We start from the raw sequence: 46,962 nt of genomic DNA, 5'->3' as shown, positions 1-46,962 counted from the left end.
TTTAAAGAATATGAATAAAATTTCATCCAAAACTTGTTTTTCAACATAGAAGATTGCTTCGTGCCTCGCAATGACGTGGTGGCTATTTTTAGCAGATAATCAGGGGCTTTACTTATAAATCCTCCCCATAGTAGGATCATTCCAGATGATCTTTTTGAGTTCCTCGGGATTGATAATACCTTGCTTACCGTAAACAACTTTACCATCCGGGTCAACCAGCATGGTGTATGGCAGAGCGCCATCCCATTTGGGGTCAACCGCTTCGATCATTTTGTATTTATCATCGCCTGTATAAATATAGTTAGGACCGGATGCCTGTTTACCTTTTAAAAAGCTCAGCGCTTTATCTTTGCGGGATGGATCGTCGGCGCTGATGGTCACCAGTTCAAGCCCACGGTCGCGGTACAGGTGCATGATGGTTACCAACTCCGGAAACTCTGCCACACAGGGGCCGCACCAGGTAGCCCACAAATTGATCAACCTTAGTTTATCAGTTTTATTTTTTACCAGGTTGGCTATGCCCGCGGCATCGATGGTATCAATTTTTACCGGCTCATTTGCCCAGGTTACGTTAGCTTTCTGGATCCAGTCCTGTTTTTCGGCCCATTTGATAGAGCAACCAAAGGTTTTGGTTACCGGTACGGCTACTTCCTTGCCGGCTAATACGGCATCAATCGCGTTGCGGGCGTCTAAGGAGCGCGGTGTTTTGGCGGGGTTCTCCATATCATCAATACGGCCGTTGTAACGCAGTTTCCTATCTTTATCAAATATAAAAATGTGCGGCGTAGCTACCGGACCGTATTTATTACTGGTGATCTCTGTTTCGCCGTCATACAGGTAGGGGAAATTAAAGTACCGGTCTTTGGCACGGGTTTTCATATCTTCAAAGGAATCACCCACATCGCTGTAACCTAATTCATCTAAACGCAAGGAGGCCGGATTGTTAGGATTAATAGCCACTACCTTTACGCCTTTTGAAGCATAGTCGCTGGTTAGTTTTACCAGCCTGTCTTCATAAGCCTGTGACGTTGGGCAATGGTTACATATAAACACCACGGCCAGCACTTTGGCATCTTTGAATGATTGCAGGGTATAAGTTTTCCCGTCGATACCGGGCAGACTAAAATCTGGTGCTGGTGCGCCTGTAGCTAATGTGCTATGCGTAACCTGCGCAAAAGTAAACCCCGGCAGGGTTAGTAAAGCGGCCAGGGTTATTAAACAAAACTTTTTCATATGCTTCTTCAGCTAATTATTCATGTACCGCCACTGCCAATAAGTACCAGGCGGTGTGCGGCAGCCATTGCTCGGCCCAGCGCCAGTCGTAATCTTTATGGATCTGGGCATAGGATAAATTAAAGTCGATGTCATTTTCGTCGTTCAGTCCGCCGGTTACACCGTTTACAATACCACCAGGCGCGTTGGTATACTCAAACGTACCAAAGAACCCGTAGGCCGGGTTATTATGCCCCGTACCCTGCAACATACAGGCATCAAAAGGATTCAAGCCCAGTATCCAATTGAGCTGATCAACCGCGAAAGTTTCCAGCTGATCATGATAGGCTTTGTCATCGGCAAACAAGCCGGCAGCCAAACGCGCAGCCGTAGCCACAGAAGATAATCGGGCATTTTCACCCTGCCACCAGGGCGAGGCATCGCTACCCTGCGGAAAGAAGAACGATGTACGCCTGTTGCCCAATGTATCCTGCACCAATTGACGACTATAGCCAAATGGATTATTCACTTCATGCGTAACCCTCAGCTCAAAATCAAACGAAACTTTAATGGCCATTTTGATAGATGCCTGCATGGCCTGATCGGCATACGGATAAAAATAGATCAGGCTGGTAACCGGCAAGCCCGCATCTGATGGATGAAAGAACGGTCTATCGGTGCTATCCGCTTTCCAATAATTCTGATAGTTTTTCCAGACAGACAACCGGCTTAACAGGTTATTGGCCCTTTTGGTAGCTGCTGTTAAATATTCGGCCTTTTTGGTGGCCTTGTATAGTTCGGTGGCAGCGCTTAAGGCGCAATAATCATCGAGGATATTCTCGCGGCCGTCAAAGGTCATAAGCTTGTTATTAGCTTCCAGGAATTGGAAAGCGCTTTCGGCAGCCTTCAAATACTGTTCGCTGGTAAAATCACCATTTACTTTGATGGTTGATGCCATGGCCAATGCTGCAATGGCTATGCCCCCACCTGAGCGGTAGCTTGTTTGATAACGGTGCCAATCCTTATTTGCAGAGCTATTACTAAAAGGTTGATCTTTGGTTTGCTTGATACGATAAGAGGCATCTTCCGCACGGATCACCCTATCCTTTGCCAGCTTACCCGGGCCGGGCGCCGATACCGAACGGTAAAAGGAACCGTTTTTGGACTGCATCCGTACCAGGTAATCGGCGCCATAAGTAGCTTCATCCAAAATACGGCGGTTGATCTGCCTGAAATCTGTGGTTGTTTTTTTGTCGAGGATCTCTTTGGTTTTTAACAGGCTCCATACCACCAGCGGTATCTGCTGCGGATTAAAATAATTAGAGAACGAGAGATGTGAAAAATGCTTGCCATAATCGCCGGTAGCATCATACCAACCGCCGTGGGCATCAATGGTATCCTGGGTTCTGCCGGCCAGCAGTAAATGATGATCGGCCTTATCAATCTCGCCGGCAGCGCGCTGCCCTTTAAAGTAATACACTACATCTGACAGCGTAGCCTGCTCCAGCACGTTCTTCCCTATTTTAAACGGATAGGAATTTATTTTTTTACCGGATAAACTTACCTGTACCTGATATGTACCAGTAGTAGTAAAACCACTAAAGTCAAGCGTGTAAAACTCCCGGTTTTTCCATCCCTTTACGTTACCGTTATATACAGGTTTGCCAGAGAATACCACTTTACCATCCGCATCAAGTAATTGAAATGTTGTAATGGGGTAAGCCTTGTCCGTCACTACGATGGCCTTTTTAGCTTTGGTATCTTCGTAACCTACCTGGTTGGTTACCACTTTAATTTGCTGAGCAACGGTTGAAATCGGGAACAAGGCCAGTAAGAAGATCAGGAAACGGGATGTTGTTTTATTCATGGATTGGGGTATTTAGAGTTATATAAATTTATAAAATTTCCACCGCTCGGCGTGCTTTCCGGAGCCAGAGACACATGTAATGTGTCTCTACAAAGAACAATCGTAGAGACGCATCACATGCGTCTCCTGTTCATATCTCACCTTCAATTTATAGCCACTGCGTACAAAGCATTATGCCCGGTAACATACAATGTTTTCCCATCCTTACTAAACGCAAGGGACGTAGGGCGTTCCGGTACCTTGATCATACCGATCTGTTTGCCGGTGCTGTCATAAATATACACCTGGCCATCTGCTATAAATACATTCCCTTTGCTATCAACTGCCGAATCAAATTCGCCGCGCTCGGCAAAGTACTTCAGATCGCTCAGGTAACCTTCGGGACTTACCTTGAGCTGAACCGTACGTTTATCATATTCATCGGTAGTATAAACCGGTTTGCCGGGATAGGCGGCAACCAGCGCACTTGAACGGGCCAGGTCGTACACCACCGGGATAATGGTAACCCCATCGGGCGCAACCCAGCATTCGGTCGCTTTATTGACCGACACGGTGTTAAAATCATGATAATCGCGCCAGCGATGTGCAGGGTAAAGGGCCTGGTATATGGTCTTACCGGTTGGCATGGCCTCTTTCTTCAACAATTGGATACTCTCGTCCGGATTATCCGTATTTACCGAGTACACCAAACTACCAAAGCCCGAGTTACCCCAGCCACTAAACGAAGTACCGGCAGCATCCGGCGGATTATTAAATACTTCGGGCTTACCATCAACCAAGTAACCGGGTTTGGGTACATATTTAAATACCACCAGCAGGTTATCATTTTTATCACAAGCCAATGAAAGTGGCTCCCAGGGATAGTCCGCCAGTAAACTGATTGTCTTAGTGTTGGCATCCCATTTATAAATCCGCTTCATACGGGCCTCGCTAAAATAGATGTTGCCCTTACTATCGGTACAAAGGCTATTGGCAAACTCAAAGCCCGAGGCCAGTTTTTGTACATTGCCCTGAGCAGGTTGTTCGCTGGCTGTTGTAGCACTATTGATGACCAGACGCGTAAACTCCCAGGGACGCACCGTGATATTAGTACCGATATCATACAGCGGATCGGTAGTGGTATATTTGATCTGGCTATAGTTATGTACGTTCAATAGCTCTACATTCTTATTATTCCAGCTACGGATGGAATAAGGATAAGGTTTATTTACCCTGATCACCCTAAACATATACAGGTTGGCAAAAGTCATATCGGTACAATTCTCTAGTTCCAACGGCTGACATTCGGTGCTTTCCCGGCTCTCTTCTTCCAGTTGCAGGGCATATACTTTCCAGTTGGCTACTTTGTTAAAGTGCACTTCGTTACGCACGTGATGCTCTACGGATAATGCGTAAATGCGCCCGGGAGTGCTGGTATTGGAAACATAAGCCCCGGCTGTAGCATACGTATTGGCCGACCAGATATTTTTAAACGTGCCGCCACCACCGTCAGTTACCCAAAGGCTCCAGTATTGAGTGTCCCACATATCACTGTCGTTACCGCGATATAATCCTGGACCTGTTTGCTCTCCCGGCTTATTCATACCGCCATGACCACCTAAAAATTTCACATCATTCAGGTAGGAATTTTCGCCGGCCATCCATTTACAGGCTACAGATCTCGGGTTAATACGACCAGATGATAAACCTATACCGGTAACGATGTTGGTACCCCCTTTACTCGTTTCAATCATCGGCACAGGTCCGCCGAAGCCACCAAAGGCCTGCGTATTATCTTTTAATAAGATCTGCGTAGCTATCGGATTAAGCCCTATTAAAACAGTATTTGGCTTCAATTTTAAAGTTTCAGTGATCCGATATCTTCCTGATGGCACATAAATAACCGGGTATTTGTCAATGGCATCCTGTATGGCTTTGGTATCATCCGTTTCGCCATCACCTTTGGCGCCCAGTGTTTGCAGGTTGGCCCAGGTATTGATCGCTGGAAAATCCGGGATATCTTTTTTAGCTGGCGGCGGGAAAACCTGCAGTGGTTGGATTTCCTTTATGGTTTTATACACTGGGTCGGCGGTCAGGTTATCCATCTGCAAACCGTATATAAAATTTTTCACTTTGTACATAGCGCCTTCGCCAACCGTAGTTGTTTTGCTACGGCGATAGCTGGCCAGCACCTTTACATCCCGACAATCCACATTACGCAGGCTGATCTGGTTAAAGGCATTATCCTCGTTACTGATGATGATAGCCGGACCTGTCACATGGTCAAACCTGCTATCCTCCATAAACAGTTTTTCATGATAATTAGGGTGGATCTCAATCACCGTGGGAACATTTTTCACATGCATACGCACAATGGTTAAACCAGCCTCCTGCGTGCTGATAGCAGCTTTGTGTTGCCCTTCAAAATAGGTATCTACCATCATAAACTGCCAACCGGGTGATGGCTTGGTAGTCAGGATACCATAATCGCCATTAAAAAAGCGTACGTCTTCCATCTCGTTACCCACATCAAACATACCCGCTTTGCCCTTGCCCGCATCAATATCGGCATGGGCTATAAAACTGTGCTGGGCATAATGCGTACGCAAAGCCACGGCCACCGGGTTGCCATCCTCAATTTTAAGGTTGATGTTTGACAATGCGCTATAGAAGGTGGATGCTCCCGCGTCGGACACCTCACCTGGCTTGGAAATATTATTTACAAACCAGAACATGTATTTGGCCTTGCCTTTATCCGTACTATCAGCCACCTGAAAACCGGGAGAATTTTTGGCGAGGATGATGACAGGTCGGCTCTTACCATACCCGATCAGACGGATGGCACGGGGTACAAATATGGTTTTACTGATGAGATATTTACCTTCGGGGATAAACAGCACACCGAAATTATTTTTGTCTTTTACATCTTTAATGGCCTGCTGCAAAGCATCGGACACATCGGTTTTACCGTCGGCCTTAACCGGGTATTTATCTGGAGTAAAGTAGACAGCTTCCTTATCCTCCAAACGCTGCTGGTAAAATGACCTGGCGGCTCCAAATGGTACATCCGGTGCCTGGGCAAAGCCACCATGATAAATTAATGATATAAAAAGGGTCAATAAAAAGAACTTCTTCACAATAGGTGTTAGTTTTAGATAAGGTATCACAATTGATAATTGAATGTAACAGGATATAAGGCAGCATTGATCATCTGAACAAAGCTCGATATTAGTTTTCCCAAGTACTATTTTAATAACACTACATCACCACTACCAATATGGGCAACGGGATATTATATCAAATTAATTACAAAGAACAGAGCGATACACCTTGTATATAAAGTTTGCCATCCCTGCTTCTTCCACTCCTTATTTTTTCTGTAGTACCGGCACTTTGAATTTTTGACCCTTAAAACCCTGTTAACTACATAATTTTCAAGTTGTAGTAGTGGTAATGTAGTGTACCAAAACTATAAAATGGTTTAACTTTATAGCATACTTGCAAAGTGTTATAACCTGGATAAGCCTATCATCATAGTGCTTGTTTTATACAAAAAATTTTGATTTACCGGCCTTACTGATCACCCTTTTTTGGAAGCAAAAGATCAACAGGATTTGGATATAGGTACATATGAGAAAATTCTTAATTGCCACACACGGGGCCTTTGCCAAAGGGATAAAATCGTCATTGGATATGATCATTGGCGAAACCGATAACGTATTCCTGATTCAGGCCTACCTGGATGATAATATCAACGTAGAAGAGGAACTGGCCGCTGTTTTAACCCATATTACTGTTGATGATGAGCTGGTGATATTTACCGACCTGTTGGGTGGCAGTGTAAATAATATCATGATACGCGAAGCGCTTAAACAAAATATCCATATCGTATCTGGCTTTAACCTGCCTTTGTTAATTGAAGTTATTATGGGCGATGCAGGCACCCCGGTTACAGAGGTAATAGAAACAGCCATTATCAGCGGGAAAGAGCAAATGGTTTATGTAAACAAACTGATAACACAACAAAATGATTAAGCTAACCCGCATTGACGATAGACTGGTACACGGGCAGGTTGCCATGACCTGGACACCCGCCTTGGGCGCCGATTGCCTGCTGATAGCCAATGACAAGGCCGCCACCGATGAATTTTTAAAGATGACCCTGGGCTTGGCCAAACCAGCTTCGGCCAAGCTACTGATCAAAACGCTGGCCGATGCCATTACGTTTTTGAATGACCCGCGCGGGCAGAACATGAAAATACTGGTACTGGTGAATTCTGTAAAAGATGCGGCCATACTGGTAGCCGGCGTGAGCGAGATCAGGAGCATTAATTTTGGTGGCATCCGTACCAAAGAAGGCGCGCGTTCTATAGCTAAGGCTCTGGCGGTTACCGATGAAGATATAGCTGTTATCCGTGATCTGCTGTCTAAAGGCATCGAACTGGAAGTAAGGCAAGTGCCAACTGATACCAAAACCCCGATAGAAACCCTGATTTAAGATGCTGGCCACCTATCTGTTATTGACACTCATCGCCGTTTTTGGGCATTTTGAGGATTTCCTGGGCACTACGCTGCTAAGTCGCCCGCTGATCCTGGGGCCTCTGGTTGGTTTGGTACTGGGCGATGTTACTCAGGGTGTCATGATAGGCGCTACGCTGGAGCTCATCTTTATGGGAAATATTAAAGTCGGCGCGGCTATTCCACCCGATATTATTACCGGTGGGGTGCTGGGAACCGCTTTCGCCATCATGTCGCACAAAGGACCTGCTATCGCACTGGCTTTAGCGGTACCTATCTCTATCCTATCCGAAATGGTGATCAGCGGATTGTTTGTTTTCCGGGCAGTATTTAATAAAAAATTTAACCAGTATGCCGATGATGGAGACTATAAAGGGATCCAGCGGCTGCATATCCTATCGGGTTTGTTAAAACCCGTACTCATGGGTATCATTATTTTTACGGCTTTGGAGCTGGGTTCATCCGTCATCAAGTCGTTCCTTGATCTGATCCCAACCTGGGTACAATCGGGTTTGCAGGTAGCCGGCAACATGCTGCCTGCGCTGGGTTTTGCCCTGCTCATGAATTTGATGTTCAACAAAAGGGTTGCACCCTACTTTTTCCTGGGTTTTATGCTGGCGGCTTATTTAAAACTCCCCATTATCGCTATTGGAGGTTTAGGGGTGATCATCGCGTTGATCGTAACACAGGATGCACCCAAACCGGCTGCATCATCAACTGATGATGACTTCGATCTTGACGATTCTCCTGCGGAAACAATACCCACCAAACTACAACACAAGCTGAGCAAGGGCACTTTAAGAAAACTGTTTTTAAGATCATTGGCACTGGAGGCGAATTTCAACTTCGAAACCTGGCAAAATACGGGTTTTGCCTTTGCCATTATCCCGGTACTCAAAAAACTATATCATACCAAAGAGTCGATGACCGCTGCACTTAAAAGACATTTACAGCTGTTCAATACCAGTCCCTATGGTTCTACGCTCATCATCGGAATTACCGCCGCTATGGAAGAGCAAAACGCGCAGGATAAGGATTTTGAAGAGGAATCTATCAGCTCGGTAAAACTCGGACTCATGGGGCCATTGGCCGGCGTATTCGATTCCTTGTTTTGGGGTACTTTTAAGGTGATCGCGGCAGGTGTTGGTACTTCCTTAGCTATCAAAGGAAACATATTGGGACCGTTGCTTTTCCTGATCATATTTAATGTACCTCATCTGCTGCTGCGTTATAATCTTACTTTTATAGGCTACAATGCAGGAACCAAATTTTTGCAAAATCTGAGCAAAAGCAATGTAATGGATAAGCTTACCTCCGGCGCTGCCATATTGGGACTGATGGTAGTAGGCGCTATGCCGGCCACACTCATGAATATTAAAACACCGCTGAATATTGGCTCATCCTCATCGGCAGTTGGGGTGCAGGGTATCCTGGATCAAATAGTACCGGCTATGATACCGTTGGGGCTCACTTTTCTGGTATATTATTTTGTAAAAAAACAGGTTAAAACCACCTGGCTGCTATTAGGCTTATTGGTATTAGGCTTTGCAGGCAGTATAATCCATTTGTTTGTATGATGATCAATGGCATAGGCGTATCTCCCGGAATTGCCATTGGCAAAGCGCATCTGCTTAAAAAGCAGGAAGCGACTTTGTCGGGCGTTGTATTATCGAATGATGCGGATATAATAGCCGAAACAACTAAATTCAATAACGCAGTGTCCTTGTCTGTAATCGAGATAGAGGCAATGATCAGCAATTACGATCAATCGCAGGGGATAGAAGGCCTGGAAATCCTGGAAACGCATATCGAACTATTAACCGATCCGCAGATCAGCGAAGATGTAACCGAAAAAATATCTAAAGAAAAGAAGAATGTAAATGATGCTGTGATCGAAGTGATCGCGGGCGCGGTGCAACTCTTCAAAAATATGGATGATGAATACCTGAGCGCCCGCGCTGCCGATGTACAAGATATCGGTAATCGTTTGCTCAGAAATCTGAACGCATCAAACCAAACGCATACTCCGCTTTACGAAGCTGACACTATTATTATTGCCGAAGACCTTACACCTTCAGATACCATTAGCATGGATATTACCCATGTTATTGGCTTTGCCACACAGGTGGGCGGCCGTACTTCACATGCTGCCATAATTGCCAGGTCTCGTGGCATTCCGACCGTTGTTGGATGCGGTGTAACCTTACTGGATATTAAAGATGGCGACCTGGTGATCCTCGATGGACAAAGCGGGGCTATCATTATCAAACCCGGTCAGGAGATAGTTGAAGAATATCGCGTAAAAAGAGAAAACTGGTTAAAACAAACCAGCCGGCTACGGTCGCTAAAAAATACGCCTGCAACAACAACAGACGGCATTCATATTAAACTATTAGCCAATATAGGCGATGCAAATGATATGGACCAAGCCATTGGTTTTGGCGCCGAAGGCTCAGGATTATTGCGTACTGAACTACTTTTTATGGGTCGCGATGCTTTACCCGGCGAAGACGAACAGTTTGAATTTTATAAAGCTGTAGCTCTTAAAGCCAAAGGCAAACCTGTTATCGTACGCACACTGGATATTGGCGGTGATAAACAACTGCCCTATCTTAATTTTCCGGCAGAGCAAAATCCTTTCCTGGGCTACCGGGCCATCAGGATCTGTTTAGACCGCCCGGATATTTTTATCACTCAGCTAAAAGCTATTTTAAGGGCCAGTGCGTTTGGTCAATTAAAGATCATGTTTCCTATGATCTCGAATATACAGGAAGTAAGAGCGGCTAAGTTGATATTGCAGCAGGCCAAAGATGAATTAATCAAAGCAAGTATCGCCTTTGATAAAAATATCCCTGTGGGCATCATGATCGAGATCCCATCAGCTGCCATCACCGCTGATCTGTTGGCCAAAGAAGTGGATTTCTTCAGCATCGGCACTAATGATCTTTGCCAGTATACCCTGGCTGTCGACCGGATGAATGAGCAGATCAAAAACCTGTATGATCCTTATAATCCCGGAGTACTTCGGCTTATTGCCAACGTAATTGAACAGGGCCATCAAAACAATATAGAAGTGGGTATGTGCGGCGAGCTGGCATCAGACCCGAAAGCAACCCTATTATTATTGGGCATGGGGCTTACCGGGTTTTCTATGAGTGCCACAGCTATTCCGGAGATCAAAAACATTATTATCAACAGCAGCTTGACAGCAGCAAAACAAATACATAAGCGCGTAATGGAAATGGACAGATCAGATCTTATCACCGCTTATTTACAGGAGGCAACCCCATGATAACAAAAGACTATATCATTACCGCGGCCGAAGGCATGCACGCTCGGCCTGCGACCAATTTGGTAAAACTGACCAAAAACTACAGCTCCCTCATCAGCTTGAAAAAGGGTGACCGCACGGTTAAGCTAAGCAGCCTGATGAACATTCTTTCCCTGGGTATAAAAGGGGGCGAAACAATCTCCATTATTATTGATGGTGAAGATGAAACGAGCGCCATTATAGCTATTGACGCATTTTTTGAGGAAGAATTAAAACACCTGTAAAGGCCAAATAATAACAATGAAGATCACGATAACAAAAAACGAGAAAGAATTTAATGAAACGGCCGCCTGGCGCATTATAGGTCAGATGCTGGAAAAACCAACTGCCGTAATAGGTCTTTCAACCGGGCAAACCACTATCGATATGCACCGCATAGTGTCTGACATTTACACGCAGTACCCGTTTGATGTTTCGCGCATTACTCTTTTTAATGTGGATGAACTCACCAACCTGCCACGCGAGTATGCGGGTAGCTGTTATACCATGATTTTGAACCAGATAGCTGGTCCGCTGGGTATACCTGATGAAAATTTTATTATGCCCCCTACCCTCAGCCATAACTTTGAGGCCGAAAGCCTGCTTTTTGAAAAACGCCTGGCCGAACGCGGTGGCGCCGACCTGCAAATGCTGGGTATTGGCAGCAATGGGCATATCGGCATTAACCAACCCGGTACGCCATTTGAAAGCGAGACATGGGTATCACCTATGGATCCTGACTTTGAGGCTCATGTACGCCGCGAAACACAAGTACCTGAACACATTGTACTCGGTGGTTTAACCCGGGGTATCAAAAATATCATGCATACCCGTAAACTAATATTGATAGCCAAAGGTGCCCACAAAGCGTCAATTATTGAACAAGCCATTTTAGGTCCGGTAACTACCGATATACCTGCGTCTGTAGTACAATTACATCCCAACTGCGAAATTTTGCTCGACGCCGATGCCGGCGCACTGATACATGAACGCGTGAAACAACGGGGTTATAATTTTTAAAGATTTTCCCACCCTAAACCTTTATCATAAAGTCTTATAACAATTGTTATAAGACTTTTTTGTTCACGGAAAGAAATCTGTACATCACGCCTAAATTATTCGCTTTGTTTACTAATGAATTTAAATACAGCGGCAGTAAAAGCAGCATTCTTTTCGTAATAAAGCATATGTGATCCATCCAGCTTCACTACGTGCTGATCAGGGAACCTGAAAGTTTTATAATGTGCCGTTCCGATGGCATAATCGCGGGTACCGGTAATAACCAGTACAGGCACATGGATCTGACTGCTGATCATAGCATAATCTTTCCAATATTCCGGATAGCGGTTTTGTTTGGTCGTATCTATCAGATGGGCTATAACGGCATAACCAAAATCAGAGGTGCGTTTATAGCTTGACTCTATGCTATCCATTTTTTCGATAGTGTTTACGCTATCTGCCAATAATTTATACCCCAGATGTACCTTGTTTAACTTTTTCCTTACAATGGAATTTTGCCGCAACAGCACCTGGGTATTATCGCTGGTAATGATAGTATCTTTATGCAACAGGCGATAAGAATACATGATCTGTTCTCTTAATGAACTGTTATTAAAAAAGTGGAGTGTTGAATTGGCTAATATTAATCCAGACACATGTTCCTGATATTTTTGAGCATAATTAACCGCCAATACTCCACCAAATGAATGGCTGAGCAGATAAATTTTACCAGCACCAAATTGTTTCCTGACTTCTTCAATATCATCAACCAGGCGGTTCAAACTATAATCTTTCGCGTTTTGAGAATGGCCGGAGCCCCGCTGATCCAGGTAAACCATGGTTAGTTTTTTTTCAAGATTGGAGCCACCCATTTTTTCAAACGACAGGTAATCCTGCCCGGGGCCGCCATGTATGTATATACATACCGGTCCTTTTCCCGCTACTTTAATCGCCAGTTTAATACCATCAGATGTTACAATGGTTTGCTCTCCCATTTTAAGCCTTATCTGTTGCGCACAGGTTGTATAACCAGGAACTATTAAGGCCATAAACAGAATTACGCTATAAAGGGTGTTATATTTCATTTACTAACTTATATGATGTTTTAGATTTAACGATACAGGCATTGTTACAAATTATACGCACCACACTTGCTCTTGCATTAGCCAAAATAAGTATTCTTATTGCACCCAAAAATTTCCCTATAAGATAATATCTTAATAATTACTTTGGATTTAGCAATCTTGCTTTTATTCATTTTACTGTTGCTCAAAACAGATATTTTCTTTATTTTTCAATACCTCAAACCTGCATATCATGATCAACGAGTACTACATTTTAAGAGACAACGAAAAACACGGCCCTTACAGTCATACCGAGTTAATGGATATGGAAGTAAATGCTACTGAGTTGGTATTATCACCATTAGCTACCGATTGGCAGGAGGCTGCTGAATTGCCAGAATTGGATGAATACTTTAAATCGATTGGGATATATGTACCCACCCAACAGAATGTAGCTAATTTTGGATGGCGGTTACTGGCTTTTGTTATCGATTATGTCATCATAACCATTGGCTTAGGGGTAATAGCTGGTATATTTGTTGCTACCGGGCGGCTGGCATCCAGTACCATAAGTGATGATTCTTTATCATCTACATCATCTGCCGAAGGTGATTTTTTGTTCAGGCTCATTTTCCTGCTGATTTTAATTTCGTATAACTCAGCTTTCGAGGCCACTAAAATGCAGGGGAGTATTGGTAAGTTTATTTGCAGGCTGGTAGTAGTTAACGCCAATGGTGAAAGACTAAGTTTTGGCACCGCATTATCGCGTAATCTATTTAAAATTCTATCCAGCTTTTTCTTTTGTATTGGTTATTTTGCAATGCTATGGAGCCCCATGAAACAATGCTGGCATGACCAACGGGCCAAAACTTATGTGGTCAAAAAACCAAAGTAACGGTTTATCTTTATCCTCCGAAATTCATCGGTAAATGCTTCTGGTAAATTATTTTAACGCTTTCCAGGTAATCAGGCATTATAAATAAAAGTAAATATTTTAAGCCCGTTGGGCCATTTTTTTGTTCCCTGATAGTAAACCGGTGCATGCTTAAATAATGACAGATGCAGCATTTAATTTATTTTCATTCAAAACATTTTCCTATCAGATAATATTGTAATAATTACCAAAGGTTTAGTAATCTTGCTTTTGTTCATTTTGTATCCCCATGCCCATTAAACACAGTTCCGCTTTACCACCAGAAATGTTAAGGGTTTTTGAGACCTTACCTCACCCTTATCTTATTCTTTCGAAGGAACTGTATATACTTACTGCCAGCAATGCTTATTTGCAATTAACGGGTAAAATGCGGGCCGAACTGCTTGAAAAACATCTGTTTGATGTTTTCCCCAGAAAACCGGATTGGGCAACGAACGAAGGAGGCATAGCTTTTTCATTAGAACAAGTATTAGAAACCAATAAACCCCATCAGTTACCAATAACACGCTTTGATATTCCTGACCATGAAGGTAAATTACAGGAACGTTATTGGGATACTGCGCATACACCGGTACTTGACCCTGATGGAGATATCTGTTACATCATACACCATACCCAGGATGTTACCGAAAAAGTTATCGCTGAACGGAACCTGATTGCCAGCGTAGAAAAAGAAAAGGCGGCGGCAGCCCGAGCGGGTCAGTTAAGCAGGCAAATGGAGAATTTGTTTGACGAGATACCCGCCCAAATTGCCATTTTTATGGGCCCCGACCTGGTATATGAATTTATAAATCCACTGTACGAAAAAGAATTTTTCCCGGGACGTAAAATACTGGGCAAGCCTTTACTTATGGCTATGCCAGAAATCGCGGCTCTGCCTGTTTGGGATGCACTTCAACAAGTTTATAAAACAGGTAAAACCTATGTTGGTAATGAGATCTGTGTACCATTGGTCAGCGAAATTGGCGGCCCGCCTGATGATCATTATTTTAATTTTATTTACCAGGCTATCCGAGATGAAAAAGATAACATCACCGGCGTTTTAAGTTTTAAATATGATATAACCGAGTTGGTTTTGGCCAGAAAACGTCTGGAGCAAACCAGCAAAGAATTGTTAGCCCTTAATGAAGGTCTGGCTCATGCCAACGAAGAAATACAGGTTACCAGCGAGGAAATACAATCGGCTAATGAAGAGTTAAGTACCACCAATGAAGAATTGTTCCAGGCGCAGCAAAACTTGCTTAAATTAAATAACGAATTAGAAAGCCGGGTTGAGCAGCGTACGCTTGAACTGTTAACCGCGAAAGCGGATGCTTCTGGCCAAACCGAGCGGCTGAAAAGATTTTTTATGCAGGCCCCTGCCGGTATTTGTATACTTGATGGGCCCGATTTTGTATTTGAATTGGTTAACCCATCTTATCAAAAGCTTTTTCCTGGACGTAAACTTACCGGGAAGCCGCTACTGGAAGCATTACCGGAACTTAAAGACCAGCTGATATATGATATTTTAAAAAATGTATATAAAACCGGCAACACTTTTGAAGGCAAAGAGTTACTGATGCCCATGGCACGTGAGGCAAACGGCCCATTAGAGGACCGCTATTTTACCTTTGTTTACCAGGCCAGATATGATGCTAACGATAAAGTAGATGGTATAATGGTTTTTGCTTTTGAAGTTACCGAGGCTGTGCTGGTAAGGCAAAAAGAAAAGGAAAATGAAGAGCGTTTTCGTTTTTTACTGAATGCTATGCCACAGCAGGTATGGACCGCCCGCCCCAGTGGTAAGCTCGACTATGTAAATGAAGTGATCTGTGAAGACTTTGGACGAAGCGCTGAAGATATCATTGGCCAGGGTTGGCAGGCTTTCATACACCCTGATGATCAGCAAAGTTGCTTGAAAAAATGGCTTAATGCTTTAAGAACAGGCCATGAGTATCTGGTGGAGTTTCGCTTAAAGTTTCAGGATGGGCAATACCGCTGGCATCTTGCCCGGGCAGTACCCTTGATTGAAAATGGCGAGATCAAACTATGGTTAGGCACCAATACCAATATTGATATTCAAAAAAACAATGAACAAAAAAAGGACGAATTCCTTTCTATTGCCAGTCATGAATTAAAAACACCACTTACCAGCATTAAGGCTTTTAACCAGCTTATGATGCGTATTAATGAGCCACAAAAGCTAAATGATCTTATCCAAAAGTCGGCCGCGCATGTACTACGGTTGGAAAAACTGATCAGCAATCTGCTGGATGTTTCACGCATCAACGCCGGAAAAATGGATTATAACATGGAGAGTTTCAATTTTTATGAAATGCTCAAAGATACTATTGATAGTGTACAGCATACCACAGCATCTCATCAGATCATTCTGAAAAGCGCGGAAAATATAACCTATACCGGCGACCGTTTCAGGCTTGAGCAGGTAGTAAACAATTTACTAACAAATGCCATCAAATATTCGCCCGAAGCTAATAAGGTGATAGTTACCTGTGCCATACATGAGGATAACAGTCTGATCGTATCTGTACAGGATTTTGGTATTGGTATCGAAGAAAAAAACCTGAGCCGTTTGTTTGAGCGGTATTATCGGGTAGATAACACGGCAATGCGATTTGAAGGCTTGGGTTTGGGATTATTTATTTCGGCCGAGATTTTAAAACGCCACAATGGTAGTTTTTGGATAGAGAGTGTGCCTGGCAAAGGATCTACTTTCTTTTTTAGGTTACTAACGCATCAGATCCAAAAACAGGCGGCCATTATACAAGGCGATTTGTATTATCATGACAGCGCCATTACCCTCAGCTATAATAACGTCCATTCTCGTATTGATGCCGACTGGACCGGTTTTCAAAACCTGGAATCGGTGCAGCAGGGCTGTCACCGTTTGTTAAACATGATGGTAAAAAATCATGTTCACAAAGTACTTAATAATAACATTCATGTATTGGGCAACTGGTCTGAAGCTGTTGAATGGGTTGCTGAAGAATGGTTCCCGGCTATGTACAAAGCCGGTTTAAAATATTTTGCATGGGTTAACTCCCCAAGTGTATTCAGCCAGCTGTCGGCCCGTAAAATTGTGAACACCCTTCCAGACAAAATAGCCATCAGATTTTTTACTGATGTAATAACAGCCGAAGCATGGATAAATGAACAATAGCTTTTCTTAATCCTTATCTTTTTCTGCTAAACCTTATCCAGATAATCCTTTAATAATTGATTAAACTGTTCTGGCTGCTCCATATTAGGCATATGACCTGCATCTTTTATAACGGCAAGCCCTGCTCCGTTTATGCGCGCTTGCATGTACTCAGCGGTAGCAACAGGAGTAAATGCGTCCTGATCTCCAACGATGATCAGCACCGGGAAATCAATATTTGAAAGAATACCAGAATGATCCCTCCTTTCGGCCCGGCCTAACTGAACAGCCGCAGCACCAGCCGCATCTGTACCTGCCATCATCGTACTAAGATGATCAACTACCTCTTGTTTAGTATCAAAAGTGTTTTTACAAAGATAATGCGCTATATTTTCGGCAGTATAACTTTCCATCCCATCCGCTAACAGCCTTTTTGCAAGCGCCTTCCGGTTTAAATAACTGACAGCAGTTTCGGCTCTGGCATCAGTATCGGCCAGTACCAGGCCTTTCACTAAGTGGGGGGCAAGCCTGTATATTTCAAGCGCTATCTGTCCGCCCATGGACAAGCCTACCAATACGGCTTTATCAATGGATAATTCATTAAGCAGATATATAATATCCAATGCGAGCTCATCTAAAAGCACTATGGATTCTGTAGTGACGCTTTCACCATATCCCCGCAGATCAGGAATAATGAGCCGGTTTGTTTTACTAAATACCAGCGACTGATAATTCCACATGCTCCGGTTAAAGGGCTGTCCATGTATAAATACAACAACGTCGCCTACACCCCGATCTTCGTACACCAAGTTAATGCCCCGAATCCTTAATCTGCTTGCCATTACTTTATGTTACGTTTATGATACTAATATCTCACAAAAATATTAATTTTAATCTTATCAGCTAATCTTATGAGAAAAAAGTATCACAATGGGAAAATTATCTTTAGACAAGGGAAGAATTAACCAAAAAATGAAAACCCGCAAGGTGCTTCTTTTAAAAGCAAATGAACTATTAAAGCAACGCACCGAGATCAGTGTTGATATGGTAGCCCGCGAAGCCGGTGTTTCAAAAGCCACAGCCTACAGGTACTTCTCCAGTTCGGAGGCTTTAAAGCGCGAAGCATCGCTGCAGCTAAAGGCCAAAACAAACGATGACCTTTTTGCAGATTTAAGTACTACCGACCTGAACGGAAGATTGGACCGGTTAATTGACTATCATTTTAATTTATTTATTAACAATGAGATCGAGTTTCGTCTTTTTTTGAGCTCGATCATTGGTGAATCAGTTATCCGCAAGGAGGCACCATCAAGAGCTGGCCGGCGCGTCCTGCTGATCAGGGAGGCTCTTAAACCATTACAATCAACATTAACTCCGGCTGTTTTTAATCACATGGTTAATTCATTGAGCATATTTTTTGGCATCGAATCTATAACCGTTTTAAAGGATGTATGCCGGTTAACCAACGATGAAATATTAAAAACCTGGAGATGGTCGGTAAATCGTATTGTGTTTTTTAAAGATTAAACATTATCACGAAAACTGTATATATTTCTTTAATTCATCCTGCAATTGTTTTGCAGTTTCAATAAGCTCCTTGTCAGCAATATGCAGGTCAATGTCAATATCTTTACCAATGTGACTTTCTTTAAACACATCTTTAAATTTGAAATACTTTAATGTAAAGTTCCAATTATTTTCAAGAAACGAGAAAAGTTGGGTGTCAGCTTTATTCAACAGGGAATAGTTAACTACAATAAATGAATTACTGTTAAGCTTTTTAACACAGTTTAAAATATCCTGATTATAGGCTATCCAAACTTTTAAAAACTTTGATGCGGAATCAGCGTAAAAATTTTTAAGCTTACGTGATCTCCTGAATCTCTGCCATATCAGTCTGGATACATAAGTACGGCTCATGTATTTTTGCTCTACATCTTTAAATTCCCGCCGGAGTAGTGAACTTACTACAGATTGATAATCGCGCAGGATGATCAGGTAAAAGGCATCCGGCAGCAATTCCTGGTAAACATCTAAAAACAAACATGTACGCGGATCCTTCCATCCCCATTGATCATACAACTGCTGTTTAATTTTGATGATGCTTTTCAACTTTTCTTTTTCATATATAGAAAAGTGATCAATTTGTACATCCGTTAAACCCGAGGATGGCAGGTTATTGTTGGTCAAAACTTCTTCGTGAATTTTTAAAAATTCAACATCCTCAAAATGGCCATCTTCATTTCCCCAACCCGGACCAACCATTTGTTCGCCAAGTTGTAAACCGCATTTGGTAAGCCAATTAGAGATAAGTGAGGTACCGGACCGGTGCATTCCGGCAATGATAAGGGTTCTTTTTTGCATAGTTTTATAAAAGGACGATCGTTTTAAAATGCTTAAGCAGGTAGTCAGCTTAAAAATTATCTGTCATTTTATTAGAAGCTTTTTCGGTAGCGTAAAGATTATTTAGTATAAAATAAACCAATAAAGAGGTGCTTTGCTGTATAGAATTTTCGCTGGTGTTAATATAAAGATCGGCATCATACGGTACATCAAACCGATCATTGATACCTGTTAAGTTTAAAAGTTTATTGGGATGGCCTTCTGGTAAAAGTGCCCGCTGGTAAAGGCCTTTGGTATCGCGGTTAATTAGTTTGTTAACCGGGCAGTCAATGTGTACTATACTTACATCGTCATACCGGTTAACCAATTCCCGCCTAACATCCTCGTATGGGTTTATGGCACTGATAATGGTAACTATACCCTGGTTTGAGAAACGACTGGCCACAAATCCCAGCCTTCTGATGTTTTCGCTCCTGTGTTCCCTTGAAAATCCAAGATCTCTACAGATTTCCTGCCGATATTCATCACCATCAATAATCTCGATCTTTATGCCAAGTTCTGTTAATTCGGCAGCAACATTTTTGGCTAATGTTGTTTTGCCGGCTCCTGACAGACCGCAAAATAAAAGTATCATACCCGTTAATTAAGTTAATAAACATCATCTTGCGAAAGTTTTGCAGGACACTTTCTGAACGTGAACTTATAAAATATCTTACCTGTTAGGAGGCGTGTGATTGTAAAAGATTATTTACAATCAGGTACAATACTTTCGTTGGAGGTAATTTCAGGATACTTAAAATTGTACAGAAGTGCTTTAAAGGCGGTTTTTATGCAACCCTGATCACTACGAACAACAATGGCAGATTGATACACCTAACAGAAATGTTACGTGCATTTACCATGCTGTAAACAATAAGGGTTGCTTAATGAAGAATTTTAAACATCAGTTCTTTCATCAATTCGCCATGCGGGGCGTTTGATTCCACACCTTTGCTTTTCAAATCATACTCGCGCAAATAACTGATGATCCGCATAGTTTTTTGATAGTTATAACTACGACCTGCCTGTTCATAATCTTTTACAAAAAACGGGTTCACCCCCAGCTCCCGGGCCAGGTTTTGCTGCGATTTATCTTTCACATAATGATAGGCCAGCACCTTGCTAAAATAATTATTCAGGTTGCCCAGCACCAGTACAATGGGATTGGCCTTGGGGTTAGCTTCAAAGTAATTGATGATCTGGTTAACTTTATAGGCATCCTTTTTACTTAGGGCAGCCTGCAGTTCAAATACGTTATACTCTTTGCTGATGCCTATATTATCCTGGATATGTTTAAGGGTAATTTCTTGACCGGCAGTTACATTGAGCATCAGTTTTTCGAGCTCATTGGCAATTTTTGAAAGATCATTGCCCAGGTATTCTGAAAGCATGGCCGATGCCTGCGCGTTGATCTTGTAGCCCTTTTCGCTGATATAGCCCTCTATCCAGGCCGGTATTTTATTATCATACAAAGGAGCCGACTCAAAAACGATCCCGTTTTTTTCGATGGCCTTATATGTTTTTTTCCGCTTATCAAACTTGCCATATTTATAGCAGAACACCAGTATAGTACTTGGCAATGGGTTTTCAAGATAGCTTAACACCGGATCTATACCTTTTTTTCCGTCATCATCCTTACCCCATTTCATCTCCTGGGCCTCTTTTACCAGTACAACCTGGTAATCGGCCATCATGGGATAACGTTTGGCGGCGTTGAGCACTGTCATCATATCGGTGTCCTTACCATATACTACAGTTTGATTAAACCCTTTCTCGGCATCGGACAACAGGCTGTGTTCGATATAATTGCTTACCAGGTCAATAAAATAAGGCTCCTCACCATGCAACAGATACAGGGGTTTGTACTTACGGTTCTTAATATCTTTTAATAACTCTGCTGCGGACATGTTGGTAAGTCAAAATTAAAAATTAAAAAGTCAAAAATACTTTTCAATTTAGGCTTCAAAAGTAAAAATTGCCGGGCACTCTTGAACTACAAAACGAAAATAAACACTACGAGACAGCCTGCTTATCCTTTTGAATTTTTACTTTTGAATTTTGAATTTAAGAATGGATCTGCTGCAGCCGCTTAATCTTCCCCCTTATGCTTTTAAAATTACTGATCAGAACGGGCAGCTCAGTTTGTTTGACGAAATCAGGAAGAAAAACATCATTATAACCCCCGAGGAATGGGTACGCCAGCATTTTGTACAATATTTGATTAAACATAAAAACTATCCGCGCGCATTAATTAAACTGGAGGGCGGTATGAAGCTTAATGGCCTGCAAAAACGCACAGATATTGTTGTATTTAACGCCGAAGGCAAAAGAATATTGATTGTAGAATGCAAGGCGCCTTCCATAACCATTGATCAGAAAACATTTGACCAGATAGCCCGGTACAATATGGTCCACCAGGTTTCGCTATTGGCAGTTAGCAATGGTTTGCAGCATTACTATTGCCGTATTGACCACATCAACAAAAAATATCTGTTTTTAGAGGATATGCCTGTTTACCCCGGAACTATTTAAATCAGGGTTATCAGGTTTTGGATCTTCTCCAGTAACTCGTCAGGTTTAAATGGTTTTGATACATAATCATTCATCCCTACCCTAAATACCCGGTCCTTGATATCAACCAACGCCGAGGCTGTAAGCGCGATGATGGGAACCTTTGCCTTTTTAGGGTCGGCCATTTTCCTGATCTCCCGGGCCGCGTCAAATCCGTTCATTACCGGCATCTGCAGGTCCATCAGTATAATATCAAAGTTACCGTATTGCATAAACTCAACAGCACGTTCGCCATTTTCGGCAATGGTGGGTATTATTTTCCATTTTGATAACAGCTTCTTCATCAGCATAACGTTCACCATGTTGTCCTCGGCAATAAGTACTTTCAAGCATTCCAAACTCTCTTCTTCGCCTATTTCCGGGTGCTTGGTTATCCCTTCGGCAATCACCTCTGTTGACACGGAAAGCTCCATATTAAATAAAAACTCAGATCCTTCTCCAATTTTACTGATCGCCTCAATATGGGTGCCCTGCAATTCGAGCAGACGTTTTACAATGGCCAAACCCAAACCGGTACCTCCATACTCCCGTGTAGTGTTTAGCGACTCCTGGGTAAAAGGTTCAAATATATTCTTCAGGCCACTTTCTTTAATACCTATACCGGTATCCTTTACCGAAAATCTAACGATCAGGTTGTTGTGCCTATCCTCCAGGCAGGTAACATTAACCCATACATTCCCTTTGGGTGTAAATTTTATAGCATTATTAACCAGGTTAAAAATCACCTGGGTGATACGGGTAGGATCGCCAAAAAAAACTTTGCTTTTTAAGGCATTGTCAACAGTAAGTGTAAACTGCAAACCTTTTTCATGTGCCTTTAACATCTGCCCTCCGCAAATATTATACATCAGCTCAACCAGGTCAAAGCGAACGTTTTCAAATACCAGCTTCCCTGATTCAATTTTGTTAAAGTCGAGCACGTCATTTACTACAGCCAGCAGGTTATTTGCCGAAAATTTTAATATCTCCAGGTTCTCTTTTTGTTCTGGTCTTGGATTACCCATCATCAGCAGGTTGCTCATTCCGATCACCGCGTTTAAGGGTGTACGGATCTCGTGCGACATGGTTGATAAAAACTCCGATTGAGCATGTGCCGATTTTTCAGCCTTCTCAATGGCCTTTTTTAATTTTTGATTGAGGGTCTTTTGTTCATGAGCGCTTTCTCTTAGCTGCCTCAGATTTTTTACAAACGCATTATATAGGTGGCTGTGGATAAAAATGAGTATGATAAAATTGGCAAACAGACTGATCACGATGGTCGACTGGTCTATCTTATCGGGCTTTATGCGTATGGCATAATTGTAATTGCGCTCAATAAACAAAAAAAGCAATATGGGTACCGTATTTAGCAAGGAGTATATCAAGCCCCATTTTTGGCCCAGCATGTAATAGCTAAATACAATTACGATGATAACCACCTGCACTGTAACTATGTTGATGCTTTGCAAGGATAAATATACAATACTCACATTGACCAATGTACCTACAATGAGCAAGGCGTGTGATATGGCAAGCCAGTTGGGCTTATACGTTAAGGCTTTAAACAGTACAACGATGCTGAGCATTAAAAATACACAGGTGTAGGCCAGCATCATCTGTCCCTGGAAATAAACACTGGTTAGTAATGCAGCCGAAGCCACAAACACCAGGAAGAAACCATAATATAACAAGCGTATACGTGCCTGATCAAGAAAGGATTGCTCCTTTGAAATGATTTTGTAGATGGAGAAGTTAAAAAAACTTGCTTTTGGGCACATATCAGGGCCGCAAACATTTTACTAATGCGGTAAGCCAACCGGGTAATATCGTTTTAGCTTACCGCTGTTTGCAGCGAACTTTTACATGCAATTAATCAGCCAAATCGTCAAGCGCCTTTTGAATGATCTGTAATTTGGCTTCGGCATCAGCTTTTTTACGCTGTTCAATTTCAATAATTTCGGGTTTGGCGTTGCTCATAAAACGCTCGTTACTGAGCTTTGCATTTACCGATTTTAAAAAACCTAAAAGGTATTCCTTCTCCTTTTCAAGACGGGCACGCTCGGCTACCGGATTTATTTCTTCTTTAAAAGGGATATAAAACTCATCCGTTGAAGCTAAAAAGCTGATAGCCCCTTCTACTTTGTCAGTAACTTCCGAAAACCGGCTTATATTTCCAAGCCGGGCTATAATAGCCTGATATTGCAGATAATTTATACCAGAGTTTGTTTTCACTAAAAGCTCAAGCGGTTCTTTATCAGCAATATGTTTTGTTTGCCGCGTATTCCGTACTGCTCCAATAACTTCTTTCACCGTTTCTACTTCGCTTAGTAGCCGTGCATTAATTTCCCCAATAACTGGCAATTGTGCAACAATACAGCACTCTTTTTCGGCACGTTCACCAAACAGTTCATCATGCCATAATTCTTCGGTCAGGAAAGGCATAAAAGGATGCAAAACCTTCAGTATATTTTCAAAGAATTGTATCGTAGCGGTATAAGTAGCCCGGTCGATAGGGTGTTGATAAACCGGTTTGATCATCTCCAGGTACCACGCGCAGAAATCGTCCCATACCAGTTTGTAGGTATCCATTAAGGCTTCCGACAAACGATATTGTGCAAAATTATCTTCTATCTGGCCCAATGCCTGGTCAAAGCGACTGGCAAACCAATCTATCGCTATAGAATTAGGATTGGCAAGGGTATCATCAACCTCCCAGCCTTTTACCAGCTTAAACGCGTTCCATATTTTGTTGGCGAAGCCGCTGCCTTGTTTGCAGTAGCTTTCATCGAACATCAGATCGTTACCTGCAGGCGAGCAAAGCAGCATACCCACACGTACACCATCGGCACCGTATTGAGCTATCAGGTCGAGCGGATCGGGGGAATTGCCCAATTGTTTTGACATTTTACGGCCCAGTTTATCCCTCACTATACCGGTAAGATATACATTTTTAAATGGTACCTCGCCCCTGAACTCGTGCCCGGCCATGATCATCCTGGCTACCCAGAAAAACAGGATCTCAGGTGCGGTTACCAGGTCGTTTGTCGGGTAATAATAGTTGATATCGGCATTATCCGGGTCTTTAAATCCACCAAATACTGATATAGGCCATAACCATGACGAAAACCAGGTATCTACAACGTCAGGATCTTGTGTGAGATCCTGAGCAGTGAATGCAGGATTCTTGAGCTTAGCTTCAACCAATGCTTCTTCGGCATTTTTGGCGATAACAAACTCACCGTTTGGTAAATACCAGGCCGGGATCTGCTGCCCCCACCATAACTGGCGACTGATATTCCAGTCCCTTACATTCTCCATCCAATGGCGGTAGGTATTGATAAACTTATCGGGTATCAATTTAATTTCGCCATTCAATACATAATCCAATGCAGGTTTGGCCATTTCACCCATCTTGCAGAACCATTGCATAGATAGTTTTGGCTCGATAACCGCATCCGTACGTTCCGAGAAACCGATCTGCGATTTATAGTCCTCTACTTTTTCCAGCGCGCCGGCTTCTTCCAGCAACACCGCTATCTTTTTACGGGCTGCAAAACGGTCAACCCCGATCAGGATCTGGGCTTTATCGTTCAGCGTACCGTCGTCATTTAAAATATCAATAACGGGCAGCTTATGTTTTTGACCCAGTTCGTAGTCATTTAAATCATGCGCCGGAGTTACCTTCAAGCAGCCGGTACCAAAATCCATGGTCACGTATTCGTCCAGGATAACCGGGATAGTACGGTGGATTAAGGGAATATAAACACTTTTTCCATGTAGATGAACATACCGCTCATCGTTTGGATTAATACAAATAGCTGCGTCGGCCATGATGGTCTCAGGACGGGTAGTAGCAATGGTTAAGTAGTCAGGGAGTTCGGAAGTCTGCAAGTCTGTAGCTGCATCAGTGCTTTCGGTCTTTCCGTCTTCCCGACTTTCGGACTTCACTGCATAGCGTATATAATACAGTTTCTGATTAACTTCCTTACGGATAACTTCCTCGTCGGATACAGCCGTTTTACTCTGCGGATCCCAGTTTACCATGCGGATACCGCGGTAGATGAGGCCTTTTTTGTGCAGGTGGATAAAGGTATCTATTACCGCTTCAGACAGATCCTCATCCATTGTGAATTTGGTGCGGTCCCAATCGCAGGATGCCCCTAATTTTTTAAGCTGCTCCAGGATAATGCCACCGTATTTCTCTTTCCATTCCCAGGCATAAGCCAAAAACTCGGGTCGGGTCAAATCGGCTTTGCTGATGCCGCGCTCTTTGAGCATGGCCACTACTTTTGCTTCGGTAGCTATACTGGCATGGTCGGTGCCGGGAACCCAGCAGGCATTTTTGCCCTTCATGCGGGCGCGACGAACCAATACATCCTGTATGGTATTATTCAACATATGGCCCATGTGCAGAACGCCGGTAACATTGGGCGGCGGAATGACTATGGTATAAGGCTCACGCTCATCGGGCACCGATTTAAAAAAATCGTGCTTTAACCAGTAACTATACCACTTCTCTTCGGTTTCTTTGGGCAAATATGTTTTAGCAATACTCATAACGCGCAAAAATAGGGATTTGCCCGCTTAGTTCATAGCCGATAGTTCAGGGATTATATAACCATTTTTAGCATCGATATACTCCCGCGTTTTTTTGCCATGACCGGCTCTTCATATCAGACAGAAAATTATAAAATTCAAATAGCAAAAACTTATTAAAGTCTCAATTTTAACACTTTTCGGCTCAAAAATGGGGTAAAAACCGATCAAAAACCGCTCAAGATTTGATTAAAACCATCTATTTTAACACTTTTTAACAAATTTTCGGCGGTTTTTAAAACTTTAAAAAGTATCGAATAACGGCTATTCAAATAGCTAACCTACTTAACGGCTGGTTTTTTTATTCTTTAGTTGAGGGATCAAATTATGTTTTTCAAATAGGAAGAATGCGAATCGGCTTACTGAAACATATGGAAATTATTTGATGTTTGCAATTCTAATTGTCAAGCGCGGGGTAGACTCATCCTGTCATCACTTCGCTCGACATCCCTCTCTCCGCCTTTGGCGCAAAGAGGGACTATAAAAAAAGAATTTTCTAACCCCTCTTTGCGCCAAAGCGGAAGAGAGAGTCACCCAGCGAAGCGTAGGCTGGGTGAGTTGACTACTTCTGTCTTTGTTCCTTCTATGCTTACTCCGCTTCATCACAATAATTTTACAATAGAGGCGTTTAGTATAGGAACAACCGTAAATGGCCATGAAATCAATGGACTTGCATCGCTTTTGGCTTGATATTCTGAAAAAATCAAAGCTTTCCTTTTTCATCAACTGGTTTAACCGTTAAGCATTTCATTAGCCGGTTTGCGTATGTCTGGCATAATTTATTAACTTTAATTTTTAACAATTAACATGAAATTAAAGTTGTCTTATGTAATGTTGGCAGGCGCATTAGCCTTGTCGGCCAACAGTTTTGCTGCCGGTGGCGGCACATCTCCCAAACCAAAACACAAACCTGCAGTCCCTAAAAAATTCATTGATCCGGCCAATATGGATCTGAGCGTAAAGCCCGGCGATGATTTTTTTGATTATGCCAATGGCAATTGGATCAAACAAAACGCTATTCCTGCTAAAGAAACCCGCTGGGGAAGTTTTAACATCCTGCGCCAGGAAAATACCGATAAATTATTAGGATTGCTTAATGAAGTGAGCAAAACATCAGGCACACAGCCTAAAGGCAGCTTAAGACAGCGTGTTGGCGACCTGTATGCCAGCGGCATGGATAGCCTGGCTATCGAAAAACGTGGTTATGACCCTATAAAACCCGATCTACAACGTATCGACCAAATCAATAACCTCAACGGTGTGATCGGCGAGCTGACCTATCAGCGTGTTAATGGCGAAGGCAGCCCGCTTTTCCGGTTCGGTGTTGGGCAAGACGAAAAAAACGTGAACAAATACGTGGTGGGTTTTAACCAGGGCGGTACCAGCTTGCCCGATCGCGACTATTATCTGAAAGCCGATAGCCGCACCAAAAGCATCCAGGATGCTTACAAAAAATACATTGTAGCGCTATTCACGCTCACCGGCAGCAGCAATGAAGAAGCCCTTAAAAATGCCGACGTTATTTTTGGCATGGAAACCAGCCTGGCCAAAGCACAACTAAGCCGTGTGGCCATGCGCGATCCTAACGTTACCTACAACAAATTTTCGGTTGATGGTTTCAGCAAGATCACCCCGCATTTAAACTGGAACACTTTATTGCCGCAGTTAAAAGCCAGCGGACAGGATACGGTTTTGGTTGGCCAGCCCGGATTTTTTAAAGCTGCCGACTCACTGTTGGTAGCCGCCCCTGTTGATAGCTGGAAAGTTTACCTCAAATGGAGCATCCTGAAAGGAGCGTCATCATCACTAAGCTCGCCGTTTGTAAACGCTACTTTTGATTTCAGCAAGGTATTAACCGGCCAGAAAGTACAAACACCCCGTAACGAACGCATGAGCGGACTGGTTGATGGCAGCATTGGCGAATTGTTAGGTCAGCTTTTTGTAGAGAAATACTTTACACCGGCCGCCAAACAATACATGATCAACCTGGTGAACAACCTGAAAGGCACCCTGGGCGACCGTATTAAACGCCTGGAGTGGATGAGCCCCGAGACCAAAGACCGCGCGCTTAAAAAACTGGCCGCGTTTACGGTAAAAATAGGCTATCCTGATAAATGGGAACTTTATGAAGGTTTGGTGATTGACCGTAACGATTATGCCGCTAACCTGAAAGCCTTATCTATATGGCGCTATAATTTTAACCTGAGCCGCCTGGGCAAACCGGTTGATAAAACCCGCTGGGGTATGACGCCGCCAACCGTGAACGCATATTACAACCCAACCAACAACGAGATCGTTTTCCCGGCTGGTATCCTGCAGTTCCCTTTCTTTGATTTTAAGGCTGATGACGCGGTAAACTATGGCGGCATAGGCGCGGTAATAGGCCATGAAATGACTCACGGCTTTGATGATCAGGGCCGCCAATATGATGCCGATGGCACCCTGCGCGACTGGTGGACAAAAACCGATGCCGATAAATTTAAAGTACGTGCCAACCAGGTAGTTGACCAATACAATGCCTTTACAGTGATAGATACCCTGCATGTGAACGGCAAACTAACCCTTGGCGAAAACCTGGCCGATCTGGGCGGTTTAAACATAGCTTACGAAGCCTACAAAAAAACCAAACAAGGTCAGGAAAATAAAAAGATAGATGGCTTTACTGCCGATCAGCGTTTCTTTTTATCATGGGCACAGGTATGGCGCAGCAGGCAGCGCCCCGAGTCGGCAGCACAACGCATCTTGACTGATCCGCACTCGCCCGAACAATTCCGTACCAACGCGCCGCTTACCAATATCGATGCCTGGTACAAGGCCTTTAACGTGCAAGCCGGCGACAAAATGTACAAAAAACCCGAAGATAGGATCAAGGTTTGGTAGTTCTGGGTTTGAATCTTAAGTTGTTAGTCTTGAGTACTAAGTATAAAACAAAGTCTGGTGAAAGCCGGGCTTTGTTTGTTTTATGCCTCACCCAACCCTCTCTCCACCCGTCATTGCTGAGGTACGAAGCAATCCCCGAAAGGCAGGTCCGCTCTGTAAGTAGGGGATTGCCACGCTGCGCTCGCAATGACGTTATTTTTTACATACTCCCCACCCTCCCGCGGCCAAGAGCGGGTATACGACATGCATCACGAATAAACCCCTCCATACCCCCTCCGAGAGTAATAGCCAATCATTAGACATTTGTTCAAAAAAGGGTGTCATGCTGAGCTCGTCGAAGCATGGTGGGCAGGCCTCTGCGCGCGACCCTTCGACGGAGCTCAGGGTGACAGCCCCCTTTTTAATATTATTTGTCCGTTATGTCTACTCATGGGCTATTATCCTCCCGAGGGGAATCGCACCAGTCCAGCGCTTTCAGTCTATGGTCAATGTTCACCTATTTTGTAATTTTACATATCTATTAATAACCAATACCATGGATAATACAAGAGTTTACAGAATGTCTTTCGCGAGTGTTTATCCGCACTATATCAAAAAAGCAGAAAGGAAAGGTCGCACAAAAGCAGAACTGGATGAAATTATATTCTGGCTCACAGGATATGATCAACGAGCCTTGCAGCAACACATCAACAACAAAACCGATTTTGAAACTTTTTTCGCCCAGGCACCGCAAATTAACCCCAATGTTTCCAAAATTACCGGTGTGATCTGCGGGTATCGTGTGGAAGAGATCGAAGACAAACTGATGCAGAAGGTTCGTTATTTAGACAAGTTAGTTGATGAACTGGCGAAGGGAAAAGCGATGGAAAAGATTTTGAGGAAATAGGGATAATTATTGAATTGGTTTATTTAAACAAAATTCCTTCCCCCGTCAGCAGATAAGCTTCGGGCGAAAGCGGGCAGAACAATGGTGGCCTGTGCGGATGCGGGGCATAGCAAGTTTTTGCTGAAGCGTAGGATTGAGCGAACGAAGTAGGGCAAAATAATTGCAGCCCGTGGTTCTGTCGGCTTTGCGGGGTAAAGGCCAAGTGCGGCAAAGAAGCATTTCTGGTGACAAGCCTTTTGGTTACTTTGTGGCTACAAAGTGACTGGCCCTCCCGCGGCCAAGAGCGGGTATTCGCTATGCAAAATGGCCCTGTATAGCATGCGATTGCTTCGTCGTTCCTCCTCGCAATGACATATTTTTATCGATGTATTTCCCTCTAAAAACACCTGAATTACTGCATATTCCATCGTATTAATCGTATTAATATTTACAGCGTGTAAACATTTCAGCCGTAAAACAACCCGCCAAAACCTTTATCTTTGTGCTTATAATATGATAATTCAACAGTTCTACGATAAAGGATTGGCGCATGCATCGTACGCCGTGATCCGTACAGGTAAAATGATCGTTATTGATCCGGCACGTAATCCCCAGCCTTATTATGACTTTGCACGTCAGCACGATGCCGATATTGTTGGCGTTATTGAAACGCATCCCCATGCCGATTTTGTGAGCTCGCACCTGGAAATTCATCAGGCTACCAATGCTGTAATTTATTGCAGCAAACTTACAGGTGCTGCCTATCCGCACGAAACATTTGACGATGGCGATGTGATCCAGCTGAACGATATCAAACTGAAAGCCATCAATACCCCCGGTCACTCACCCGATTCCATTTGCATTTTACTGGAAGACGAACAGGGCAAAGACACCGCGATTTTTACCGGCGATACCTTGTTTGTAGGTGATGTAGGTCGGCCCGACCTGCGCGAGAATGTGGGCAACATTACCGCTAAAAAAGAAGAACTGGCCAAACAAATGTACCAGAGCACGCGTCATAAATTGATGACGCTGCCTAAAAGCGTGGTGGTTTACCCGGCACATGGGCCTGGTTCATTGTGCGGCAAAAACATGAGTCCGGACCTGGAGAGCACCATCGGTCGTGAGCTGCGCGAAAACTACGCCCTGCAATTGATGGACGAAATGACCTTTGTTAAAACCCTCACTACCGATCAGCCTTTCATGCCCAAATATTTTGGTTATGATGTTGATCTGAATAAAAGCGGCGCCCCGCTATTGCAGCAAAGTATAGATACCATTGCCAGGGTAAACGCTGAAACACGACTTGAAAAAGATGTATTGGTGATTGATTCGCGCTCGAAACAACAGTTCAGGAACGGTCATCTTAAAGGTGCTATTAACCTGCAGGATGGCGAAAAATTTGAAACCTGGCTGGGTTCTATATTAAGTCCCGATGAAGCTTTTTACCTGATAGCTGAAAGCGAAGACAGTGTAAACATCCTCATTAAAAAAGCAGCTAAAATAGGCTACGAAAAAAACATCAAAGCCGCCCTGGCATCACCTGCCAACGCAACCGAAACATCAGCGACACTTGACCTGGACGATTTCAGGACCAACCCCAACAACTATCATATTGTTGATGTACGCAACCGCGGTGAGGTAAATGATGGCAAGGTATTTAAAGATTCTATCACCATACCCCTGCCCGAACTGCGCGAACGAATCAACGAAATACCAACCGATAAACCCGTAGTGATACATTGTGCCGCGGGTTATCGCTCGGCAGCAGCAGCCAGCATAGTAGCCGCCAAAATAAAACAGGTACCTGTTTATGACCTGGGCGAGGTGATTGTGGAGTTCATCGGTTCATTTGTTCATTAGTTCATTGGTCTTTTATAGTTGATCTAATTAAGTTAAGACCGATATACATAGCTTCTGGAAGATTCAAGGCACACGCAAGGACCAATGAACTAATGAACAAATGAACAAATGAACAAATGAACCAACTCACAATAGTAACCACCGCCGATGGCTCCAAAACCATTTATAATGCCGCTGTAGGTGAGCATTACCACTCGCGGCATGGTGCTTTGCAGGAGAGTTTACATGTATTTGTAAATGCCGGTCTGGATTATTTTTTAGCTCAAAACAATGTTCACGAAGCCAGCATACTGGAAGTTGGTTTCGGTACCGGACTTAACTTTCTGTTGAGCGCAGCTTACTGTATCGATCGACAAATAAATCTGCAATACACTGGGATCGAAGCCTATCCGCTTACAACGGATATGATGGCTCAAACAGGCTACGAGCAATATATCCCTGCCACACTATGGGATACCTATCTGCAACATTATCCAGATGCTTTAAAAAATGAGGTAAGTATCTATGCTGATACCCAATTGCGAATAGCACACTGCAAACTGATGGACTTTACCACAACCCATCAGTACGATATTATTTATTTCGACGCCTTTGCCGCCATACATCAGCCCGAAATGTGGGAACTGCCTGCTATAAGCCATGTTACCCAATTTTTAAAACCTGGCGGCGTATTTGTTACCTATGCCATAACCGGTAATTTGAAACGGATGCTGAAAAGCTTAGGCTCTAGCATACAAAAAATACCCGGCGCCCCCGGCAAACGCGAAATGCTGCGCGCGGTCAGGGAGTTATGAGTATTGTCTGAATCAGAATTAACAGAATTTTAAAATTTTCAGAATTACTTAACTTATTACGCATTTTTTTCACTACTCACTACTCACTACCTTGCGCTGTCCGAAGTCTCCGACTTCGGACGATTATGCTTGTAGTCTTCAGACTACAGACATAGTTAAATACAAACCATCATTACTGTAGTTATAAACTACAGGCAGTAGTTCAGAGTCAGAGACTTCGAACATCGCATTAATTTCCTTTCTTATCTTGATTTCTGATTCTTACCTCTTGCATCCCAAAACCCCTATCTTTGCAGCATAAAAACAAAAACATATGCCGCTACAAGCACCAGCTACCGCTAATACCCCTGCCACCGGATTTGAACGCCTGCTCCATATTATGGATGATCTGAGGGCAAATTGTCCATGGGATAAAAAACAAACGCTGGAAAGCCTGCGGCACCTTACTATAGAAGAAACCTATGAGCTGAGCGATGCTATTTTAAGCGCCGATATGCCCGAAATAAAAAAGGAACTGGGCGATATTATGCTGCACCTGGTGTTTTACGCCAAAATAGCTTCGGAAACTAATGATTTCACCATTACCGATGTGCTCAACAGCGTATGCGAAAAGCTCATCAACCGGCACCCGCATATTTATGGCGATGTAGAGGTACAAAACGAGGAGGATGTAAAACGCAACTGGGAACAGATCAAACTGAAAGAAGGCAACAAATCGGTACTGGGTGGCGTGCCGGCTTCCTTACCGGCATTGGTTAAAGCATCACGCATACAGGAAAAAGCACGCGGTGTGGGTTTTGACTGGGAAGAGAAAAGCCAGGTATGGGCTAAGGTTGAAGAAGAGATGCAGGAATTCAGGAACGAGTTTAATGCTGAGGATGAAAGCACCATCGACCATGAAAAAGCCGAAGGCGAATTTGGCGATCTCTTATTCTCGCTCATCAACTATGCCCGTTTTATCAATATCAACCCCGAAAACGCGTTGGAAAAAACAAACAAAAAATTCATCAAACGTTTTCAGTACCTGGAACTTAAAGCCAAAGAGAACGGAAAACAATTACAGGACATGAGCCTGGCTGAGATGGATATATTTTGGGACGAGGCAAAAAAACTGTAAAAATTTTTACCTGATGTATCGTTTCAGTAAATGCACACGTAATGTTTAAAAAGATGAAGATTATGAAGCGAAATTTATTTTTAGTATTACCATTGTTAGCATTAGTTGTATTAAGTGAAGCCTGCTCAACTAAAAGTGATCCCGTTCCTGTACCGGCAGCACCGACTGGCTCTTATAGTGGAAAATTCAAGCTGCTTGTCAAAAAAACAACAGGCTCAGGTTACGATACCGTAAAAAACGATCCTCTTTTCGCTGTGACCATAACCGCGCCAAGCAAATATGTTGTAACCAGCTCTACTCCGAGCATACACGCGTTAAGCAGGGGACTTTTTCAATATGATCCCTATGGACAGATTATACGTTTTATTGACAGCACTTATGTACCGGGACCTCAAACCAGTTATCATTTAGCAGGTGATTATCAATACCGGATGAATACTACACAGCTTCAGTTTATACGTCCAAATAACAGCACAACACAGGATACTATATTTTTCTACGACCTTAAAAAAACTTCAAATTAATTATTGTTTTAATTTAACTGCTGTCGCTTTTATAGTGGCAGCTTTTTACATTAACCATCTACCTATCTTAACGGTAAAGACCAGTGGTAACAAGTACTGCTGGTCTTTTAATCGTTAAATACCGGGTCAAAAAACTGGTCAGCTGAAAAATTTATTATTTTTAGGTGTATCAATAAAGTTCCTTATCACGTAAGGTACTATAGATCAACAACAACGTTTATAGGCGGAATTAAATATATTTAATGCATTCACCCCCTCGCATTACTGAAGAAGAGATCATCAGCCAATGCAAAACAGGCAGCTTAAAGTACCAGGAAATGCTGTATAAGCTATTCTATGGCTATGCCATGGGTATAAGTCTGCGCTATAGTTTAAACAGGGATGATGCCTTAGAAGCTGTGAATGATGCCTTTATAAAGGTTTTTAACGCTATACATAATTATAACATTGATAAACCTTTTAAAGCCTGGTTACGCACTATAGTGGTTAATACCGCCATTGACCGCAGGCGTAAGGATCTTAAATTTCAGCTTAATGTTGATCTGGATAATGCTGCCCCTCTTAGCAGCAATATGGGCACAGTTGATAATTTAAATGTGCAGGATATTTTAAAACTGATGAATGAGCTGCCTGCAATTCAGCTTACCATCTTTAATTTATACGAAATAGACGGATATAATCACGACGAAATTGCAAACATGCTCGCTATTCCGGTAAGCTCATCAAGGGTTTACCTGAGCCGGGCAAAAGAAAGATTAAGAAAAATGTTAAGGAAAGAGACACAAAACCATGGATGAGCAGTTGGATAACGACTTAAGCAACCGCATCAGGGAGGTGTTTGATAATTTTGACGACATCTCATTTCCTTCTGCTGATGAAGGCTGGTTATTGCTCAGGGAAAAATTTCCTGAAACGGAAAAGAAACGTCCGGTTGCCTGGCTATGGTGGGCAAGCGCGGCCGCCGCTATACTGTTATTTTTAAGCATCGGTCTTTGGATGACGTTTAAAAAACAACCCATTGATACACTGGCCTTAAAACCGATAAAAAAGCATACAGAACAAACTATAACTGCCGATAGCGCTGCATTACTGACTATAACAAAAACCCCGGCTAATAAAAACAATGCTCTTGATACTGGTGCAGCCCCTTTAGCCGGTACAAAAAGACCCGTTATCCGGAAAGCAACACCTTATAAGCCTAACGTGGTACCCCCTGTGCCGGGCGCAGCAATATCACAGGCACAGGCACCTGTTTATGCCAAAACCGGCGTAAACCAGCCTTCACAGCTCCCTGGTAATACGCCGGCTGCATCTGCGTTTAAAACCCAACAGACTGTTGACAGCACTAAAAATGTGGCAGCCAAAACAAATGCGCAGCAGTATATAGCGGTTACAAAGAGTTCCAATACCAATACAACTGTCACTGAGCCTGCTAAAAAAACCCAACCCGTTGATAGCGCTAAAACTGTTATAGCGAAAATTAATACGCAGCAACCGTCGGTTACGGCTCCTGTAGCCACCAAAGGGTCGATCATGTTAAATCAGCAGCAGGTACAAACACCTAAAAAGGGTATGGAGGCATTGTTTGCGAAGGAACAAGCCCAACAACCAGACAAAAACAAACAGGATTATACCGAGGATAAAAAAGTACGTTTCGGCGTGTATGCAGCTACGTTTTTTAACTATGCCAAAGGCAGCCGCAACCAGGTAAATGCCGGCGCGGGTGTTACCTCAGATATCAAATTGACTAAAAACTTAAAATTATCAACCGGTGTAATGCTGGCCCAAAATACATTGAGTTATAATGGGAGTGCCCCTCCAACCTCCAGCCTTGACGCTTTAGCCAAGGCCCCCCAGGCTTTTGCCCCTTTTGACAAGCAGACCTTGTTTTCTGCAAACTCGTCGTTCCCGGTGCTTAAAAATTACAATGCCAGCTTAGTTGGTTTGGATATCCCTATAAATATCAAATATGAATTTAACCCGCAAAAAACCGATGCTTATGTTTCGGCCGGCCTAAGTTCAGGTACATTTATCAACGAGGCTTATACCTCCGTTTATGGTTATTCGGCCGGAGCTTCTACACAAACAACAGAAGATGTAAGCCGTAAAAGCTTCAACAGTTTCTATTTTGCCAAAACCCTCAATGTGTCTTTCGGTATAGGTACCCCTGTGGGTAAAGGCAACCGTTTGATCATCGAGCCATTCTTAAAATACCCTATTGATGGCCTGGGTTCACAACAGATCCAATTCGGTTCGGCAGGTTTGAATTTGAAATTTAATTTTACGACCCAGAAAAAATAGACATTACCGCCTTTATTTCCGGCATAAGCAGTTATCTTTAAGCATAATCATCTATTATGTTTAATTACAATAGCGACTTAGAAGCGATTTTATTATCAAGAGTAAATGCAAATCTTTTAGTCGGTTATTTAGGCGGCGCTTTCAGCCAAAAAAATGATAAATTTTATGCAGCCACACTGGTTGATATAAGTACTATTGATTATGACGATTTCGCTTATTTACATGAACAAGTAAATGGGCGCTCCATTACAAACTTTGATCCTGAATTAACCAGGAATTACATTTCAAATAATTCATGGCACAACAAGTCAGTTGAGGAATGTATCGAAGAAGGCATTTACCGGTATTTTTCCATAATATTTACAGGCATCTATTTTGAACAGCAGTGGTTCATTATAAAAGAATTATGTTTTTATGGTGATTTAAAATCAGAACAGGCCATAAAAGAAAGCATAATAAAAAAATCTGAATATGAAGATTTTTGGGAGCAATCAATTTTCAGACCACAGGAACCACTCACCATTAACCGCGATGGTGAAACAATTACCATACGCCGCGTTGAGATGGAAGAGTTTAAAGATAACCCGAGTCTGGTTGCTCTTTTAAAACAAGAGAAAAAAGAAAAGATAAATCGCCTTTATAATAATTACATTGAAGCTGAGTTTATTATCCCATTTTTTGAACGGCTAAGGATTAATTATTCGCAACGATATCAAGAATTTGAGGCCCTACGTGTTGGATATACAACGATATTTCCAGAACATAAAAGCTACACCCTGTTTTGCAGCCTGGTTAAAGATGCAGATAAGAATTATGCTCTTTATTACTTTCTTTTTGACAACCGGATACGAAAGTTTTACAAATGGACCTACTTTACTCCTATCAGTTTCGATTTTAGTTTCTTTTACGAACAGCTTATCATTGAAGATCTTAAACAAATATCCCATTGGGATGATATCGGTTTTCTTGACTCATCATGCACTATGGACGACGAGGCTTTTTGGGATAACTACGTATTTGCGCATAATGGTTATCATTACACTTTTTTAGAGGAACTTTAGCCTCTACTTAAACCTGATTGCTTTTACCGGCGATATTTTACTCACCAGCATAGAGGGGATGATAAGCACCAGCAGGCAAATAAGCAGCGTGCCTAAATTCAACAGTATGATATCGCTGAAACTAAACTCCACGGGAACAAAGGTCATATAATAGGATGCCTGGTCGAGCTTAAAAAAATGGGTTTGCTGCTGAAAGACACCCAGGCCCAAACCTAAGGCGTTACCCAACAATAGTCCAAAACCGATAAGGTAAGTTGCGTTAAATAAAAACACTTTTTGTATATTCCAGTTGGTGGCGCCCATGGCTTTGAACATACCTATCATGGAGGTGCGCTCCAGGATCATGATGAGCAATGCCGATATCATATTGATCACCGCTACAATTACCATCAGCACCAACATCACCACCGAGTTTACATCCAGCAGGTTAAGCCATTCAAATATGGCCGGATAGTCCTCTCCAACAGTATAGGAGCGTAATTTCACCGGCAGTATCTCATCGAGCCTATTGGCGGCATAGTCTACCCGTTCAAAATCAGATACATGTAATTCATACTCGCCAATTTCGCCAGGCTTCCAGTCGTTAAGCCTATTGATCAGTGATAACGAGCCAATCACGAAGGTTTTATCCACCTCTTCTACCCCGATACTGAAAATGCCTTTAATTTTAAACTGGCGTTTACGCAATGGCTCCTGAACAAAATACATCAGCAGCTTATCGCCTACCTTTAATTTGAGGCGGTTTGCCGTAGTTTGCGATAGCATGATCTCTTTTTGCGCCTCGACAGAATCGGTAAAGTTGATCACATCGCCGGCTACCATAGTCTTTTTAAAATAGCTCCAGTCGTAGTTTTTATCAACGCCCTTCAGCACCACGCCTTCTATTTCATTATTGGCTTTAATAATTCCCGGTTTGGTAGCAAAGGGCATTACCCGGGTAATCAGCGGACTTTTCATCGCCCGGCCTTCAAATTTAGGGTCGGCCATGAAAGGTGAGCTTTCGTAGGAGCTGTTCAGATCAAATTTCACTACCCGGATATCGCCGGCAAAACCACGGATCTTTTCGCGGATCTCGCGCTTAAAGCCTTTCACAATAGCCAGCGAAAGTATCATCACCCCCAAACCCAGCATAATACCTATAATGGCAATGCGCACAATCAGTTTTGAAAAGGTGCGTTTTGACTTAAATGTTATCCGGGCTGATATAAAAGAGGCGAAACTCAATGCAGAATGATTTTTTGTACCTTCGCAAATATGCGGTTTTGCTGCTAAACCTGCTACTTTAAAAATTGTTTAACCATAATATTTTATGCTAAGAACACGTATTTTTTTGCAATGTGCTTTTATAACGGTTTTATGGACAAGTACGGCATGCGGTAGCCCTGCTGTTTGCACCAATTGCGACTCATCAAAAATCAATTCAGTCGAAAAAATAGTCCCCGGAATAATTACCGGTGCTGATCAAATTCCGCTGTATATTAACTATCTTAAGGGAAAAAATATTGGGATGGTGGTGAATCAAACTTCTGTTATTGGCAAAAATCTAAAGTCAAGCGTGGATAGTTTACTGCATGCCGGTATTACTATAAAAAAAGTATTCGGTCCTGAACATGGTTTTAGGGGTAATGCCAGCAATGGCGCCAGCGTAAATGATGCTGTAGATACTAAAACCGGTTTGCCTGTAATATCCCTGTATGGCAATAAACACTATAAACCTACACCTGAAGACCTGAAGGGCCTCGACTTGATGATATTTGATCTTCAGGATGTTGGGGTTCGCTTTTATACTTACATATCAACCCTGCACTATGTAATGGAGGCTTGTGCCGAAAACAATATCGAACTTATGATACTGGACAGGCCCAATCCTAATGGTTACCTCATTGATGGGCCCATACTGGATACAGCTAATGTGCCCCGTGCCTTTGTAGCTATGCACCCTATCCCCATCAGCCATGGTATGACCATTGCCGAATATGCCCAGATGATCAATGGCGAAGGCTGGTTAAAGGACGGCATCAAGTGTAAATTAAAGATCATCAAGATAGCCAATTACAAACACTCCTTACCTTACCGATTGCCCGTAAATCCGTCGCCCAATTTAAACACCGATCAATCCATCATCCTCTACCCAAGTGTGTGTTTGTTTGAGGGCACCACGTTTAGCCTGGGGCGTGGCACATTTTTTCCTTTCCTGGAGGTGGGTCATCCCTTGTTGAAAGGGAAATATACATTTTCGTTCACTCCGGTAAGTATCAAAGGCATGAGCGAGGATCCGCCACAGAAAGACAAGGAATGTTTCGGGGTGGATTTAAAAGAACGGAGTACTGATATGATCCGCAAGAAAGGTCGGCTTGATCTGTCGTTGCTGATGGAACTATACAAAGCTTTTCCTGATAAAGCGCATTTTTTCAACGCCTATTTTACCAAACTGGCAGGCACTCCCGAATTAAGGAAACAAATTGAAGCGGGTAAAAGCGAAGAAGAGATCCGCAAAAGCTGGGAACCTGGTTTAAATAAGTTTAAAACGGTAAGGCGCAAATATTTATTATACGAATAGTATCAAGTAGCAGAGATTAGTATCAAGTATCATGACTTTTTAAAACAAAGTTCAATAACCATACCGGCAAAATCCTGATACTTGATACTAGCTACTTGATACCCCAAAAAAAAGAATAGCATGAGAATTGTATTTATGGGTACGCCCGAATTTGCGGTTGCATCATTAGATGCATTGATTAAAGCAGGCAGCAATATTGTAGGCGTGGTTACGGCTCCTGATAAACCAGCGGGCCGTGGTCAAAAGGTAAGTGAGTCGGCGGTGAAACAATACGCGGTAGCCAACGGCCTGAAAGTGCTGCAGCCCGAAAAGTTAAAAAACCAGGATTTTTTGGCCGAGTTGAAAGCCCTACATGCCGATCTGCAGGTGGTGGTGGCATTCCGGATGCTGCCCGAGGTAGTTTGGGCTATGCCGCCAAAGGGTACCATCAATTTACATGCTTCGCTTTTGCCGCAATACCGCGGCGCGGCGCCCATTAACTGGGTGCTTATCAACGGCGAAAAAGAAACCGGCGCTACCACCTTCTTTCTGAAACACGAGATAGACACCGGCGATGTGCTGTTTACCGAAAAGGTAACGCTGAATGGCCATGAAACTGCCGGCATGCTGCATGATTGGCTCATGAACAAAGGTGCAGGATTGCTGGTTAAAACCGTAAAAGCGGTTGAAAGCGGCCGCTACCATGAGCACCCGCAAACAGCCCTGTTAACCGGCGAAGAACTGAAACATGCGCCCAAAATTTTTAAAGAAGATTGCCTTATAGACTGGACACAACCGGCACAAAACATTTATAACAAAATCCGCGGGCTTAGTCCTATCCCAACGGCATATGCAGAACTAAATGGTAAGGTGCTTAAAATATATGGTTCGGAGCTGGAACTAACTGAACCGGCTATACAACCCGGCGGTTTCCTCACGGATAACAAAACCTACCTGAAATTTGCAGCTAAAGATGGTTTTATCAGTGTTACCGATATTCAGTTGGAAGGTAAAAAACGCATGGGTATTGAAGATTTTTTGAGGGGAATGAGGTTGTAAAGGATTCACTCAGCCGATATAAGAAGCAGTTACTAATCAACTTGTCATCCTGAGTTATAAAATCCGCTGGATTCTGAAGGTGAAATGACATAGCTTTGTATAGCGGTGCAGCGTGGCCGACTGAGTTATAGCGCTTATTGCCGGTTCCTGAGTATGGTTCCGAAGAATAGAGTCTGTAGGTATGGTACGTTCTGTGGCTAAGCAGATCTGTCCGATGGGTAGCCTGTCTTTTCCTTATCCTCCTTCGGGCACGGCTTATTTAAGGTAAGTTATTATGGAGAAAATGCGGATTCATGCAGCCGGTATAGATATCGGTTCAAGGCAGGTTTTTGTGAGTATAGAAAACCAGCCGGTTAAAATCTTTGAGACGTTCACCAGTGATCTGGAGTCGCTTAGTACCTATCTTTTAAGTAATGAGATAACTACGGTAGCCATGGAAGCCACCGGAAGCTACTGGTATGTCCTTTATGATATCCTGGCAGATTCAGGATTGGATGTATGGTTGGTTGATGGGAGACAAACCCGGCAGGTGCCGGGCAGGAAAACAGATATCAAAGATTGTCAGTGGATACAGCAGCTGCACAGCTATGGTTTGTTGAACCGTTGTTATGTACCGGATTTACTGATCAAGGAATTGCGCAGTTACGAACGGTTGCGTGAGGATCATATCCGGAGTGCAGGGATACATGTTCAGCATATGCAAAAAGCGCTGATCGAGATGAATATCCGTTTGCCTGAAGTATTAAGCCAGGTTCATGGTGCAAGTGGAACAGCTTTGATAACGGCTATACTGTCAGGGGAAAGGGACCGGCATAAATTGGTATCATTATGTCACAAAAGTGTGCGGGAAAAGAAAGGAGAAGAACTGCTGAAAGCTTTGGAGGGCCATTATACACCACAAGGGCTTTTTGCTTTGGATCAGGCTTATAAAGCCTACTTGTTTTACCAGGGACAAATACTTGAATGCGATAAACAAATACAACGTACACTGGAAAAAATAAACAAAGATAAAGACCTTCCAGCAGATACGTCAGCAGGCAGCCGCAAACCGATCCGCCATAATAAACCTAAAGTAGACGGTCTTGGAAATCATCTGTTAAAGATATTTGACGGCCGGGATGCAACCAAACTACCGGGTATAACGGATTATAACTGGCTACAGCTTTATTCAGAACTGGGTTCAGACCTTAATAAATGGCCCAGTGAAAAGCATTTCACCAGTTGGCTTGGCTTATCGCCAGGTCAAAACAATTCAGGAAAACGTAATAAAAGCAAAAGCAAGGGCAAGCCCTCTGTCGGGCAGATATTCAAAGAAATGGCGCATGGCTTATTAAACAGCAAGTATATCGGCCTGGGGGCATTTGCGAAAAGATTGAGAAGTAAGAAAGGACCTGCCATAGCTATTAAGGCAACAGCGCGAAAACTGGCCGTTCAATACTGGCGCTTGATGGTTAAAGGAAGCGAATATATTGAAAAAGGTGTAGAAAACTACGAAGCAATCCTTAAACAACAACGACACAGATTATTACAGAGGCTTTCTTTAGAATTGAACGTTGGTTTAGTCCCTCTCTAATTACATGTCATGGGTAGGAACGAAGGATCTGTTTGTAAACTATTTATAGAATAGATACTTCGCTGCGCTCAGTATGACAAACAATTTTATTACCATCCCCCCATCAACCCAAAGTCAAAATAAAACAAACACTTCGTTAACAATCACCATGTTTGCTATTTTTGCGGCCACAAATTTTATTATCCATGGCCAATTATAGCGACAGAATCACCCTGCTTAAATCCGAGATCCAGCCTTTGCGTGAGCAATTGATACAGCACGAGCTTTATAAAAATATCAACTCCTTAGAGGAGCTTACCGTTTTTATGGATCATCATGTATTTGCGGTGTGGGATTTTATGTCGCTGTTAAAATCGCTGCAACAAAAATTAACCTGTACGATTACGCCATGGATGCCTACAGGTAACTCTAACACGCGTTATCTGATCAATGAGATTGTTACCGGCGAAGAAAGCGATGTGGACGAAGCAGGTAACCGTACCAGTCATTTTGAGCTGTACCTGCGTGCCATGCATCAGGCCGGCAGTGAGGCTGTTGCTATTAATGAGCTGTTTAATGAGCTTAACTTTGGCAAACATATTGATGAAGCACTCATCATTGCCGATATCCCGGTAGCGGCACGCAACTTTGTACAGCATACCTTTGAGGTGATCGAAAGTCCTAAAAATCATGTGCAGGCCGCGGTATTTACATTTGGTCGCGAGGATCTGATCCCGGAAATGTTTGTGAGTATTGTAAAAGAGCTGAGCCGGCAATTGCCTGGCAAGGTTGATATTTTGCTTTACTACCTGGAGCGCCATATTGAGGTTGACGGTGATCATCACTCGCAATTAGCCTACCAAATGACCGCCGAACTTTGCGGCGACGACGATATCAAATGGCAGGAAGCCACCGAAGCTGTAAAAGAAGCTCTGCAAACCAGAATTGCCCTATGGGATGGTATTTTGGCCGCGATTAAAGCACCGGTTTCTTCGGAGTTATAGGTTTAAATTTCCCACTACGTCATTGCGAGCGCAACGTGGCAATGACGTCCTGTTTTACTGTTTATTAACCTACAGCTTATTCAGCTCATCCATCAATACCTTGCTGATGCGGTTAAAATAGCGCCGTACACCAAAGCCCATTACGGTTTGGATGCCCCGGGTGGCATTGGTTAAAAACACCTCATCAGCCTCGTATAAAATGTCGGGATTTATCTGGGCTTCGGTAATGTCAATATGGTTATCCTGTGCCAGCTTGATCACTATCTGGCGCATCACGCCTTCTACACAGCCTTCGCTTAAAGCAGGGGTATATAAATGATTCTGATAATAGACGAATATATTGGAGCTACTGGCTTCGCACAAAAAACCGTTCTGGTTGAGCAAAAATACATCGTCCAGCTTGTTTTGGGTTTTATAGATACCCGCCATTACATAAATAAGCGAGTTGCAGGTTTTTATGTTCGACAGGTAGTTTAACGGTTTGGGTAGCTCACTGAATACATCCATAATAAGTCCCTTTTCATTTAGAAAGTAGCGCGGCTCTTCAGACGCGGTAAGTTCCAGACAATAAGCCATTTTATTTTGCGATGGGGTGTACAAACCTTCGGCATCACGATAAACGGTAAGACGAAGACGACCATGTTTCACCTTATTCCTTTTGGCCAGTTCTTCTGAAATATCCTTTAAAAACCAGGCATCCATTTGCGAATAGCCGTCAATTTTAAGCGCTTTCATTCCCCGCTGCAGACGGTCGGCGTGCTGGTCGGCAAATTTAAGTTGTCCCTTCATTAAGCGCATACTCTCAAATAAGCCATCGCCATATTTAAAACCGCGGTTGGCTATGGTAAGCAGCTGGCTGTTTGCCGGAATTATATCTCCATTAAAATTGATCAAAACGGGTGTCATTGTAGAATAGATATGAGATGTGAGATATGAGATTTGAGATTTGGTAATAGTGATCATTCATAAGTGCGCGTACATAGTTTTCCTCATCTAACGTCTCATATCTCAGATCTCATATCTTTATCTGTGTATTTCCGCCATTTTTGCAATACGCTTTCAAAATCAGCAGGTAAAGATGATTCAAAGGCGATCTGTTTTTTTAGTGTCGGATGTAAAAAACCCAATGTTTGCGCGTGCAGGGCCTGCCGGGGCATCAATTCAAAGCAATTTTCAACAAACTGCTTGTATTTGCTGAATACCGTACCCTTCAATATCTTATTGCCGCCATAGGTGGCATCACTGAACAGCGGGTGCCCGATATGTTTCATATGCGCCCTGATCTGGTGGGTACGACCGGTTTCCAGCTGACATTCGATCAGCGTAACATAGCCCATGCGCTCCAACACCTTATAGTGCGTTACCGACCATTTTCCTTTTTCCGGATCATCATATATCGACATTACCCGCCTATCGTTCACACTGCGGCCAATATAACCGGTTACAGTGCCATCTTCGGGCAGGTCGCCCCAGGCCAGGGCCACATATTTACGGGTAATGGTATGATCAAAAAACTGCTTGGCCAGCCAGTTCATGGAGCGTTCATTCTTGCTGATAAGCAGTAAGCCCGAAGTATCCTTATCAATCCGGTGAACCAGGCCCGGACGACCGTCGTTGCCCGGCAAAGTGGGTAGCTGCTGAAAATGATAAACCAGCGCGTTAACCAGCGTACCTGTATAATTATTATAACCCGGATGCACCACCATGCCTGCGGCTTTATCAACCACCAGCACATCATCGTCCTCATAAACAATGTTGATGGGGATATTTTCCGGATAAACCTCGGTATCGCGCGGCGGGTGCGGCAATACTACCGATATCACGTCAAGCGGCTTTACCCGGTAGCTCGATTTTACAGGCTTATCATTCACCAGCACATTTTCCAGCTCAATAGCGTTCTGGATGCGATTGCGTGATGCGTTTTCCACGCGGTGCATCAAAAATTTATCAATACGTAGCAGGGATTGTCCTTTGTCAACCACAACGCGTAAATGCTCATATAAGTCCTGTTCTTCCTGCTCTATAAACTCGGTATCGTCTGCCATTTGAGGGCAAAAGTAATCGTTTTTACGTTAATAGTAATAGGGAGTATCAAGTAGCTAGTATCAAGTATCACGATTATTAGCGGCTTGAGTGTCCTTATCAGAAAATTCTCATATTTGATAATTAATCAGTATTAAGTAGCGAGTATCAAGTATCACGACTTTTAATATCGCATATTTAAGCGTCCACGCTTAAATACCAAACAGTTGAGCGTCGACGCTCACCTAAAAATAAAGTTCAAGTGTAGACCCTTGAACTGGCTCAGACACTTAAACTGGCAAAGAAAATATCTTGATACTTGATACTAACTACTTGATACTAAAAAGATATTAAACAATGAATATCGATCTCGAAATTTTTAGTCCGGTTCAAGCTATCAGCAACCCGCTGTTTGATGCGCACGGCGTAAAAGTTTTTCTCAAGCGCGACGACCTGATACACCCTATGATATCGGGCAACAAATGGCGTAAATTAAAATACCTGCTAAAAACCGCGCAGAGCCAGGGCAAAAACCACCTGGTAACTTTTGGCGGGGCTTACTCCAATCACTTACTGGCTACTGCGGCCGCCGCTGCAAAATTCGGATTTAAAGCTACCGGCATTGTACGGGGCGAAGAGGTAAATAACGATACTCTGTTTTTATGCAAACTGCATGGCATGCAATTAATATTTACCGACAGGGATAGCTATCGCGATAAAGCAGCTTTGTTCGCTCAATATTTTGGAGACGATAACGACGCATTTTTTATTGACGAAGGCGGTGCATCAGCCGAAGCTGCCATGGGTTGCAGTGAGCTGGTTGATGAACTT

At 43.0% G+C, this 46,962-nt stretch carries 37 protein-coding genes (1 of these 37 running past the window's edge); 24 read left to right on the top strand and 13 right to left on the bottom strand.

The features are described from left to right. Window positions 1-108: 108 nt before the first annotated feature. The 3 genes from AB6735_RS19760 to AB6735_RS19750 all read right to left on the bottom strand — a co-directional run bounded on the left by AB6735_RS19760 (window position 109) and on the right by AB6735_RS19750 (window position 6,225). Window positions 109-1,233, bottom strand: a complete 1,125-nt coding sequence (locus AB6735_RS19760) for a redoxin domain-containing protein (RefSeq protein ID WP_370997722.1) — start codon at window positions 1,231-1,233, stop codon at window positions 109-111. A gap of 16 nt (window positions 1,234-1,249) precedes the next feature. Next, window positions 1,250-3,079, bottom strand: coding sequence for a glycoside hydrolase family 9 protein (locus AB6735_RS19755; RefSeq protein WP_370997720.1), 1,830 nt, complete (start codon window positions 3,077-3,079; stop codon window positions 1,250-1,252). Window positions 3,080-3,222: 143 nt separating this feature from the next. Beyond that, complete coding sequence (locus tag AB6735_RS19750; protein ID WP_370997719.1) at window positions 3,223-6,225, bottom strand: glycosyl hydrolase family 28-related protein; 3,003 nt, start codon at window positions 6,223-6,225, stop codon at window positions 3,223-3,225. Between the two features lie 463 nt (window positions 6,226-6,688). Between AB6735_RS19750 and AB6735_RS19745 the strand changes: the two genes are divergently transcribed. Genes AB6735_RS19745 through AB6735_RS19720 form a run of 6 tightly spaced genes read left to right on the top strand, consistent with a single transcriptional unit; the run spans window position 6,689 to window position 11,906 of the window. Then, a complete protein-coding gene (locus AB6735_RS19745; RefSeq protein ID WP_370997717.1) occupies window positions 6,689-7,093 on the top strand; it encodes a PTS sugar transporter subunit IIA in 405 nt (134 codons plus the stop codon). Beyond that, window positions 7,086-7,556 (top strand): PTS system mannose/fructose/N-acetylgalactosamine-transporter subunit IIB, encoded by a 471-nt coding sequence (locus tag AB6735_RS19740; RefSeq protein WP_370997715.1) that lies wholly within the window; start codon window positions 7,086-7,088, stop codon window positions 7,554-7,556. Before AB6735_RS19745 ends, AB6735_RS19740 begins: the two co-directional genes overlap by 8 nt. A gap of 1 nt (window position 7,557) precedes the next feature. Beyond that, on the top strand, window positions 7,558-9,153 hold the full coding sequence (locus AB6735_RS19735; protein ID WP_370997714.1) for a PTS system mannose/fructose/sorbose family transporter subunit IID: 1,596 nt from the start codon (window positions 7,558-7,560) through the stop codon (window positions 9,151-9,153). Beyond that, complete coding sequence (gene ptsP, locus AB6735_RS19730) at window positions 9,150-10,868, top strand: phosphoenolpyruvate--protein phosphotransferase (RefSeq protein WP_370997712.1); 1,719 nt, start codon at window positions 9,150-9,152, stop codon at window positions 10,866-10,868. The genes AB6735_RS19735 and ptsP overlap by 4 nt, the downstream gene beginning before the upstream one ends. Then, on the top strand, window positions 10,865-11,131 hold the full coding sequence (locus tag AB6735_RS19725) for an HPr family phosphocarrier protein (RefSeq protein WP_370997711.1): 267 nt from the start codon (window positions 10,865-10,867) through the stop codon (window positions 11,129-11,131). The genes ptsP and AB6735_RS19725 overlap by 4 nt, the downstream gene beginning before the upstream one ends. A gap of 16 nt (window positions 11,132-11,147) precedes the next feature. Beyond that, complete coding sequence (locus AB6735_RS19720; RefSeq protein WP_370997710.1) at window positions 11,148-11,906, top strand: 6-phosphogluconolactonase; 759 nt, start codon at window positions 11,148-11,150, stop codon at window positions 11,904-11,906. 95 nt (window positions 11,907-12,001) lie between these two features. Here the strand turns inward: AB6735_RS19720 and AB6735_RS19715 are convergent, their stop codons facing one another. After that, entirely contained in the window at window positions 12,002-12,970 is a 969-nt protein-coding gene (locus AB6735_RS19715; RefSeq protein WP_370997709.1) for an alpha/beta fold hydrolase, read from the bottom strand. 232 nt (window positions 12,971-13,202) lie between these two features. On the opposite strand from AB6735_RS19715, the gene AB6735_RS19710 reads away from it, so the two are divergent. Further along, entirely contained in the window at window positions 13,203-13,844 is a 642-nt protein-coding gene (locus AB6735_RS19710; RefSeq protein ID WP_370997707.1) for an RDD family protein, read from the top strand. Between the two features lie 268 nt (window positions 13,845-14,112). Beyond that, window positions 14,113-17,043 carry a PAS domain-containing protein gene (locus AB6735_RS19705; RefSeq protein ID WP_370997705.1) on the top strand — a complete coding sequence of 977 codons (2,931 nt, stop codon included), beginning with the start codon at window positions 14,113-14,115 and terminating at the stop codon, window positions 17,041-17,043. Between the two features lie 26 nt (window positions 17,044-17,069). Here the strand turns inward: AB6735_RS19705 and AB6735_RS19700 are convergent, their stop codons facing one another. Beyond that, window positions 17,070-17,864 carry an alpha/beta fold hydrolase gene (locus tag AB6735_RS19700; RefSeq protein WP_370997704.1) on the bottom strand — a complete coding sequence of 265 codons (795 nt, stop codon included), beginning with the start codon at window positions 17,862-17,864 and terminating at the stop codon, window positions 17,070-17,072. Window positions 17,865-17,952: 88 nt separating this feature from the next. On the opposite strand from AB6735_RS19700, the gene AB6735_RS19695 reads away from it, so the two are divergent. Further along, on the top strand, window positions 17,953-18,549 hold the full coding sequence (locus tag AB6735_RS19695) for a TetR/AcrR family transcriptional regulator (protein ID WP_370997702.1): 597 nt from the start codon (window positions 17,953-17,955) through the stop codon (window positions 18,547-18,549). Between the two features lie 6 nt (window positions 18,550-18,555). On the opposite strand, the gene AB6735_RS19690 is transcribed toward AB6735_RS19695, so the two are convergent. The 3 genes from AB6735_RS19690 to holA form a co-directional block, all read right to left on the bottom strand. Then, window positions 18,556-19,386, bottom strand: coding sequence for a sulfotransferase (locus AB6735_RS19690; protein ID WP_370997700.1), 831 nt, complete (start codon window positions 19,384-19,386; stop codon window positions 18,556-18,558). A 49-nt stretch (window positions 19,387-19,435) separates the two neighbouring features. Then, window positions 19,436-19,999 carry an adenylyl-sulfate kinase gene (cysC, locus tag AB6735_RS19685; protein WP_370997698.1) on the bottom strand — a complete coding sequence of 188 codons (564 nt, stop codon included), beginning with the start codon at window positions 19,997-19,999 and terminating at the stop codon, window positions 19,436-19,438. Between the two features lie 289 nt (window positions 20,000-20,288). Beyond that, complete coding sequence (gene holA / locus AB6735_RS19680; protein WP_370997697.1) at window positions 20,289-21,311, bottom strand: DNA polymerase III subunit delta; 1,023 nt, start codon at window positions 21,309-21,311, stop codon at window positions 20,289-20,291. A 163-nt stretch (window positions 21,312-21,474) separates the two neighbouring features. On the opposite strand from holA, the gene AB6735_RS19675 reads away from it, so the two are divergent. Next, window positions 21,475-21,936, top strand: coding sequence for a type I restriction enzyme HsdR N-terminal domain-containing protein (locus AB6735_RS19675; RefSeq protein ID WP_370997725.1), 462 nt, complete (start codon window positions 21,475-21,477; stop codon window positions 21,934-21,936). Here the strand turns inward: AB6735_RS19675 and AB6735_RS19670 are convergent. Then, window positions 21,933-23,732 (bottom strand): ATP-binding protein, encoded by a 1,800-nt coding sequence (locus AB6735_RS19670; RefSeq protein WP_370997696.1) that lies wholly within the window; start codon window positions 23,730-23,732, stop codon window positions 21,933-21,935. The two genes, AB6735_RS19675 and AB6735_RS19670, sit on opposite strands and share 4 nt — an antisense overlap. Window positions 23,733-23,823: 91 nt before the next feature. Further along, the gene (locus AB6735_RS19665; protein WP_370997695.1) at window positions 23,824-26,511 is read right to left on the bottom strand and encodes a valine--tRNA ligase; all 2,688 of its coding nucleotides are present in this window, start codon (window positions 26,509-26,511) and stop codon (window positions 23,824-23,826) included. 846 nt (window positions 26,512-27,357) lie between these two features. Between AB6735_RS19665 and AB6735_RS19660 the strand changes: the two genes are divergently transcribed. The 9 genes from AB6735_RS19660 (at window position 27,358) to AB6735_RS19620 (ending at window position 37,955) form a co-directional block, all read left to right on the top strand. Next, window positions 27,358-29,430 carry a M13 family metallopeptidase gene (locus AB6735_RS19660; RefSeq protein ID WP_370997693.1) on the top strand — a complete coding sequence of 691 codons (2,073 nt, stop codon included), beginning with the start codon at window positions 27,358-27,360 and terminating at the stop codon, window positions 29,428-29,430. A 535-nt stretch (window positions 29,431-29,965) separates the two neighbouring features. After that, a complete protein-coding gene (locus AB6735_RS19655) occupies window positions 29,966-30,316 on the top strand; it encodes a DUF2200 domain-containing protein (RefSeq protein ID WP_370997691.1) in 351 nt (116 codons plus the stop codon). 492 nt (window positions 30,317-30,808) lie between these two features. Further along, a complete protein-coding gene (locus tag AB6735_RS19650) occupies window positions 30,809-32,158 on the top strand; it encodes a rhodanese-like domain-containing protein (RefSeq protein WP_370997689.1) in 1,350 nt (449 codons plus the stop codon). Window positions 32,159-32,274: 116 nt separating this feature from the next. Further along, entirely contained in the window at window positions 32,275-32,952 is a 678-nt protein-coding gene (gene mnmD / locus AB6735_RS19645; RefSeq protein WP_370997688.1) for a tRNA (5-methylaminomethyl-2-thiouridine)(34)-methyltransferase MnmD, read from the top strand. 313 nt (window positions 32,953-33,265) lie between these two features. Beyond that, window positions 33,266-34,069, top strand: coding sequence for a nucleoside triphosphate pyrophosphohydrolase (gene mazG / locus AB6735_RS19640; RefSeq protein ID WP_090467321.1), 804 nt, complete (start codon window positions 33,266-33,268; stop codon window positions 34,067-34,069). 62 nt (window positions 34,070-34,131) lie between these two features. Continuing rightward, window positions 34,132-34,593, top strand: coding sequence for a hypothetical protein (locus tag AB6735_RS19635; protein ID WP_370997687.1), 462 nt, complete (start codon window positions 34,132-34,134; stop codon window positions 34,591-34,593). Window positions 34,594-34,835: 242 nt separating this feature from the next. After that, window positions 34,836-35,390: an RNA polymerase sigma factor gene (locus tag AB6735_RS19630; RefSeq protein WP_370997686.1), complete on the top strand. Its 555-nt coding sequence runs from the start codon at window positions 34,836-34,838 to the stop codon at window positions 35,388-35,390. After that, on the top strand, window positions 35,383-36,894 hold the full coding sequence (locus tag AB6735_RS19625; protein WP_370997685.1) for a hypothetical protein: 1,512 nt from the start codon (window positions 35,383-35,385) through the stop codon (window positions 36,892-36,894). Before AB6735_RS19630 ends, AB6735_RS19625 begins: the two co-directional genes overlap by 8 nt. A gap of 56 nt (window positions 36,895-36,950) precedes the next feature. Next, complete coding sequence (locus tag AB6735_RS19620) at window positions 36,951-37,955, top strand: hypothetical protein (protein WP_370997684.1); 1,005 nt, start codon at window positions 36,951-36,953, stop codon at window positions 37,953-37,955. Window positions 37,956-37,958: 3 nt separating this feature from the next. Here the strand turns inward: AB6735_RS19620 and AB6735_RS19615 are convergent, their stop codons facing one another. Then, window positions 37,959-39,179 carry an ABC transporter permease gene (locus tag AB6735_RS19615; RefSeq protein WP_370997683.1) on the bottom strand — a complete coding sequence of 407 codons (1,221 nt, stop codon included), beginning with the start codon at window positions 39,177-39,179 and terminating at the stop codon, window positions 37,959-37,961. An 85-nt stretch (window positions 39,180-39,264) separates the two neighbouring features. On the opposite strand from AB6735_RS19615, the gene AB6735_RS19610 reads away from it, so the two are divergent. The 4 genes from AB6735_RS19610 (at window position 39,265) to AB6735_RS19595 (ending at window position 44,109) form a co-directional block, all read left to right on the top strand. Next, window positions 39,265-40,515 carry an exo-beta-N-acetylmuramidase NamZ domain-containing protein gene (locus tag AB6735_RS19610; RefSeq protein ID WP_370997682.1) on the top strand — a complete coding sequence of 417 codons (1,251 nt, stop codon included), beginning with the start codon at window positions 39,265-39,267 and terminating at the stop codon, window positions 40,513-40,515. A 120-nt stretch (window positions 40,516-40,635) separates the two neighbouring features. Beyond that, on the top strand, window positions 40,636-41,553 hold the full coding sequence (gene fmt, locus AB6735_RS19605; RefSeq protein WP_370997681.1) for a methionyl-tRNA formyltransferase: 918 nt from the start codon (window positions 40,636-40,638) through the stop codon (window positions 41,551-41,553). Window positions 41,554-41,827: 274 nt separating this feature from the next. Next, entirely contained in the window at window positions 41,828-43,126 is a 1,299-nt protein-coding gene (locus AB6735_RS19600; protein ID WP_370997680.1) for an IS110 family transposase, read from the top strand. Window positions 43,127-43,311: 185 nt separating this feature from the next. Beyond that, window positions 43,312-44,109, top strand: coding sequence for a DUF3050 domain-containing protein (locus AB6735_RS19595; protein WP_370997679.1), 798 nt, complete (start codon window positions 43,312-43,314; stop codon window positions 44,107-44,109). A 69-nt stretch (window positions 44,110-44,178) separates the two neighbouring features. On the opposite strand, the gene AB6735_RS19590 is transcribed toward AB6735_RS19595, so the two are convergent. Continuing rightward, window positions 44,179-45,015, bottom strand: coding sequence for an aminotransferase class IV (locus AB6735_RS19590; protein ID WP_370997677.1), 837 nt, complete (start codon window positions 45,013-45,015; stop codon window positions 44,179-44,181). 95 nt (window positions 45,016-45,110) lie between these two features. After that, entirely contained in the window at window positions 45,111-46,154 is a 1,044-nt protein-coding gene (locus AB6735_RS19585) for an RluA family pseudouridine synthase (RefSeq protein ID WP_370997675.1), read from the bottom strand. 334 nt (window positions 46,155-46,488) lie between these two features. On the opposite strand from AB6735_RS19585, the gene AB6735_RS19580 reads away from it, so the two are divergent. Beyond that, window positions 46,489-46,962, top strand: the 5' portion of a protein-coding gene (locus AB6735_RS19580; protein WP_370997673.1) for a 1-aminocyclopropane-1-carboxylate deaminase/D-cysteine desulfhydrase. It continues 414 nt past the right edge of the window; only the first 474 of its 888 coding nucleotides appear in the window; its start codon is at window positions 46,489-46,491; its stop codon lies beyond the right edge, outside the window.

The sequence above is a fragment of the Mucilaginibacter sp. RCC_168 genome, from assembly GCF_041355315.1.
In the GTDB taxonomy this organism is placed as follows: domain Bacteria; phylum Bacteroidota; class Bacteroidia; order Sphingobacteriales; family Sphingobacteriaceae; genus Mucilaginibacter.
This window is presented reverse-complemented; position numbering and strand designations above follow the sequence as displayed.

Excerpts from the sequence above, each read along its gene's own strand:
- AB6735_RS19760 (WP_370997722.1), bottom strand. The coding sequence starts at position 1,233 with ATGAAAAAGTTTTGTTTAATAACCCTGGCCGCTTTACTAACCCTGCCG.
- AB6735_RS19755 (WP_370997720.1), bottom strand. The coding sequence starts at position 3,079 with ATGAATAAAACAACATCCCGTTTCCTGATCTTCTTACTGGCCTTGTTC.
- AB6735_RS19745 (WP_370997717.1), top strand. The coding sequence starts at position 6,689 with ATGAGAAAATTCTTAATTGCCACACACGGGGCCTTTGCCAAAGGGATA.
- AB6735_RS19740 (WP_370997715.1), top strand. The coding sequence starts at position 7,086 with ATGATTAAGCTAACCCGCATTGACGATAGACTGGTACACGGGCAGGTT.
- AB6735_RS19735 (WP_370997714.1), top strand. The coding sequence starts at position 7,558 with ATGCTGGCCACCTATCTGTTATTGACACTCATCGCCGTTTTTGGGCAT.
- ptsP (WP_370997712.1), top strand. The coding sequence starts at position 9,150 with ATGATGATCAATGGCATAGGCGTATCTCCCGGAATTGCCATTGGCAAA.
- AB6735_RS19725 (WP_370997711.1), top strand. The coding sequence starts at position 10,865 with ATGATAACAAAAGACTATATCATTACCGCGGCCGAAGGCATGCACGCT.
- AB6735_RS19720 (WP_370997710.1), top strand. The coding sequence starts at position 11,148 with ATGAAGATCACGATAACAAAAAACGAGAAAGAATTTAATGAAACGGCC.
- AB6735_RS19715 (WP_370997709.1), bottom strand. The coding sequence starts at position 12,970 with ATGAAATATAACACCCTTTATAGCGTAATTCTGTTTATGGCCTTAATA.
- AB6735_RS19710 (WP_370997707.1), top strand. The coding sequence starts at position 13,203 with ATGATCAACGAGTACTACATTTTAAGAGACAACGAAAAACACGGCCCT.
- AB6735_RS19705 (WP_370997705.1), top strand. The coding sequence starts at position 14,113 with ATGCCCATTAAACACAGTTCCGCTTTACCACCAGAAATGTTAAGGGTT.
- AB6735_RS19700 (WP_370997704.1), bottom strand. The coding sequence starts at position 17,864 with ATGGCAAGCAGATTAAGGATTCGGGGCATTAACTTGGTGTACGAAGAT.
- AB6735_RS19695 (WP_370997702.1), top strand. The coding sequence starts at position 17,953 with ATGGGAAAATTATCTTTAGACAAGGGAAGAATTAACCAAAAAATGAAA.
- AB6735_RS19690 (WP_370997700.1), bottom strand. The coding sequence starts at position 19,386 with ATGCAAAAAAGAACCCTTATCATTGCCGGAATGCACCGGTCCGGTACC.
- cysC (WP_370997698.1), bottom strand. The coding sequence starts at position 19,999 with ATGATACTTTTATTTTGCGGTCTGTCAGGAGCCGGCAAAACAACATTA.
- holA (WP_370997697.1), bottom strand. The coding sequence starts at position 21,311 with ATGTCCGCAGCAGAGTTATTAAAAGATATTAAGAACCGTAAGTACAAA.
- AB6735_RS19675 (WP_370997725.1), top strand. The coding sequence starts at position 21,475 with ATGGATCTGCTGCAGCCGCTTAATCTTCCCCCTTATGCTTTTAAAATT.
- AB6735_RS19670 (WP_370997696.1), bottom strand. The coding sequence starts at position 23,732 with ATGTGCCCAAAAGCAAGTTTTTTTAACTTCTCCATCTACAAAATCATT.
- AB6735_RS19665 (WP_370997695.1), bottom strand. The coding sequence starts at position 26,511 with ATGAGTATTGCTAAAACATATTTGCCCAAAGAAACCGAAGAGAAGTGG.
- AB6735_RS19660 (WP_370997693.1), top strand. The coding sequence starts at position 27,358 with ATGAAATTAAAGTTGTCTTATGTAATGTTGGCAGGCGCATTAGCCTTG.
- AB6735_RS19655 (WP_370997691.1), top strand. The coding sequence starts at position 29,966 with ATGGATAATACAAGAGTTTACAGAATGTCTTTCGCGAGTGTTTATCCG.
- AB6735_RS19650 (WP_370997689.1), top strand. The coding sequence starts at position 30,809 with ATGATAATTCAACAGTTCTACGATAAAGGATTGGCGCATGCATCGTAC.
- mnmD (WP_370997688.1), top strand. The coding sequence starts at position 32,275 with ATGAACCAACTCACAATAGTAACCACCGCCGATGGCTCCAAAACCATT.
- mazG (WP_090467321.1), top strand. The coding sequence starts at position 33,266 with ATGCCGCTACAAGCACCAGCTACCGCTAATACCCCTGCCACCGGATTT.
- AB6735_RS19635 (WP_370997687.1), top strand. The coding sequence starts at position 34,132 with ATGAAGCGAAATTTATTTTTAGTATTACCATTGTTAGCATTAGTTGTA.
- AB6735_RS19630 (WP_370997686.1), top strand. The coding sequence starts at position 34,836 with ATGCATTCACCCCCTCGCATTACTGAAGAAGAGATCATCAGCCAATGC.
- AB6735_RS19625 (WP_370997685.1), top strand. The coding sequence starts at position 35,383 with ATGGATGAGCAGTTGGATAACGACTTAAGCAACCGCATCAGGGAGGTG.
- AB6735_RS19620 (WP_370997684.1), top strand. The coding sequence starts at position 36,951 with ATGTTTAATTACAATAGCGACTTAGAAGCGATTTTATTATCAAGAGTA.
- AB6735_RS19610 (WP_370997682.1), top strand. The coding sequence starts at position 39,265 with ATGCTAAGAACACGTATTTTTTTGCAATGTGCTTTTATAACGGTTTTA.
- fmt (WP_370997681.1), top strand. The coding sequence starts at position 40,636 with ATGAGAATTGTATTTATGGGTACGCCCGAATTTGCGGTTGCATCATTA.
- AB6735_RS19600 (WP_370997680.1), top strand. The coding sequence starts at position 41,828 with ATGGAGAAAATGCGGATTCATGCAGCCGGTATAGATATCGGTTCAAGG.
- AB6735_RS19595 (WP_370997679.1), top strand. The coding sequence starts at position 43,312 with ATGGCCAATTATAGCGACAGAATCACCCTGCTTAAATCCGAGATCCAG.
- AB6735_RS19590 (WP_370997677.1), bottom strand. The coding sequence starts at position 45,015 with ATGACACCCGTTTTGATCAATTTTAATGGAGATATAATTCCGGCAAAC.
- AB6735_RS19585 (WP_370997675.1), bottom strand. The coding sequence starts at position 46,154 with ATGGCAGACGATACCGAGTTTATAGAGCAGGAAGAACAGGACTTATAT.